This window comes from Algoriphagus antarcticus (genome assembly GCF_002150685.1).
Lineage (GTDB): Bacteria > Bacteroidota > Bacteroidia > Cytophagales > Cyclobacteriaceae > Algoriphagus > Algoriphagus antarcticus.
This window is the reverse complement of sequence record NZ_MSSW01000053.1, coordinates 1-57,671: the sequence shown is the minus strand read 5'-3', so window position 1 is coordinate 57,671 and position 57,671 is coordinate 1. Positions and strand designations below refer to the sequence as shown.

General features: G+C 41.0%; 40 protein-coding genes (1 of these 40 running past the window's edge). 18 read left to right on the top strand and 22 right to left on the bottom strand.

Features of this window, described 5'->3' with window-relative positions:
* Positions 1–538, top strand: the 3' end of a protein-coding gene (locus BVH04_RS17640) for a Gfo/Idh/MocA family protein (RefSeq protein WP_086542795.1). Its footprint begins 875 nt before the window's first position; 538 of the gene's 1,413 nt are visible here — the last part of the coding sequence; the start codon falls outside the window, past its left edge; the stop codon is at positions 536–538.
* 165 nt (positions 539–703) lie between these two features.
* On the opposite strand, the gene BVH04_RS17635 is transcribed toward BVH04_RS17640, so the two are convergent.
* On the bottom strand, positions 704–1,567 hold the full coding sequence (locus BVH04_RS17635; protein ID WP_086542831.1) for a 3-keto-disaccharide hydrolase: 864 nt from the start codon (positions 1,565–1,567) through the stop codon (positions 704–706).
* A 4-nt stretch (positions 1,568–1,571) separates the two neighbouring features.
* Positions 1,572–2,372: an endonuclease/exonuclease/phosphatase family protein gene (locus BVH04_RS17630; protein ID WP_086542794.1), complete on the bottom strand. Its 801-nt coding sequence runs from the start codon at positions 2,370–2,372 to the stop codon at positions 1,572–1,574.
* Positions 2,373–2,665: 293 nt separating this feature from the next.
* On the opposite strand from BVH04_RS17630, the gene BVH04_RS17625 reads away from it, so the two are divergent.
* The gene (locus BVH04_RS17625; RefSeq protein ID WP_086542793.1) at positions 2,666–4,300 is read left to right on the top strand and encodes an AsmA family protein; all 1,635 of its coding nucleotides are present in this window, start codon (positions 2,666–2,668) and stop codon (positions 4,298–4,300) included.
* A 238-nt stretch (positions 4,301–4,538) separates the two neighbouring features.
* Here the strand turns inward: BVH04_RS17625 and BVH04_RS17620 are convergent, their stop codons facing one another.
* Complete coding sequence (locus BVH04_RS17620) at positions 4,539–4,913, bottom strand: PRC-barrel domain-containing protein (protein ID WP_086542792.1); 375 nt, start codon at positions 4,911–4,913, stop codon at positions 4,539–4,541.
* A gap of 361 nt (positions 4,914–5,274) precedes the next feature.
* Here BVH04_RS17620 and BVH04_RS17615 point away from each other — a divergent pair, with 361 nt between their 5' ends.
* Positions 5,275–7,533, top strand: coding sequence for a helix-turn-helix domain-containing protein (locus tag BVH04_RS17615; RefSeq protein ID WP_086542791.1), 2,259 nt, complete (start codon positions 5,275–5,277; stop codon positions 7,531–7,533).
* 18 nt (positions 7,534–7,551) lie between these two features.
* Positions 7,552–8,985 carry an apiosidase-like domain-containing protein gene (locus tag BVH04_RS17610; RefSeq protein WP_169714458.1) on the top strand — a complete coding sequence of 478 codons (1,434 nt, stop codon included), beginning with the start codon at positions 7,552–7,554 and terminating at the stop codon, positions 8,983–8,985.
* A gap of 179 nt (positions 8,986–9,164) precedes the next feature.
* Here BVH04_RS17610 and BVH04_RS17605 read toward each other — a convergent pair whose 3' ends face one another.
* Positions 9,165–10,808 carry a carboxylesterase/lipase family protein gene (locus BVH04_RS17605; protein WP_086542789.1) on the bottom strand — a complete coding sequence of 548 codons (1,644 nt, stop codon included), beginning with the start codon at positions 10,806–10,808 and terminating at the stop codon, positions 9,165–9,167.
* Between the two features lie 89 nt (positions 10,809–10,897).
* Between BVH04_RS17605 and BVH04_RS17600 the strand changes: the two genes are divergently transcribed.
* On the top strand, positions 10,898–11,599 hold the full coding sequence (locus tag BVH04_RS17600; protein WP_086542788.1) for an NUDIX hydrolase: 702 nt from the start codon (positions 10,898–10,900) through the stop codon (positions 11,597–11,599).
* 25 nt (positions 11,600–11,624) lie between these two features.
* Here BVH04_RS17600 and BVH04_RS17595 read toward each other — a convergent pair whose 3' ends face one another.
* The 6 genes from BVH04_RS17595 to BVH04_RS17570 all read right to left on the bottom strand — a co-directional run bounded on the left by BVH04_RS17595 (position 11,625) and on the right by BVH04_RS17570 (position 20,172).
* Positions 11,625–12,191, bottom strand: coding sequence for a pentapeptide repeat-containing protein (locus BVH04_RS17595; protein WP_086542787.1), 567 nt, complete (start codon positions 12,189–12,191; stop codon positions 11,625–11,627).
* 124 nt (positions 12,192–12,315) lie between these two features.
* Positions 12,316–12,909 carry a hypothetical protein gene (locus BVH04_RS17590; RefSeq protein ID WP_086542786.1) on the bottom strand — a complete coding sequence of 198 codons (594 nt, stop codon included), beginning with the start codon at positions 12,907–12,909 and terminating at the stop codon, positions 12,316–12,318.
* A 327-nt stretch (positions 12,910–13,236) separates the two neighbouring features.
* Positions 13,237–15,573: a glycoside hydrolase family 95 protein gene (locus BVH04_RS17585; RefSeq protein WP_086542785.1), complete on the bottom strand. Its 2,337-nt coding sequence runs from the start codon at positions 15,571–15,573 to the stop codon at positions 13,237–13,239.
* A gap of 227 nt (positions 15,574–15,800) precedes the next feature.
* Positions 15,801–17,078, bottom strand: coding sequence for a cation:proton antiporter domain-containing protein (locus BVH04_RS17580; RefSeq protein ID WP_086542784.1), 1,278 nt, complete (start codon positions 17,076–17,078; stop codon positions 15,801–15,803).
* Complete coding sequence (locus BVH04_RS17575; RefSeq protein ID WP_086542783.1) at positions 17,078–17,776, bottom strand: hypothetical protein; 699 nt, start codon at positions 17,774–17,776, stop codon at positions 17,078–17,080. Before BVH04_RS17575 ends, BVH04_RS17580 begins: the two co-directional genes overlap by 1 nt.
* Positions 17,777–17,781: 5 nt before the next feature.
* Positions 17,782–20,172 carry a P-loop NTPase family protein gene (locus BVH04_RS17570; RefSeq protein WP_086542782.1) on the bottom strand — a complete coding sequence of 797 codons (2,391 nt, stop codon included), beginning with the start codon at positions 20,170–20,172 and terminating at the stop codon, positions 17,782–17,784.
* Positions 20,173–21,126: 954 nt separating this feature from the next.
* Between BVH04_RS17570 and BVH04_RS17565 the strand changes: the two genes are divergently transcribed.
* The 4 genes from BVH04_RS17565 (at position 21,127) to BVH04_RS17550 (ending at position 24,748) form a co-directional block, all read left to right on the top strand.
* Positions 21,127–21,699, top strand: coding sequence for a Crp/Fnr family transcriptional regulator (locus BVH04_RS17565; RefSeq protein WP_086542781.1), 573 nt, complete (start codon positions 21,127–21,129; stop codon positions 21,697–21,699).
* An 82-nt stretch (positions 21,700–21,781) separates the two neighbouring features.
* A complete protein-coding gene (locus BVH04_RS17560) occupies positions 21,782–22,759 on the top strand; it encodes a hypothetical protein (protein ID WP_086542780.1) in 978 nt (325 codons plus the stop codon).
* A gap of 10 nt (positions 22,760–22,769) precedes the next feature.
* A complete protein-coding gene (locus tag BVH04_RS17555; protein ID WP_086542779.1) occupies positions 22,770–23,801 on the top strand; it encodes a S41 family peptidase in 1,032 nt (343 codons plus the stop codon).
* Between the two features lie 38 nt (positions 23,802–23,839).
* The gene (locus BVH04_RS17550; RefSeq protein ID WP_086542778.1) at positions 23,840–24,748 is read left to right on the top strand and encodes an alpha/beta hydrolase; all 909 of its coding nucleotides are present in this window, start codon (positions 23,840–23,842) and stop codon (positions 24,746–24,748) included.
* Between the two features lie 808 nt (positions 24,749–25,556).
* Here the strand turns inward: BVH04_RS17550 and BVH04_RS17540 are convergent.
* Positions 25,557–26,810, bottom strand: coding sequence for an AI-2E family transporter (locus tag BVH04_RS17540; RefSeq protein WP_169714457.1), 1,254 nt, complete (start codon positions 26,808–26,810; stop codon positions 25,557–25,559).
* Between the two features lie 388 nt (positions 26,811–27,198).
* Positions 27,199–27,627: a hypothetical protein gene (locus BVH04_RS17535; protein ID WP_140160608.1), complete on the bottom strand. Its 429-nt coding sequence runs from the start codon at positions 27,625–27,627 to the stop codon at positions 27,199–27,201.
* Between the two features lie 372 nt (positions 27,628–27,999).
* Between BVH04_RS17535 and BVH04_RS17530 the strand changes: the two genes are divergently transcribed.
* Positions 28,000–28,260 (top strand): hypothetical protein, encoded by a 261-nt coding sequence (locus tag BVH04_RS17530; protein WP_140160607.1) that lies wholly within the window; start codon positions 28,000–28,002, stop codon positions 28,258–28,260.
* 554 nt (positions 28,261–28,814) lie between these two features.
* Here the strand turns inward: BVH04_RS17530 and BVH04_RS17525 are convergent.
* On the bottom strand, positions 28,815–29,387 hold the full coding sequence (locus BVH04_RS17525; protein WP_086542830.1) for a TlpA family protein disulfide reductase: 573 nt from the start codon (positions 29,385–29,387) through the stop codon (positions 28,815–28,817).
* An 81-nt stretch (positions 29,388–29,468) separates the two neighbouring features.
* Positions 29,469–30,101, bottom strand: a complete 633-nt coding sequence (locus tag BVH04_RS17520; RefSeq protein WP_086542773.1) for a class I SAM-dependent methyltransferase — start codon at positions 30,099–30,101, stop codon at positions 29,469–29,471.
* Positions 30,102–30,248: 147 nt separating this feature from the next.
* Between BVH04_RS17520 and BVH04_RS17515 the strand changes: the two genes are divergently transcribed.
* The gene (locus BVH04_RS17515; protein ID WP_086542772.1) at positions 30,249–32,498 is read left to right on the top strand and encodes a Tex family protein; all 2,250 of its coding nucleotides are present in this window, start codon (positions 30,249–30,251) and stop codon (positions 32,496–32,498) included.
* A gap of 189 nt (positions 32,499–32,687) precedes the next feature.
* Here the strand turns inward: BVH04_RS17515 and BVH04_RS17510 are convergent, their stop codons facing one another.
* Positions 32,688–33,884 carry an ATP-binding protein gene (locus BVH04_RS17510; protein ID WP_086542771.1) on the bottom strand — a complete coding sequence of 399 codons (1,197 nt, stop codon included), beginning with the start codon at positions 33,882–33,884 and terminating at the stop codon, positions 32,688–32,690.
* A gap of 307 nt (positions 33,885–34,191) precedes the next feature.
* Here BVH04_RS17510 and BVH04_RS17500 point away from each other — a divergent pair, with 307 nt between their 5' ends.
* Positions 34,192–36,609 (top strand): ABC transporter permease, encoded by a 2,418-nt coding sequence (locus BVH04_RS17500; protein WP_086542769.1) that lies wholly within the window; start codon positions 34,192–34,194, stop codon positions 36,607–36,609.
* Positions 36,610–36,755: 146 nt separating this feature from the next.
* Here the strand turns inward: BVH04_RS17500 and BVH04_RS17495 are convergent, their stop codons facing one another.
* The gene (locus BVH04_RS17495) at positions 36,756–37,748 is read right to left on the bottom strand and encodes an LLM class flavin-dependent oxidoreductase (protein ID WP_086542768.1); all 993 of its coding nucleotides are present in this window, start codon (positions 37,746–37,748) and stop codon (positions 36,756–36,758) included.
* Positions 37,749–38,595: 847 nt separating this feature from the next.
* Positions 38,596–41,337: a TonB-dependent receptor gene (locus tag BVH04_RS17490; protein ID WP_086542767.1), complete on the bottom strand. Its 2,742-nt coding sequence runs from the start codon at positions 41,335–41,337 to the stop codon at positions 38,596–38,598.
* A 346-nt stretch (positions 41,338–41,683) separates the two neighbouring features.
* On the opposite strand from BVH04_RS17490, the gene BVH04_RS17485 reads away from it, so the two are divergent.
* Positions 41,684–41,941, top strand: coding sequence for a hypothetical protein (locus BVH04_RS17485; RefSeq protein WP_086542766.1), 258 nt, complete (start codon positions 41,684–41,686; stop codon positions 41,939–41,941).
* Entirely contained in the window at positions 41,938–42,711 is a 774-nt protein-coding gene (locus BVH04_RS17480) for an XRE family transcriptional regulator (protein ID WP_086542765.1), read from the top strand. The genes BVH04_RS17485 and BVH04_RS17480 overlap by 4 nt, the downstream gene beginning before the upstream one ends.
* On the opposite strand, the gene BVH04_RS17475 is transcribed toward BVH04_RS17480, so the two are convergent.
* The 4 genes from BVH04_RS17475 to BVH04_RS17460 all read right to left on the bottom strand — a co-directional run bounded on the left by BVH04_RS17475 (position 42,708) and on the right by BVH04_RS17460 (position 46,167).
* Positions 42,708–43,808, bottom strand: a complete 1,101-nt coding sequence (locus tag BVH04_RS17475) for a toll/interleukin-1 receptor domain-containing protein (RefSeq protein WP_086542764.1) — start codon at positions 43,806–43,808, stop codon at positions 42,708–42,710. The two genes, BVH04_RS17480 and BVH04_RS17475, sit on opposite strands and share 4 nt — an antisense overlap.
* A 70-nt stretch (positions 43,809–43,878) precedes the next feature.
* Entirely contained in the window at positions 43,879–44,640 is a 762-nt protein-coding gene (locus BVH04_RS17470) for a hypothetical protein (protein ID WP_086542763.1), read from the bottom strand.
* A 34-nt stretch (positions 44,641–44,674) separates the two neighbouring features.
* Positions 44,675–45,103: a DUF2141 domain-containing protein gene (locus BVH04_RS17465; RefSeq protein ID WP_086542762.1), complete on the bottom strand. Its 429-nt coding sequence runs from the start codon at positions 45,101–45,103 to the stop codon at positions 44,675–44,677.
* Positions 45,100–46,167 (bottom strand): AMP-binding protein, encoded by a 1,068-nt coding sequence (locus tag BVH04_RS17460; protein ID WP_086542761.1) that lies wholly within the window; start codon positions 46,165–46,167, stop codon positions 45,100–45,102. The genes BVH04_RS17465 and BVH04_RS17460 overlap by 4 nt, the downstream gene beginning before the upstream one ends.
* A 109-nt stretch (positions 46,168–46,276) precedes the next feature.
* Between BVH04_RS17460 and BVH04_RS17455 the strand changes: the two genes are divergently transcribed.
* On the top strand, positions 46,277–47,110 hold the full coding sequence (locus tag BVH04_RS17455) for a 1,4-dihydroxy-2-naphthoyl-CoA synthase (RefSeq protein WP_086542760.1): 834 nt from the start codon (positions 46,277–46,279) through the stop codon (positions 47,108–47,110).
* Between the two features lie 1,802 nt (positions 47,111–48,912).
* On the opposite strand, the gene BVH04_RS17450 is transcribed toward BVH04_RS17455, so the two are convergent.
* Positions 48,913–50,145, bottom strand: coding sequence for a serine hydrolase domain-containing protein (locus BVH04_RS17450; protein WP_086542759.1), 1,233 nt, complete (start codon positions 50,143–50,145; stop codon positions 48,913–48,915).
* 80 nt (positions 50,146–50,225) lie between these two features.
* Here BVH04_RS17450 and BVH04_RS17445 point away from each other — a divergent pair, with 80 nt between their 5' ends.
* From BVH04_RS17445 to BVH04_RS17435, 3 genes are all read left to right on the top strand, one after another.
* Positions 50,226–51,062: an alpha/beta hydrolase gene (locus tag BVH04_RS17445; RefSeq protein WP_086542758.1), complete on the top strand. Its 837-nt coding sequence runs from the start codon at positions 50,226–50,228 to the stop codon at positions 51,060–51,062.
* 333 nt (positions 51,063–51,395) lie between these two features.
* Positions 51,396–54,605, top strand: a complete 3,210-nt coding sequence (locus BVH04_RS17440) for a UvrD-helicase domain-containing protein (protein ID WP_086542757.1) — start codon at positions 51,396–51,398, stop codon at positions 54,603–54,605.
* Positions 54,598–57,462, top strand: a complete 2,865-nt coding sequence (locus BVH04_RS17435; RefSeq protein ID WP_086542756.1) for a PD-(D/E)XK nuclease family protein — start codon at positions 54,598–54,600, stop codon at positions 57,460–57,462. Before BVH04_RS17440 ends, BVH04_RS17435 begins: the two co-directional genes overlap by 8 nt.
* The last annotated feature ends 209 nt before the right edge of the window (positions 57,463–57,671 follow it).

Sequence of the window (57,671 nt, the reverse complement as noted above, 5' to 3'; positions counted from 1 at the left end):
GGATAACTTCTTTGCTTCTTATGCAACGAAGAAGTTCCGTGGAAACATGAATACTTCTATCGTAAAGACCAAGAATGGAAAGACTATCATGATTCAGCACGATGTTTCATCTCCTCGTCCATATTCCAGACTTCACGTAGTCAGTGGTACCGAAGGTTATGCTCAAAAATACCCTGAAGCAAAAGTATCAAAAGGACATGGCTGGTTGAAAGATGAGGAATTTAAGGATTTGGAAACGAAGTACACTCCTGAGATTATTCAGAAAGTAGGCGAGCTAGCCAAGAAAGTAGGCGGCCATGGCGGTATGGACTTTATGATGGATTGGAGATTGATTGATTGCTTGAGAAATGGGCTTCCTCTCGATCAGGATGTCTATGATGCAGCGTTATGGAGCTCTGTTTCTCCATTGAGCGAGTGGTCTGTCGCTAATAGATCCAACTCTATCGATGTGCCTGACTTTACGGGTGGGAACTGGAAAACAAATGATCCTGTAAACATCACCCTTGAAGGTGGAGGAACTACTGGAGTGAGAGTCTAGTTGAACTTAGTAGTAAGTGGTAAGTGGTAAGTAGTAGGTGGTAAGTAGTAAGTAGTAGGTGGAAAGAGGTAAGTGGTAAGTAGAAAGTAGTTAATAATTATATTAGAATAAATAAGAAAAGCCCGCTAATCAACGATCAGCGGGCTTTTACTTTAATAAAATGTATTATTTGGAACGCGCTGGCTTTGATGCTAGTCCTTCATGTACTGCTTGATCCAATTTTTTCTGATCGCCCATGTATTCAGTCAGATCGATTAGGCGAACAGTTCGGAAGTCGATAGGATGGCTTTCACTTTGAAGCGAAATGTATCCTCCACTTATCATCTGACCATCTACTTTTATTTTCAGATCCACTGGATTTACATTTCCTCCACCAATTTGAGCTTTGGAATAGCTTATTACAGTATCCTGACCTACTAAATGATGTACATCACCATTTCCTAAGACAATAAAATTGGCGGTCACCCATTGGTCACCATGATAGGTCTCTGAAGTGGAGTTGATACAATGAGGGGTAAATAGCTTTCCGTCCATCTCCACATTGGTGCCCGGAGTACAAAGATTACAGGTGGTTCTTTTATCTTTTCCATTTCCACCTAGGAATTGAGCTTCTATGGAAATCGGAAAATCCTGATCTTTCAGCATAGTTTTCGGGTCTTGGGAATGAAGCATCGCTCCTGAGTTTCTTGTCGCCCAGCCTTCCCCGCCATTCGCTTGCTCGCCAACGAAGCGATATTCTACCTGAAGTAAGTAATTTGAAAAGGGCTCTTTATAGAAAATATGACCGTATTGCTTATCAAACTGATCATAACCATCATATCGTACTTTCATCAATCCATCTTCCACTCGGAAAGTATTGGCAAAATTATCATTCAACTCATGTGTTCGGATCTTGATAGACCAGTCATCAATGTCTTTACCATTAAATAGCGTTTGCCATTTGGGTTTTTTAGCATCTTCACTTGCATATTGAAATGCGAAACCTAAGCCAGCCAGGCAAAGGATTCCAATAAGAACTGTCTTTTTCATCATTTTAGGGGTTTATTAATCGTAGGGTAACCAATACAGGGTAGTGGTCAGAAAAGGGTACATCAATCACTTTGTAGTCTACAAGTTCGAAACGCTCTAAGTCATACCAGACGTAGTCGATTCGCTTTCCATCTTCTGAATCGTAGGTAGGAGAGTCATCATTGGCTACTAGTCCTGCATCGCTCCATTTGGTACTTATACTTTTATATTCTTCTGAGTTAGGGTCAAAATTCAGATCTCCAACCCAAAAAGCCGGTTTCGGGAGTGAATCAGCGTATTGCGTAATCGCGGCTATTTGCGCAAGTCGATTTTCTGGAAATTGATGACAAAGATGTGTAGCTCCGAAGTATAGTTCTTGCCTATTGTCCAACTCTATTTTTACCCAAGCAGCGGCACGAGGCTCACCACCAGCAGGTGTTGGTAGTGCCTGAGTAGAATAGTCCAACGCTTTTTTCACCAATACTCCCTCACCATATCCACCCTCAGCATAATCCATTGCTTTGGCAAAGTAACTTTTGTACCCGGTCTTTTTTCCCAATTCAGCTACCCAGTTAATTTTTTCACCATAAATGCCAGCCAAGCGAGTGGTCATACTATCCATTTCTTGTAGAGCTACTACTTCTGGCTGAAGGCTGATGATCAGATTAGCAATCTCATCTATATTGGGGACACCGGGTTCAGCAGGTTTTTCACCGTGGTAAATGTTGTATGTCAAAACCTTGAATTCCGGATTGTTTTCCTGAGCAAATACACTCCAGGACAAAAAGAGCAAAAAAGTAATAAGTAGTAGAGATGTTTTTTTCATGTCGAATCGATTTGCTCGTTCTTACCTCATAATACCAAAAATGAGTGCCTGATGGAGTAAAAAGTAAGTGAATAGAAAGGGAAGATAATAATTTTGAAGGTTTAGGAGGATTAAAAAGAAAGTATCACACCCTCTTTTATTTTTATGGTTGATTTATTCTATCGTAGGAGTAATTAGATGAGTCCGTAGAAGGAAAAATATAGTTGTGATTTATTTGTATATTTTTGACTTCTCCTTTAAAAACACGTTAGATTCACGCACCTTTTATTAGTTAAGTTTAAAAATATAGCTACTTGAAAAAAATCCTCTGGGCTCTGGGAATACTGATTCTGCTGAGCGTTTTATCGATATTTTTGGTTGAAAAATGGCTGGTAAAAACGCTGCCAGAAAAGATAAATGCCAAAGAGGATCGCGATTACGATATTCTGTTTGAGGATGTAAATCTGCAGCTCTTCAGAGGTAGTATAGTGATGCAGGATATTTCGCTTCGCCCTCTAAAAGATAGTATGCCGACTACAATCACCGGAACTATGAAGTCTGTTAGGCTGGGTGAAGTGAATATGCTAGGCTTAATTTTTGGCGACGTGCTGGATATAGGAGAACTTAGATTAGAGGTTCCCCAATTCGTCTTGATCAGGAATGATTCGATTTCCAAGAAACCTGCAGACGTATCCATTGCTTTCCAGGATTTTTTTGGTGATTTAATTTCACGCGGAGTCATCCATAATTTTATTCTCAATGATGGTTCGGGTGAATTTTACACCCAATCAGATTCTCTGAGAAAATTTGGAAGTTTTGACAGTTTTAATATTTCCGCAGTAAATCTAGAAACTGATTCTGTCCAACTGAATTATGCGATTCCCTTTAAGCTGGAAAGTATAGAGACTCGTCTCAAGAATTTGCAAATCAATCTGGATAAGGAGCAGACATTCACATTGGGCGAATTGAATTATGATTCAAAAGAAGATGCTTTCGATTTTTTTGATTTGAAATTGGCGTATGATGACACCAATCTTGCCGTAGCAAAGCGATCAGATATCCAGAAGGATTATATTGAAATTAGCTTGAAGCATCTTAAAATTGAAAATATTAATGCGCGAAGTTCCATTTATGGGAACTGGTCTATCGTCGCAGGTTTGATGACTATCGATAGTCTCATTCTTCATGATTTGAGGAACCAAAATAAACCTCGACCTATTGATGAGCCAGAGAAGACGATGTTTGAAGGAATGGTAGAAATGATTCCTTTTCCACTTGAAGTGGATACAATACGTGTTTTGAATTCTCAGATTACCTATTCTCAGATAAGCAAAGGTAAATCACAACCTGGCAGTCTGAAATTTGAGCAGCTATCTGCATTGGTCACACATGTGGTCTCTACAGATTCTCTGCAATCAGGCGAAATGTTCATCCATGGAGAAGCTGTCTTGAATGGATTTGCGCCTTTGCGTATGGATGTGACCGTACCATATGGAAAAAAGGGAAAAGAGGAACAGTTCCATTTGGAAGCTAGTATAGATCCTTTTGGGTTGCCATCACTAAATGGGATTCTTGGGGATTTAGTGTCTGTGAATATAAACTCAGGTACTATGGAAAAGCTGGAAATCACCATGGATGCAAATCCCCGATTTTCATCAAATTTCATGAAATTCCATTACAAAGATTTGAAGCTGGAGCTTAGGGATGAGGAGGATAAAAAGAAGAAATTGATTTCCACCTTAGCCAATGTTGCTATGTCTAGTAACAATCTTCCGGAAAACAGGAATTATAAAACCGCCACTTTCCGAACGGAGCGAAATATCTATCGAGGAACTTTCAATCTGATCTGGGAATCTTTAAGAGAAGGAATGCTCGAAATAGTGCCTGGAAACGTAATGCAGCTGTTTTTGGGAGAACAAGATCCTTCAGATGGTGGGAAAAGAAGGTGATTTGATAGATAGGCGTTTTTTTCTTAAATAAGTTAGTGAAAGATGAAAAGTCGTAGGTATTCTAGGTTTTAAGTACCGTTTTGAAAAAACCTGAAACTTTTAATATCTGATGTAAAGGAAATAATCAATCACTTGGGCTCTGTGGGAAAACCTCAGTCATTTCCGTAGGCAATAAAATTCATAATAAACACAAAAGGCTCCCCAATTATGGAGAGCCCTGCAGATTCTGAGCGCACGCCTACTCAATAAACGCCCTTCTTCTGTCAAATCCATAATGAGTATGAACTTTATTGATGAATTCGTGCTGAGGTCCTACAGGCCATTCATCATTATCAAAACCTGGAGCATTCTCCAGCTTTTCCTTTTCGACATTTATAACGATTACATCACGTTGGTGACCGTGAAAATCAAATGCTGCCCAAGGCAGAGCTAGAAGCTTGCTTCCCAGATTTAGAAATCCTGAATCAACTGCTATAATGACATAGGCTACTTCACCTGTCTCGGTGTCAAGCATGATGTCCTTGATAGTTCCTACTGATTCATCTCTTAATGTTTTTACAGTACAGTTAGCAGCTGTTGAGCTACTTATTGGAAAATTATATTCGGTATTCATCGTTAATTGGGTTTAGTGAATAATGGTATTTGATTCATTACAGACCAACGTTGTGCCATGTGCCTGAAAGAGCGTTCAGAGCAGTTATATTATTGGATTTAGGATTTTTTATGTGTCTCAAAAGGGCGAAATGGGTAATCTCTTACCGGAGATAAAGTGGGTGCGATGGCACGCGCTTTATTGGAAGTTTTTGATCTGTGGTAAAAATGCTTTTTCTAAGTTTTGATATTCTTTCAATCAATTGATTCTTGATAGGGAGATTTTAGTTTGAGATGGGGAATAAAAAATCGAAATTACGTAGATGAAGCTTTTTGCCTTCTATCTCCAATCGATTCATTTTTAAAAATAGTAGTTTCGCTGAATGGAAAATCAAAGTACTGACAAATTAGAGCTGGCTGCAAAGTTTGTCAACAACACCGGAGCACCGATTTTTTTAACTGGAAAAGCAGGAACTGGCAAGACCACTTTCCTGAAGAATCTAGCATTGCAGACGCACAAAAATCATGTGATCGTAGCGCCTACTGGCATTGCTGCTCTGAATGCTGGCGGCGTAACTATTCATTCTCAGTTCTTATTTCCACTTGGGTTTTTCCTTCCGGTGAATGAACCGGAGGGTAATTTCTCTGACCAATATGGTTGTTTTACTCAGCATACCTTAACTCGAAAGCATCCGCTGAATGCACTGAGAAAGAATGTCCTGAAATCAATTGAATTGCTCGTGATCGATGAAGTCAGTATGCTACGTGCTGATGTACTGGATGCGATTGACTACAGACTGAGAAGTGTCAAGAGAAATTTTAACACCCCGTTTGGCGGAGTGCAGGTGTTGATGATCGGAGATCTTTTCCAACTTCCTCCTATTGTCCGTGAAAATGAATGGCAGGTACTCAGCGGTTTTTATCCGAGCATGCACTTCTTTGAAGCCAGAGTTTTGCAGGAATCAGGGTTGGTTTACCTGGAACTTGATAAGATTTTCCGCCAGCAAGACGAGGACTTTATTGAGGTGCTAAATCATCTGCGTGAGAATACGGTGACTACTCAAGATATCGCCCTTTTGAATAAACACTATAAAACTCAGGATGAGATCGCCGAAATCAAAGATTGCATTACCATCACCACTCACAATTACAAAGCAGATCAAATCAATCAGGATCGATTGATGGGTCTGAAAGGTGAGTCGAGATTTTACGAGGCTGCCATAGAAAATGATTTTCCCGAAAACATCTATCCACTTCCCAAATCACTCGAACTTCGAGTTGGCGCTCAGGTGATGTTTATCAAAAATGATTCATCCGGAAATCAGGATTACTTCAATGGTAAACTTGCCACAGTGGAGGAACTAAAAGATGATCAGATTAATGTTTTGCTGGAAGGAGCTCAATTCGTCTATAAGCTGAAAAAGGAGGTTTGGGAGAACAAAAAGTACATCATCAATACAGATACTAAAGAACTGGAAGAGGAAGTGATTGGTACATTTAGCCAGTATCCCATCAAAACTGCTTGGGCTGTCACGGTCCATAAAAGTCAGGGATTGACCTTTGATCAGGCAATTATCGATGTAGGAAATGCTTTTGCTCCAGGTCAGGTGTATGTGGCGCTCAGCCGTTTGAGAAGTTTGGAAGGGTTGGTCTTAAGGACCAGGATTCAAAACAATGCATTGCAATCCGATTCACAGGTTCAGGTTTTTGTGGAGAGTGCCAAAAAGAATTCGAAACTAGATGAGCTTTTAGGGGCTTACCAGCAGCGCTATCTTTCGATTTTGTCAGGAGAGACTTTCGACTTGGCAGGCTTGCTTCAGGAGATCAACAGTTTCCAACGAAAGAATGATAGCTCACTGGAATTTGAAGATCCAGAAATGCAAAAAGCGGTGGGAGTGATTGCCACTCTGATACGGAATGAAGTGGGCACTGCTGCGAAGTTTAGCAATCAACTGCGCTTCCTCTTACAGCAGAATGACAAAGAGAAATTGATGGAGCGATTGGAAAAAGGAGCTTCCTATTTCAAAAACTTATTAAAAGATGCTTTGGAGAAAATACTCGTTCACCGAGCGGAGGTGGAGCGATTTTCCCGAACTAAAACCTATGCAAATAGCTTGGAAGAGTTGGAGGTAAGCTTACTTAGAAAGTATGGAGAAATAAGCAAAGTAAGTCGATTGATATCTTCAATTTTGGAAGGAAATATTCCTGGAAAAATGAATGATCTGGAGCAGGACAAAATCAATCTTCGACTTCGATTGGCTGAAGCTGCCAAGCAAGCCGCAGCCGATAATCCAAAGTTTGCCAGTAACAAAACCGGTAGAAAAAAGGCTGGTAAATCAAATCTGAAAAGGAAAGTGGGAGAGACATACGAGATCACTTTCGGGATGATCAATTCAGGAAAAAGCATTGGTGATATTGTAGTAGCGAGAGGCTTGGCTGAATCTACTATCAAAGGCCACCTGGCCAAAGGAATCGAAGAAGGTCGGGTAGAGCTGGAGGATTGTCTGCCTGTAGAGGTTATTTCCGAGATCAATTCCCAAATCGAAAATATTAAGAATCTTCAAGCACTTCGGATTCATTTTGAGGGAAAATACGATTACAATACGATCAAAATGGTAGTGGCAGGAAACACTAGTTCGTAACTTATTCCAATGACAAAAATGAAAAGAATTTCAGTTTTACTTGTATGCTTTTTAATCCTATTTAATGTAGCGAATTCGCAAGAATTGCGGATCACCAGCAACAATAGATACTTTGAAGATTCAGCTGGAGAGCCATTTTTTTGGCTTGGAGATACTGCTTGGGAATTGTTTCATAAACTCGATAGGGAAGAAGCTACTTTTTATTTAAAAACCCGTGCAAAACAAGGTTTTACGGTTATTCAGGCGGTTGTTTTAGCAGAAAGAGACGGCGTGAGAAGTCCAAATGCCAATGGTGATCTGCCATTTCATGATTTGGATCCAACCAAGCCAAACGAAGCGTATTTTTCACATGTAGATTTTATTATTGATGAGGCTAATAAGCATGGTTTGACTATGGGCATTTTACCCACTTGGGGTGATAAGGTGTTCAGTAAGCATCCCGGTGCCGGGCCTATCATATTCAATGCCGCCAACGCGGAGACTTATGGACGATTTTTGGGGAATAGGTATAGAAATAAAAACCTCGTATGGATTTTAGGCGGGGATCGTCTGGTGGCTAATAATGAGGTAGCCCAAATTTGGGATGCAATGGCCAGAGGATTAGATGAAGGTGATCAGGGAAGCCATCTGATTACTTATCATCCTCGTGGGTTTAGTTCCAGTTCTGATGTATTGGACAACCCTGCTTGGCTAGACTTCAATATGTATCAAAGTGGACATGAAAAAAGGTTCTTAGAAGTGTACAGATTTGCGAAAAAAGACCTTGGTTTGAGACCTCAAAAACCAACCGTAGATGGGGAGCCTGCTTATGAAGATATTCCCGTAAAATTTTGGGAGTATATGGATTTCAAATCGGGAGAATTTGCAGACCAGGTAGATGATAGTGGAAATATTAAGGATAAAACCATTTTCCCTGAGGGCTTCTTCAGCGGATATGATGTAAGAGTACTTGCTTATTGGGATATGCTTGCTGGAGCTGCTGGGTTTACTTATGGCAATAATGCGGTGTGGCAGATGCAGAAGGAAGGTGAGACCTTTGTGATTCCTACCCTTACTGATTGGAAAAAGGCGCTCAGGCGACCAGGAGCTGAATCAATGCAGTATTTCAAGAGGTTTTTCAAACAAATAGATTTCACAAAAATTGTTTCTGATCAGGAATTGATCTTATCAGATAACCCAGAGAATGAAGACCAAATACGTGCAGCAATTGCCAACGATGGTTCATATGTCTTAGTTTACTTGGCCAAACCGCGTGAGGTTAAGTTGGATTTAACTGAAATGACAGGAGAAAGGCTGCAAGGCTTTTGGTACAATCCACGAAATGGTAAAAGAAAGACTATTCCCAAACTTTCCACTTCTAGTCCACTAATCCTTCAGCCACCAACCAATGAATTAGAAGATGATTGGGTGCTTTTGATTCAGGATAGAGATAAAATAAAAGATGATAAATAAGTTATATGTATGTACGCTTTTCTGCCAGTAAGCGAATTCTCTTTGGTCAATGGGTTGGAAGACCGATGACCGGAACAAACCAGAATTCAAGGTGTCTTTGAATTTTTGATCCTATAAATTTTCTACTGGCAAGATTCCGTATAATCACAATAAGTTAAATAAGGAAGCAATCAGCTTCCTTATTTAATGTTACCGTATGATTTGTCGTGAAAGTGATATCGGGCATCATCTGTTGTCTTGACCAGTTTGCTTTCAGTATTGATCACCATCACTGGCGGAGTAGCATCAGCACCTTTCATTCCATTCCATTCAGGCTGTCCATCGCCATTAGGATTTCCGGTTTTGATGAAATTGGCAAAGTAATTCATAAAGGTTTTTGACACTATGTGATCATCAGCTGTCCATGAAAACACATCCACCAAAGGTAGATTTCCCAACGCATATTCTATTTCGCAAGCATGAGGTGCACCAATTGCCTCTGGTGCTTTTGGACCACCTTCTATTGTGCCTCCGGCAAGTCCAGCGGTTAAATTAGCATCCTTCAATGGTGGACGTAGCTTGCTGTACAGGTATCTGTAAACCGGCTGATCAGAATTTTTAGCATGCAGATCTAGCCATTTCCAAGTAGAATAAGCAATAAATCTGTCGGATGCCAAATTAGTCGCTGATCTTTCTACCTCCATTGCGTTAGCATGCGGATGAAGTCTCAATACTTCTTCATAATCATTTGGGTAGGTTTCACTCACCTTTGCAATGAAAGCTTCAGGAGTATAAGGCTGACCTTGCATAAATGCCATGCCTGGCATTTCGGCAGAGTTCCAACCTGCCAGTAGTGGAACCATCGCTTGCTCTCTAGCTTCGAAAATCTCAGGAAGAGTTTTTGGAAGAAAATAGCCATCCAGAACTACTGGGAATCCAAAACGCTTGGACTCATTGTAGATTTCGTAAATATCCTTGGTAGAAAGTGCTCTGAATTCTTTAATGCTTTTAATTCCAGCTTTGGAAGCGAATTCAGATCCTTCTTTTTCTGCTTCCGCAAGTGGGGTAGGAGCCAAAGTTGGGTTTATCCCGGCACCACTCTCACCGATAGCACCAGCGAATAAATCTTTGGAAAGGGGCGAGGCCATCTGATAACTTACGGAGATCGAACCTGCAGATTCACCTGCAATAGTTACTTTGTTAGGGTCACCACCAAATGCCGCGATGTTCTCCTTCACCCATTTCAGTGAAGCCAGTTGATCCAGCAACCCATAATTTCCGGAGGCTTTATATGGTGCTTCAGCACTCAAGTCTGGATGAGCGAGGAAGCCAAAGATGTTTAATCGATAGTTCACCGTTACGACGACGATCCCTTTTTTGGCCATAGCTTCACCGTTGTAGCGCGGTTCTGAACCATCCCCTGCCACAAATCCACCACCATAGAAATAAACCAAAACCGGTAAATCCTTGGTGTTTCGATCTGCAAGAGTCCATACATTCAAGTACAAGCAATCTTCACTCATACCATCAGACTTGAAATCCATATCACCAAAAACCGGAGCTTGAACAGCTCTTGGCCCAAATTTTTTGGTTTCTTTTACTCCAGACCAATTGTCCAGAGCCTGAGGCGCTTGCCAGCGAAGTTCACCCACGGGAGGCTTCGCGAAGGGGATTCCAAAGTACTTTTGAATAGTTGTTTTGGTGTCGTATGAACCCGTAATCATTCCGTTTTTGATTTTAGTTTGCACGTCAAATGAATTATTGTTTTGAGCTTTCAGTGAGGTTGATATTCCAAATAGAAGTGCCAGTGTAAAAATATGGAGAGATTTTGAGTTAGGTTTCATGGGAAGTATTATTGTTTCTAAGTGACATAATAGTAAATGCTTATTTTTGCAAATCCTATTTCTTATACCAGTATTTCATAGTTTTGCATATGCCTTTAGCAAAAGAAGAATACCTCTCAAACATTTCTTACGACTCGGTTATTTTTGGGTTTTCTGGGGAAAAGCTCAAGATTTTGGTTTTAGAATACCATAACATGCAAACCTTCGCTTTGCCCGGAGGATTTGTGAAAGTGGATGAACCCTTGGATGCTGCAGTGAGCCGAGGGTTATCTGAGCGTACAGGTTTGGACGAGATTTACTTAGAGCAATTTCACACCTTTGGGTCTATGGAGCGGTTCAATCCTGAAGTGATGCAAACGATTCTAGAAGCGCAGGGATATTTTTTAGATAATCATTGGCTGCTTGGTAGATTCATTACGGTAGGCTATTATGCCTTGATCAATTATGAGAATGTGGTGCCAAAGCCAGATGAGTTGTCAGATTCGATAAAGTGGTATGACTTCGATCAGCTGCCAAAGTTGATGATGGATCATAATGAGATTGTAGAAAAGGCGCTTGAATACTTGCGTACTCACTTGGATCAAAAGCTCTTAAGCTTCAATCTACTTCCTGAGCGATTTACAATGAAAGAGCTGAAGCAAGTGTATGATGCCATTCTTGGTGAAACTCAAAACAGAGCAAATTTTCAACGTAAAATGCTTGGTCTGAATATCTTGGAACGACACGAAAAGCTTTATTCTGGAGGTTCACACAAGGCGCCTTTCTCATATAGTTTCAAAAAAGGGCAATAGAATTCCAGACTTAAAATACCCAAGATCACCCGACCTTAATTCCATACTTCACTAGCAATCCAGGCAATCCATCCATGTCGAAGCGAGCGCCTCTGACTCTGTTTCTTTCTGGATCAATAGAATAGTGAAGTGCATTTCTGAAATCTACCTTCTCCGTTATAGTCCGGTCAAATATTGCACCGCTGAGATCAGAACCCTGAAAATCAGAGGCAGTCAAATCAGCTTGTGTAAAGTCAGCTTCAGTGAGCCTACAATTAATAAACTTTGATTTTTTAATCTTCAGGTTGTAAAAACTGCAATAGTCAAGCTGGCAATTTTGGAAGATAAATTCCAATAAGAATGGATTGCTGGCATGAAAGTGAATCCCCAACATCTTGCACTGCTCAAATTTCACATGCTGAAAAGACACATCAGGTACCTTTACATTGCTCAAGTCGCAGCTTCTGAATGTGCAATTTTCAAAATGTATCCCTCTTAAATCAAGGGTAGAAAAATTGCACTGATCAAAGGTGCAGTGTTCATATTCTGAAATCGAAAGAGGTAGCTTTGTGTAGTCTAGGTCTTTATAAATCTGCTCTGTGAAAAAGGACATTTTCAGTTTTTTTGAGATTGAGACGTACTTCTAAAGTAAAACCGTTTTTGAAGGAATTTGCTTTAAAATGTATGTACTATCGGGCACAATCACCAATAGAAATCAAATGAGTCTTAGTCAAAGATTAATCTTTTGCAGGTGTAATCATGATATGTGCCCTATGTGTACCGGGATCCATGATCCAAGGCATCCCAGGGGCGCTTGGTTTTAGCGGTAGTCCGGTAGTCTCAGAGGTAGCCCAGGGTAAATACACCACATATCTCAAAAAAGTATCTGATACTTCTCCAGTATTGATATCGTACTTTTCAGCGTCAGCTGTTAAGACAAAAAGAGTAGCGCCTTCCTTAGGCATTTTGAGTTTTCCACTTTTAGCTTCAGCTTCTCTGGTGTCGAAGATCTCCTGAAATGCCTTTCCCTCTTTTTTAAGTTCTCTGCCTCTTACCATAAATGGTTCTAATTCAGTAGCGTAGCACGAAACGCTGAAACCTTTTCCATTAGGATCATCTGCTAGGCATATCATTCCATTTGTACCTTTTCTCAATTCTACCAACTCTCCACTCTGATCGTAGCCCAAAACCGTTGCATCCTGTTGCTTTTCATCGGGAGCAGCCATTACTGCAGTTTTGATTTGAATTTCTTTGGAAGGAATCACGGCATTCTGTGAAAAAGCTGGGAGAGTAGCTAATAAGACTACTAGTGCACTAAGATAAGTTTTCATCGTTTTCGGGTTTAGTGATGGAGTAATTTACACTTTATCAGGAAGGTTGACAACTTGAATTTTTATCAATTACTATTCAGTCATTTTATCCAAGATAAATTAGCGATTCGCTTTGCCATTTTGAGCATTAACAGATTTTTGAATAGTCTAATATGATTATCCGCGATCTTGCACGTACCCAAATTATCTACGGTTTTCAAATGAAAAAATCCCCCTAGCCCTCCACCGCGGCGGAGGGATTAGCCGAAATTGAACCTCAACCATTGATTCCAAAACTGTACGTGTAATATTGCGAACATTCATATAGTCTAATGACATTTTGAGTCTTTACAATTCAACCTCGAAGCTTTGTCCTCTTTCTAGATCCAAGTCCAGCTCAGATCCATCGTAATAAACCAAGATTCTGCCACTTTTCCCCGCATGAATTCTATAGGTTTTGAGCTCACCGTCCTGCCAAGTCATATCGATGGTATAGTTTCCTCTCGCCTTCAGGCCTTTCACGCTTCCATTTGCCCAGGCTTTTGGCAGGGCTGGCAAAAGTCGAATCATTCCGGTTTCATGGGATTGGACGAGCATATCAGCTACCCCAGCTGTGTAGCCAAAGTTTCCATCAATCTGGAAAGGAGGATGCCCGTCAAATAAGTTTGGATAAAGAGACTGGGAAAGTAGCTTCTGTATGTGCTCATGAGCCATTTCACCATCTAATAATCTTGCGGAGAAATTGATCAACCAAGCACGTGACCAGCCAGTTCCGGCACCGCCATTCGCCAGTCTGAATTCAAGACTTTTGCGCACTGCTGCAAATGCCTCGGGGGTTGCACTAGACGTAATGGCATCTCCTGGGTGAAATGCATACAAGTGAGACATGTGTCTATGTCCTTTTTCGTTTTCCTCATAGGGCTGGTCCCATTCCAATATTCTTCCATCATCAGCAATCTGAACTCCAGGACGGAGGTTTGCTAGTTGGCTCTTTACCTTTTCAAGTAGTGGAGTTTCTTTCCCAAGAATCTCAGAGGTTTTCAAATAGTTATTAAAAACATCTGCGATAATCTGCTGATCCATCGCTGCTCCCATCGTAGATGCGACTGTTTCCCCTTGGTCATTGATAAACTGATTTTCTGGAGAAGTGGAAGGAGAGGAGACCAGCTTTCCGTCTTTTGGATATTCTACGAGCCAATCGGAATAGAAGGCAGAGATGGCAGACAGTGCCGGATAGGCTCGCTCTTCGAGGAATTTCTGGTCCTGAGTAAATAAGTAGTGATCCCAATAATGTCTGCCTATCCAGCCTCCAGCACCGATCCAACTCCCCCAATACGCTGTGGCGGCGCGTAAAAAAGCTACCTGCCAGAGATCAGTCGTATGAGGAACCATGGATCCAGCCATATCAAAATTCTCACGTGCAGCATTTTTTCCGTTCTCTATTACTCCGTCAATGAAATCGAAAAGGGGCTGGTTTAATTCACTCAAATTGGTGACATCCGCCGGCCAATAATTCATCTGTAGATTGATGTTCACATGATAATCAGCATTCCATGGAGCCGCGATGTGCTCATTCCAAAGCCCTTGCAGGTTTGCAGGATTGGTGCCTGGCCGACTGGAAGATATTAACAAGTATCTGCCATAATCGAACAAAAGCTTTTCCAAGTGTAAATCAACTTTTCCGTTTTTTACCCGCTCAATTCGCTGATCAGTAGCGAAGTCATCTGATTTGTCGGCACCCAAATGCAAGCTCATGCGATCAAACCATGAGGCATATTCTTTCTCGTGCGCATGGAGGATTTCACCCCAGCTTTTCAATTGAATTCTTTCCAGCTGGCGATCTGTTTCTGATTCGAAATCCTCATGATAAAAGGATGTCTCTGAGACCAGCTTCAGCATGAATTCCTTTGCACCTGATATAATCAAGCTAGAATCGGAAGTGGAAATATCTCCTGTTTGATTTTGGGCGAAAATCAAAGTTCTGAATTTCACCCCATTCAAAATCTTAATTGGCTTGGAATCCAGTTGCCCGCCACGCTGTGTGATCATGCCAGACATCTCTAGCTGTCGGTCATTGAGTGCTGTGGTTTCTGCTGTCGCAAAGCCATTGTCCTCAGGGCGACTCATAGTGATTTTACCGTTGAAGCCTTTTGGGTGAGTTGTTTTAAACCGGATGATCAAGGCATCGTCCGGAACTGAGGCGATGACTTCTTGACTGACTTCAAAGCCTTCACTTATGAATTGAGTCAATACGGTGGCTGTTTCAAGATTTAGACTACGTCTGTAATTTTCCACTTCGTTAAATTCGAAATCAAACCACAGATCTCCCATAGTTTGATGAGATCGTATTACTCCTTTTCTGGAGAATTTTAGAACCAAAAGTGAGTCGGCTTTCTTGTTTTCCCCAGCTAGTAAATACCCTCTGATTTGATCCAAATCGGCTCTTTTACCGTCTGCCAATCCCCAGTCATCGTAACCCCCTGGCCAAAGTGAATCCTCATTGAGCTGCAAATGTTCTTGGCCTGGTGTGCCCATGACCATCGCTCCAAGTCGACCATTTCCCACAGGCAAACCCTCTTCCCATTCCACTGCAGGTTGATTGTACCAAAGGACAGAAGAGGTTTGAGCTGAGGTAAAATTGTATAGAATGAGTGTGAGCAGGGCGCTCAGAAAGTACTTTTTCATAGGTATTTCGGGTCAAAAAATAAGAATACGACAAATCTATGTAGTCCCCAACCTTAACAGTGCCAAATTGCCTTTTTGCATTGTAAGATACTTGGAATGTGGGTTATTGGTAAGTTAGGCCAAAGGTGATGCTGTCTACATTCACATCAGGAGAAGAATGGGCGGAATTAGTTCAACTGGTTTTTACTTGATTGAAGTTGATTCCGGTAGGATTTCCGGGATTATTTTTAAGATTTCCCATCTATGTTTTCTAACAAACTTGGTACCTTCCACTTGACCGATCCCACGGCTCTGCTGCTTGCCAAGTCAACGGCTTTGGATGACCGTCTTTTTTCGTAGATCATCGCAAAAGTCATTATCAGACTCGTTCCAATGATCACAAATAGTAATATCCCCGGTTCGAAACTTGCTACTTCAGCTTCCTCAGGGATGGCATAAAATAGCAAAACAGTGATCAATCCTCTCGGGGCAATGAATGCCTGTGGGATAATGTCTTTGCCTTCAAAAATCAAAAGCAAGACTATTCGGATTCCATAAATTGACCCGATCAGCATGCTACTGATCAAGGCTACCTGAATATTAAACAGCGAAGTAATAGCGATAGTAAGTCCGAAAATCACAAAGAACAACGTGCGAACCACAAATGCGGTCTCAGCTGTAAGCGTGTGCAACTCATGGTAAATTTGATGTGCTCTGTCATAATCCAGCAGGCTTGAAAGTCGCCCTTTGAAAAATAACTTCATATTGGCGATGACCAAACCAAAAATCAAAATAATAATCAGTGAGGAAAGGTGCATCTTTTTGCCCAATGCATAAAGCAGAAGCAATACAGCGATCAAAAGAAAAAGTTTGACGTTGCTTTTGATTTTCTGAAAAATCAAAATAATCGCATAGCTCGCGATTAGAGAGATCGTCAAAGTAAGAAGGAAATTACCTCCAAACCCAACCAAGCCTGAATCTTGAGCAGGATTTAATTTTCCAGTCAGAAAATAAAAAAGCATAATTCCCAGAATATCTGAAAAAGTACTTTCGTAGATATGAAACTCGCGTTTTTTACTTTTCAAACCGGCCACACTCGGGATGATGATCGCGCTCGAAAGGATTGACAGGGGCGTGGCATAGAGCCAAGCAGACTGCATAGACATCTCTGGTATGTAATAATATAGAATACTTGCTGCTGCCCAAGTGGAGAGCGATAGTCCTATCAGTGCGAGCGCAAGGGATTTAAGAATCGGAAAAAGTTTCTCTCGCTTGAGTTCCAGCTCAAGCGCAGCTTCGAGCACGATCATGATCAAGCCTACTATCCCCAATACCTCCAAAAACGGGAAAAAGTCAATTGTATCGGTCGTGAAATATTGCAAGATGTATTGAAGAATCAGTCCCAAAGCGATTAACATCAATACCGCTGGGATATTGGTTTTTTTCGACAATCCATTGAATAGGAAGGATAGAATAATAATCACCGAAAACTCAATGATTAGATTATAAGAGGAGATAATTTCCATTAGGCGTCAAAGTTTTCAGTAGAATTGGTTATGACTTCATGGTCATGCAAGTAGTTGATAAAATCTTCGTATCGCGCACCTTTTACCAAAGTGTAATGTAGCAAGTAAGTATTTTCAATAGCTAGAGCTTTCAGGTTGGAAGGTTTGCCCAGAGCCAGGATAGGATGATCGAAAATTAAATCTAAGAGACGTTCCTTGCTAAGTTCAGATCGCAGGTACAGTGCACGCTGCAGGACGTTCGTTTGATTGGAAATCAATGTAAAGCCAGTCCGGTCAAAGGAGTGGTACCAAACCCAGCGCTCCCCTTGGTCGGTTCCAAGCACCATTCCCAAATTTCCGATTCGATTGATCCTGCCTCGGATTTTTCCAGCTTTCACCAGCGTATCAGTGACAAGCATCGGGCTGGCTCGGATGAAAAGGCCACTGATATAATTTCCCAGTTGTTTATACCCAAATCCCGCAACCAACAAAATGATCAAACCGTGAGACACAGGATCCAACACTATAAAACCCCCAAGGATAACCAGCCAAGCCATAGGCTTATAGAAAAGTCGAAACTTTTTAACTAAGGCTAAATACCGATCGTTGATGCGTCTTTTTTTCAAATATCGAGTAAACCCGAAAAAACACAAGGAAAGGAAAAGGTAGATCGCAAAGACGATAAGTATTAATGCGTAAAGATCATTCCAATGATTCATGTCAATTAGGCGAGTAATTCTCTGTATTTCAATATGGAGTAAAGGTCCTGCCTTACTGTATTTTTTACGATCAAGTATCCATTTGAATCCCGATCCAACACACCGATATTTAGGAGTTTTCGAATGGCAGGTTTGTACTCAGCTTCATATCGGTCAGTAAATAAATTTTTGAGTTCGAGATCGCTGCTATATCCGAATAGCAGGCAGTTTTTTAAAATCAGAAGTTCGGAGATGGAGAGAAAATCATTGAGATGAGTTTCTTTCTCTGAAAATTGAATAGAGCCATCCTGTTGTACATCCGTACAGAATATCCAAGCTTGCAAAACCGCTCCGATGTTAAAGTCAAATTTTTTCGTTAACCATCCAATTTTTTTTCTGAGTTGCCCATCATTCATCTCGATACCTTCCTTCTCAAATATGCTACGATGAGAAGCACCATGGCGTAGCATAACGGCTTTGAAGATTTCGTCAGAGGTGGAAGCATTCGTGTCCAGAAGATTGGTGAAGCCTTGAGAAAAGGGTATTCTAGTGTCCAAATGCAGTCGAAGCGAATTGGTAATACCGACAATGACGAATACTTTGGAAGAATTCAAACTCATAAAATCAATCAAAGATTTGACATTCATGAGTAGGGAGAAATTGGAATCTCTCCAGACTTGCAAATCGTCTAAGACAAGTATGGGTTTTGAATTGCTGATTGACCTTTTCACAAAGCTGAAAACTTCATCCAAGTTTCTACCAACTTTAAGTTTTCTGCCTTCGATACTGATCTCGCCACCAGGAGTCAGATAATGTGCCTCATTTGACTTGAACTGATGTGTAGCAAACTCTAGAAGTGTAGACTTGCCACTGAGAGGGTCACCTACTACTGCTAGAGATCGGCTTTGACCTTTTTTCCAGTAGTCAATGATTTTTTCCAGCGCCTCTTCTTGCTGCTTTCGTTTCACCAAAAACAGATCGCCAATGAAATTTTTGTTTAAGAATAAGGAATGGTAGTGGTCAGGTGTTTCCTTCTCGTTTCTCGTTTCTAGAATTTCCAGCGCAATTTCTAATCGCTGATGCGGAGTTTTTTCCTTGACATCTTTTACTTGCTTCCCCACATTTTTGAAAAGCTGCGCCACTTGAGTTGAAAAGTACTTGAGATTTCCTGGTTTGCTGGTAGCTAATAATGAGAAATTATTCTGTAGAGGGACTTTGAGGTATTCATCCTCTTTGTAGATTTCGGTTGCTTTGAATTTTAAGGAAAGCTCCTTTTCGATATGTGAAACTAAATCTTCACTTTGCAAAATTGTGTTTTTTTGCTGTTGGATGATCGAATTCAGAGAGGTAATCTCACCGTGAAAGCTGACAAGCTGCTGCGTTTTTTTAGCTACCGACAAACTGCTTTTGATTTGTGTGGCGACATTGAGCAGATGTGAAAAATTAGCTTCTTGACCATCCCATAAGTCTGAGAGGTATGGCAATATTTCATAATCCAGCCATTTTTCAGCTGATTTTCTGAAATCAATTTTTCTCAAAATTAAATATCCCTCCCGAGATCCTACAGGGACAGAGAGCGACTGAAGCTTGTCGACTGAGTCCTCCAGAGTACGAAGCGTACTTTCGGGCCGAATCTCCTGACTGATTCCAGTAGTAATCAGGTCATCAAATGACTTGATGGTATCGCTGAGTTGCTCTTTTTCGCTGATTTTTTCAAGCCCTTTCAGACATTCGGCAGCTTTAGTTGCAAAAAGCGCATTAATTTTCTGGACGTCCGTTTTCATTTGGAGTACCATCTCACGAATCAATCTGTATTGAATTACGGTTTGCTCCAGGCGATTATAGTTTTGGTCTATTTCTCTGAATTGGCCCGCTATGGTCTCAAACTGTAAATGGTAAGTTTTCCAGGGATTCGAAAAATGCTTGACCGATTCCAACTTCCGCTTGAGAACTTCTGGTTTTTCGAGCAAGCTTTTGCGTTCAAGCTTGAAGTAGTTAAGGCATTTTTCTAATTCAGTGACAAGTAAGGCTTTTGATTTTTCGAAATGATCAGTCACCATTTCGGCCGTGACTAGCTCTTCCAGGTCACGAAGCTTTGCTATGCTAAGTTGGAGTAACACATCCCTGATCAGCAAAACGATGGATTTGAATCGATCTGGATATGAAAAATGTACTAAGTAGTGATCTGGCTCCGTAACTTCTGTAGTTGTACCAGAGGCAAGTGTACTGGTTTCTCCGGCTTTACAATAGGTATTGAGCAAGTTGCTTCCATGTTCGCAAAGGTAGTAGTATAGGTCATCTGCTGAAGATTGCTCGGCTACTCCGATATTGAACTCCTGAAATTCCTCCAATACAGAATCCATCAATTCACCATCGGCTTTAGCGGAGTCATGTATAAAAGGGCTGTTTTCGTTCATAGATGCTGAAAATGGTAACCAAAGAAAAAGAAAAAAGAGTTTACAAAAGCAAATTAATTTTAGTTTTTAATGATTGCCCGCTTTATTGCCAGTTGTGAGTGCTTTACCAAATGGCCTCGACTACGCCCGGCCACCTGGGTAGTGTTATGTCTTGAGGGGAGGAGAAAGTGGGGCCTCGCCGCACTTTTTCCACCCCTCTCCAGAGCCATTTTATCTGGACACCGAGCCAAGTCGAGGTGCGGAAAATTCAAGTTGGATACTGGGCAATTGCCTATACACATATATAAGCGGTAATTTAGAATCAACACGAATAAGAATTGTACAAGTTGAAAATTAAAAGTAAATCAACTTTTAAAGATGAGAAGGCGCATACTTATTGTTTTGAAAACTGGGGAAAGAAACCAGATGCCTATAATGTCAGAAAATATGAAGGTTATAGATTTCTACGTCAATTGGTAAAATCGACATTTAAGGACTAAAGAGAACCGAAAGTAAGCTTAAAGCATTGATTGTTTCCCCCGGAGCAAGGACAAAAAGATTATTCCCATCAAGCTTAATGGTTTGGAAATTTGAAGTCAGTAGAAGGCTGTCTGTTTCTTCCAGATTTTTAGTAATAAAAAATTTTAAATAATTAGTCACTTGAGGTCATGAGCCAACTTCTGAATTCAAATATGATATATACCTATTGAAGGCCGGTGGCATTGGTGACAAGCATTTTTCGCTTTTAGAACCCGGAATATTTCAATTTTTTTCGGGAGATAGAACATATTTCGGAACAAAAAAAATAGGGTGAGTTCTTGCTTTGGATATTCAGGTACCGTCATGATTTTGGATTGCGACACTGTAAAAAATAGATCTGATAGCCATTCCAAAAAATGCTTATTTTTAGTGTTCAGGATGTACTTAAAAATACTTATCTGGATTGTTACAGTAAATCAACATGGGTTATAGTTTATGGATAATCATCCCATCATTGATACCTTTGCGATGATGCACCCTTTGTCAGAAGCGTGCCGGAAAGATTTTGCTTCCATCATCCACCCGCAGACCCTTCCCAAAAACACCATGCTTCTGGACTTCGGGAAAAAAGCGACTACCCTGTTTTTTATCCAAAAAGGATTGGCAAGGGCCTATTACAATCGAGATGGCGAAGAGGTCACTTACTACTTTGCCATTGATCGTCAGTTTATAGGTGCGGTCCCCAGTCTTTTTGATGGCAGGCCTTCCTTAAGTGCAATACAGTTAATCGAACAATCTGATATTCATTATTATTCTTACCTGGATTTTGAAGACTGTTGTGCCCGGCATCATGATCTGGAAAGGGCAGCCCGTAAGCTCTCTTCCTTAGTGATACTGAGAGGACTAGAAGACTTAGAAAGCCTCCGCTTTTACTCGGCTAACGAAAGGTACCAGTTGGTTCAAAAGAGACATCCTGGCATAATGAACAGGTGTCCATTGAAATATATCGCTTCCTACATTGGTACCAGCCAGGTAAGCGTCAGCCGCATACGTGCCGGTCTCCAATAAAAACTCTCTTTAATTTTTTAACATATGTAAAATAGTAAGATCGCTTCAATGCTGACTTTTGCCCTGCATTAATTAAAAAAATATGAAAACAAAAATTATTGGGCAAGGCATAGCAGCCTTAAGCGATGCTTTTACGCTCAAAAAAGAAGCTTTAGAAAAAGTTCTCGCTATTAGCTTCTCAAAAATCAAAAGCTACTTACTGCAAGCTGCTACGGCATCTTTGAAATTTAGCTTACTGATTGCGCTTGCCATCATGGCGCTGATATTTACCAACCGGGCTCATGCACAGCAACATGAGGATTTTCTGCTTAAGAAAAATCAATTCAGCGTAGAAATTGGTGCCAATTACATCAAAATGGTAGATTTTCAGTATTCACCCAACATGTTTCAATCTTTGAGGAAAAATGTGCAACTGGGTTATACCAACAGGTTGAGAAAGGGAATTTTCTCTACCCATTTAAATGTGTATATGGGAAATCTCACTCCTAGTTCCGGCCTCGGCCTGGATTACTATGGTATGGATACTGATATTAACGGTGTTGAAACTGTTGATTCAATATCGCTAAAGTTGAGCCAGATAGGGTTTGATCTGGAAATAGGCTATCTGCACGAACTGAAAAAACTGGCCACTAGCAGAACAGCGCTGTATCTCGGTGGGAGCCTTGAGGAAAGCTTTAACTATGCCCCTGGTTTTATCTTTATAGGCACAATCAACTATGGCGCTTTGAATGCAAAAGCAAGGTTTGACTACTTACTGGGGAATGGCAAACCCCTCATGTTTGGACTTTCAGTTCCCCTGGTATCGCTGGTCACCAGGATGCCATACCACAATAGTCCTAACTATCCTGGCAAGTCGGGTATTGCTGGTTTTTTTACCGACAATAACCATGTTGAAACCCTCAACCATTTTCAAAATCTCCGATTTTCTGTAAAGTACCATTGGCTGGTAAGTAAGAAGTTTGCATTTGATATCGCCTACCAAGGTTCATGGTTTCACTATTACAGACCGGAGCACCTTAGCCAGGCAGGCAGTCAACTTTCTCTTGGATTCACCTTTTAACACACCAAAAATGAAAAATTATATCTCAATACGCATAGGAACTTTTATAATGCTACTTCTTTCTTTCACTTCATGCGAAGAAATGATGGTGGGTGAGATGCTGGATAACTCCAATGAAAATAACTTCCGGGTCATGTGGGAAAAATTCGACAGTCACTACGGCCTCTTTCTGGTAAAGGACATAGACTGGGACGCAGTATCTGCGTCACATCTGCCCCTGGCCAGAGCCGCAAAAACGGAGGAGGAATTGTTTTCAGTCCTTTCTTCTGCCCTCAGCACCTTGAATGATCAACATGTAAATATTTTAACAACCAATCCAAGTCTGGGAGATTATAACAGTGGCCACAATGGGCATATCCCAGCTCAGGAAGACTATCTTTTTGAAAGCGTCCGCGACCATTATCTTATAGAATACCATGAGGAAAATGAAAATTTTGGTTATGGAAAACTTACCGAAGACATAGGATATATTCATGCTTCATCATACAACGATAATATTGCTTTTTTCAAAAAAGCCATGGACAAAGCCATGAGAGCTTTAGCTTCCACCAAAAAAATTGTCTTTGATATTAGAGATCATGCTGGAGGGAGCGACAATGTAAGTAAGTACATCGCTGGCAGATTTGCCACATCAAAAAAGTTGTTTATGACCTCCAAAAAAAGAAACGGGCCGGCACATGATAATTTTGAAAATTTAATAGAGTGGTATGTGGAGCCAGAAGGTGAAAGCCAATATACAAAACCTGTCATATTACTAACCACCTCCCGTACCATTAGCGCAGGTGAAACATTTCTCTTTGCCATGCGCGAAAACGACAATGTAATTCATATGGGCGATACATCTGCCGGTGCTTTTACTGATGCAATTGTTTTTCAATTGCTCAACGGATGGGCTATCACTGTGGGTGTAGGCGACTACCGGGGGGCTGATGGCAAAAGCTATGAAGGTATCGGGATTGCTCCCCATATTTATAGTATAAACCAGAAAGCTGAGGTATTGAAAGGGGTGGATAAAACCCTGGAAATGGCCATTGGCTATTGAAATAAAGCTTTCGTTGAGTAAATAAGGATAAAAAAAATATGTACATCAAAGCAAAGTCGTGTTTCAAAGACCCTCAAAAAGACCGGGATTATTTCGAGGAATGGGTTCTACAACTGGAAAAAATAAACAGCAGAACCTATGAGCGCTTGGAAGTATCTACTGCTTTGGGCAAGACGCATGTCTGGGGTTTGAATAGCCATGATACAAGTTTAGAGACCTTAGTAATATTCCCAGGTGCTAGGACGACAGCCTTGATCTGGGATTTGGATAGAGGACTGGATAATTTGAAACAAAAGCTCAGAATTTTTATGGTGGAAACCAACGGATGGCCCAACCTGAGTGACGGAGCAACGCCAGATATAAAATCATTGGAGTATGGCCGTTGGGCAAACGAGGTTTTAGATCTGCTTGGAATAGAAAAAGCTTTTATTGCAGGTGCATCATTCGGTGGATTAATCTGTATGAAACTGGGTATAACAAACCCTGAAAAAGTTAAAGCAGCCTTTTTGTTGAATCCAGGTTGTTTACAATCTTTTTCCCTAACCATGGCAAACCTTTATTACAATTTGCTGCCAATCATAAAACCTACAGCAAAAAATGTTTTAAAATTTTTAGAGAAAGCTGTCTTTTCTAAACCAAATCATATGCTATCCGAGGTATCAGAAAAGATGCTCATTGACTACGAAGTCTTTGCAATCAGTCGCTATAAAGATAAAACACAAAAACCGTATTATATGGATAAGCAATTGGGTGAAGTTAAAGTTGACACATATCTTCTTGAAGGAGATAAAGACTTATTGTTTCCGTTTCAAAAATCCATTGACAATGCAAAAAAGCATATTAAAACATTAAAAGAAGTAAAAGTATTTACCAATGTAGGACACGGAATTGAAACCTACGACAAAACTATGAACTACATTGGAGAGATTATAAAGAACTACCGCTAACGACTAGGTAGTCTTTGCATGCGTAACACAGTTTGCCCGCCGCGGAGGGCACATTGAAACCGCTGTTGCACAGCTAGTCCGCCGTGGCGGACTAGCTGTGCAGTTTTTATGGAGATTGAGTCAGGTTTTAAGTCTTTTTTATGCAGGAAATAAGTTTAAAAATGGGCTGTTAGATCCCTGATCTCCTCAAAAATTCGATTTTCTGTAATTCATAAACCGTTCTTTACCTCCGGCAGACAGGCAGCCTCGTTTTGGAAGGGGTTTTTTGGTAGCTTGGACATAACTATTCCAGCCCAACCATTTTGGGATTTTAAAAATAAAAGATTTAGGGATACCTGAAAACCGAGGTTACTTCCTTGTGAGAGTTTAGCAATTCCTAAGTTACTTTTGTCCGGTATTGGCAGAAAAGCGGATAAATAAAGCATATACTAATCTTGATAGATAGTCATCACATTTTTCTAAATCAGGTACTTTTAGCTGACGTCTTGATGAGACTTTTTTGAAATATTAAATTGGGTCAATAAAAACTTCCTAACTATTCCTGGTCTGGCTCGAAGCCAATTCAATTCCTAGCTATAGAATGTGATCCCATTTCAAATCAAGAATTTAATTTCTGTATATCCGCTTTTCTGCCAGTAAAAGGCAAAATCAAAAGAGGATTTACTGATCCGGATAGCCATCGGGACTAGCAAAGGCGCCACTTCGGTCTTCCGTCCTCGGTCTTCCAGCCCGATAAGCAAAGAAAATAAGACTAGTGGCAGCATTGCGGATAATGAAGATTCAATTTAGATCCAGTTACTCAACCTACTCATTTGCCGGAAATTTTTGACCAGATTTTCTTACCCCATTGCTTTAACTTACCTGGCTCTTCATCATCACTCCCGAGATCCTCTTCTCCCAGAAAATACCCAACTGGCTGTAGAACCGGGACAGCATCACAGACGATTTTGAATATCCCGATGATTGGAATACTCAAGATCATCCCCGCTACCCCCCAGATCGTACCTCCCAGGACTACCACGATGATAGTCACAATAGGATTAATATTTACTTTTCCTCCCACCACGAATGGTTGTAGAATATAGCTTTCGATAAACTGAGCAAAGAAGTAGGTCGCTGCGACACCTATATACATTCCTAATCCTCCTCCGGAAAATGCAGCCATAGACATTGCCAAAATTAGCCCAATTATATTTCCAACATAGGGGATAAGCGAGAGAATAGCTGCAAGGATACTGATCAAAATCGCATTATCAATACCCGAAATGCTCAGACCAATACCATAAATCAATGCCAAAAATGCGATGAGTATCATCCTCCCAATCAAAAAATCCAATGCTAGCTTTATCGTATCGGCAAGAACATCTTTGGCGTTTGACTGATTTTCATCACTGAAAAAATTAAGAATTGACAATTTGAGTTTGGTTCGGTAATACAGCAGGAAAAAAAGATAAATCATAGCCAAAGCACTATTAGCTAAAAAACCGAAAAAACTGATCACTACGCCGCCGACTCTGGAAAACAATCCTGTAGGCACCTTGCTAATTAACGAGTCATCCGAAGCAGCAGACCGGTCTGGCTGAGAATTTTCTTGTACGCGTTCTTCAGCTTTAGTCTGGCCATCAGTGTCGGATAGTTGACTACTTGGCTCTTCACTATCCGCAGCAAATACTTGGTCGATATCTTTCTGGAAAGAAAAGCCTGTATTTTTACTTATAAAATCTTCTGCAGACTCCAGTCCAGTCTTGGCCTTGTTTTTTATTTCAGGCCATTTGTCTGAGAACTGTGTAATCTGAAAAGATATCAATACAAAAAAAGAAACAAATGCAATAAAACTTACCAGTACACATATCAAAGATGAGAATCCTCGATTGAGGCCTACATTTTCGAGTTTACGCGCCAACGGGATACAGATCAAAGCAAGCAAAATGCTGACTGTAATCGGAATCAAAAAACCTGTAGCAGCCATAATTCCATCGATGAAAAAATAAAGGCCTACCATTATTAGAGCAAAAAACGTGAGTATTTCTTTTCCTGGCGTATGTCTATCGGTGCTATTCATATAAGATGGTTTTATGCAAAGACTACAACAACTACTCCGAACCCATAAATACATTAAAACTTGGGCTAGCTTGCTTCAGATCGGCTATTGTCAAGAGTGTATTTCCCGATATGTGAAATACGCTACCCAATAGATGCAGTTAATTAGGGAATAGGGAGTTTGGGTTATGGGGACCAGCATTTAGGCCTTAAGAATATATTGATGTCCATTATTCGAAATCCGATCACACTTGTAATGTTGTTAACAGGAGTATATCTGAAAACTTCTTACCAAGATTTAATTTCTGATGAATACTAGGGAAATCCCTATTTCAGAAACATTGAGTTTAAATAAGTATAAAGTTTTTCGAAATAGGTATCTCAAAGATTATAGGATGGTTTGATCTGTCTTAGGAATCGAGCACTTTGAGATCATTGAAGCGATCTGTGATAGATTCGATATCCTCTGAAATTTTTTCCCGCTTCATTTTGTAACGATCGTATATTATCTCTTTCTGCTCTTCGGATGCATTTTCAAAATCTGACACATAAGTTCTCAAAGAATCTACCCTCAACTCAATGATTTTGATCTCCGGTTCAAATGCTTTGTAATCGTGGGATTGACGTTCCACATCCGAATTCTTGAGTAAAGTCAGTTTTTTTTCGATTTCGAGTTGCTCCTCACGGAGATCTTCTATAGTAAGCTTGAATGGATTATCCAGTGTGATGTCGTTTTGCTCGGTCACATCTGTGCCGTCTTCAATTCTCTCACTCGAAGATTCGCAAGAGAGTAGCATGGTGGAAGTCAATATTATTCCTAGAATTAGTGTCTTTTTCATGGCATTTTGATTTTGTTGGTATCGTGTAGTAGCCACAAAACTATGCCTAGAGGAAGATTTGCTTTGCCCATACGAGCTGATTCGAGCTTCTTTTTTCTGGAAAATAGAGGTCTCCAACTATTGAAGCGAAGTATCTGGGAATCTTAAAGGGCATTTTTTTGAGCTCTAAACGATTCAATTAAAGCTAGCCATCACTGAAAAGCAATCCCCATTTCGAGAGATTAATTCCCCTAAGTTTTTGTCGCACAGTCTTGATTTACGCTCTAATTTCATTAGATGCTGATTTGGAATTGATGAAGCTAGTTTATCAATATGCCTTGCGCTCGGAACAACTATTGCAACCAACTAGCTAATCACAAAAACATAGAAACCATGAAAAACAAGAAAGAAGAATCCAATTTGACCGAAGAAGATTTGCAAGCCTTAGGGGCAAAAAAGAAAAACTTGAGAAACGATGGTGGAGATGATGAAATGCTCCGAGATAGAAAGCGCCCTGCTGATTTTGCAGCGGCCGATCTGGACATACCCGGTGAGGAGCTTGATGATGCGCAGGAGCGGAGGGGTTCTGAAGACGAAGAAAATAATCATTATAGCCTGGGAACAGACCATAACGAAAATGTAGATAAAAGATAATCCGGTTTGTTTCTGATTTCTGAAAGTCCTTAACCGCAAAGCACGCCGAGGTTTCGCGGAGAAATACAAAGGAATTTTAGAGGATCACAGTGGTTCAAGTCTCCCGACTTGGACTTTTTCATAATGCATTCTTCAGACTGCTTCCATTTGATATGGGCGAAAGATTTTATACCCATATCGTATTTTGTGGATAAAAGGATGGACAATGATCAATACCCTATGCCCTTTGTTGACTTTATGACTTTGTGGTAAGAACCATTTTTTCGACATATAGGAACAAAGACAACAAATCCTTCCATTGGAAATTGGCTCACTTTAAAGTCAGATTGTTACTCTATGTTTTCCTATGAATCTATGTGGTATGCTAATTTTATCCACATAGCATTCATGGCTTTGACGAAATGATCTCCTTTGAAATAATACCTCTAATCTATACGACCATCTGGTTCATGACTCATGACTTGGATTTTTTTTAAATCGAGATTTAGGTGGTTAGTAATTTTCCAGTCTGAATCTGTAAATGATTTTTCTCACTTTTATTATCCCAAAACCAATTACTGGCTGAGTAGAAAATCCCGAAACTCATCCGTGTTGAAATTGCTCATACCTTCTTGATAGAAAACGATTTTACCGTCTGGATTTACTACCAAAGTGGTCGGGATGGATTCGCTTTGAAGGCTTTGATTCAGACCGTAACTAGCGTGAGCCATTGGAAAAGTCCAGCTTTTTCCTTCAATAAACTTTTGACTTTTTTTGATATCATTATCAATTCCAATCATCAAAAATTCTAAATCAGGCTCATTTTGGACTGATTTATAAAGCTCAGAAATATGTGGCATTTCGGCGCGACACGGACCACACCAAGATGCCCAAAGATTGATGAACAAAGTTTTGCCTCTGTAGCTTTCCAAGTTGATTTGCTTACCATCAAATGTTAAAAACTTGCCTCTGTAGTCGAACTGCTGGTCACTCAGATCTGGTATTTCGATCTTAGGTTTGATCAAGCCTGTGGAAAGCAGCACAGATTGTAATCCTCCTACTATGACAGGTAAAAGACCTGTAAAATATAATAATGCCACGACGCTGAGCATGATTCCCCAGCTTTTGATTTCTTTTTTCCAATCCATTTTCATTGTAGGAATTACGATTTACGAATTACAGGGTTTATGAGAACCTCGAAGATTTTAATTTAAGTTTTTAAAAGGTTGCTACTTCAACTGATTTTGAAAGCTACAGAACACGAAGTTCTGAATAGAATTGGATGGTGTGAGATGGTCTATGGTAAAGCAATAGATCTTTCTGAGATACTTCTCTATTACCTGACTCATCGTGTTTTCCGAATACTGTTTGATTTCAATTCCACTACACTTAGTAGGGCCATTTTCGGAAAAAGTGCCTACCACTAAATGACCGCCAGGATTCAAGTTTCTCTTGATGATCTGAAGATATTTTGTGACTTCATCGTTTTTTAGAAAATGGAACACAGCTCTGTCATGCCAGAAGTCATATTTTTCTGGTGGCTGAAATGAGGATACATCAGCGACAATCCACTTTATTTTTTTTGCCCGATTACCTAGCCGCTGCTTCGCCCTTTCTAAAGCTTTCTCGGAGATATCTAAAACTGTAATGTCTTGGTAACCAAGATCAAGAAGATTGTCTACTAAATAGCTATCACCTCCTCCACAGTCTATAATTTTAGCATCTTTTGGCACATTGAATTTTTGCAAAAACTCTAAGGAAGTTTCGGGTTTTTCCTGATACCAACTCACTTCCTCAAAGTTTTTGGTTTGGTAGATTTGATCCCAATGTTGTTTTATTTCCAGTGTCTCCAATTTTTTCATTGTTAATTTTAGCTAGCTAAATTTCGATTCAAAATTACCCCCACATTTCCAGACGCTTAGTGACAACTCTCACATTTCTCCCTTTTTGTCTCCAAAAGGAGGCTTAACTTGCAGCTCAAATTTAAGCGTTGAATTTCCCATTGCCCTATGAATTACGAAGTACAAATAGCCGCTGAACTCCAAGTAAGACCCGCACAGGTGAATGCCACGGTGCAATTGCTGGACGAAGGCGGGACAGTTCCGTTTATTTCCCGATACAGAAAAGAAGCCACTGGCGAGTTGGATGAGGTGCAGGTAGCAGCGATTCGGGATCGCGTGTTACAGTTGCGTGAGTTGGCCAAGCGAAAAGAAGCTGTATTAAAGTCAATCGAGGAGCAAGGAAAATTGACTTCTGAATTGAAAGCGAAAGTTGAAGCCGCTGAGACCATGTCAAAGCTGGAAGACATCTATTTGCCATATAAGCCTAAGCGAAGAACCAAGGCGACTATAGCCAGAGAAAAAGGCTTGGAGCCACTTGCTGAGCAGATTTTCGAGCAGAACTCCATCAATCTGGAAGTGGAAGCAGAGAAGTTTGTAGATGCTACCAAAGAAGTGAATTCAACTGAAGAAGCACTTCAGGGAGCTCGGGATATTATGGCAGAGTGGATCAATGAGAAAGCAGAGTTGAGAGAAAAGATGCGAAAGCTTTTTCTCGATGAAGGTGTTTTTTCTTCGAAAGTGTTGCCTGGGAAAGAACAAGAAGCAATTAAATACAAAGACTATTTTGAATGGTCTGAACCTATAAAATCTGCTCCATCTCACCGTGTACTGGCTATGAGAAGAGGTGAGAAAGAACTTTTTCTGATGTTGGATTCTGTACCAGAAGAGGCTTCTGCAATTTATCAAATGGAGAAAATGATTCTTGCTGATGCGGCAAACTCTTCTGTTGATCAGGTGAAGGTGGCAATCAAGGACAGTTACAAAAGATTGCTAAAACCAAGTATGGAAACGGAAGTTCGCCTGCTCACTAAGCGTAAAGCGGATGAAGAAGCGATCAGGGTTTTTACTGAAAATCTACGTCAGTTACTGCTCGGAGCACCTTTGGGAGAGAAATCGGTGATGGCAATTGACCCAGGATTCAGAACTGGATGTAAGTTAGTTTGTCTAGGCCCGCAAGGTCAATTCTTACATTTCGAAGCGATCTATCCGCATGAGCCTCAGCGTCGATCGGCAGAAGCTGGGATGAACGTGAAAGGTTTGGTAGAGCAGTTTGGTATTGAAGCGATTGCCATCGGAAATGGGACGGCCGGACGGGAGACAGAAGCTTTTGTGAAAAGTCTAGGCTTGCCCAAATCAGTGATCGTAACCATGGTGAATGAATCTGGAGCCTCGATTTATTCCGCTTCAGATGTTGCGCGTGAAGAATTTCCTGATCTGGATCTGACTGTGAGAGGAGCAGTTTCTATTGGTCGTCGATTGATGGATCCATTGGCGGAGTTGGTGAAAATCGACCCAAAATCCATTGGAGTCGGCCAATACCAGCATGATGTGGATCAGAATGCCTTGAAAAATGCGCTTGATGATACGGTGATGTCAGCTGTAAATAGAGTAGGAGTAGAAGTGAATCTAGCCTCTAAGCAATTACTCACTTATGTCTCTGGCTTAGGTCCAACTTTGGCGCAGAATATTATTGATTTCAGAAATGAAAACGGGCCTTTCAAGAGCCGTGCACAACTGAAAAAAGTACCTCGATTGGGGGATAAAGCCTTTGAGCAAGCGGCTGGTTTCTTGAGAATCAGCAAGGCAAAACACCCGCTAGATTCCTCAGCTGTTCACCCTGAGCGATATGCCTTGGTGGAGAAAATGGCTAAAGATGTCAGTGCTTCGGTTTCAGATTTGATGAGTTCAGAAGACTTGAGAAATAGAATTGCCCTAAAGAATTACGTGTCTGAAACGGTGGGTTTGCCTACGCTTCAGGATATTTTGGAAGAGCTAGCCAAGCCGGGAAGAGATCCACGGGAGAGCTTTGAGGTTTTTGCTTTTGAGGAAAGTGTGAATAGCATGACTGATCTGAAAGTGGGGATGAAGCTTCCGGGAGTGGTGACGAATATCACGGCTTTTGGAGCTTTTGTGGATGTGGGAGTGCATCAAGATGGATTGGTGCATTTGAGTCATTTGGCAGATCGATTTATCAAAGATCCAAATGAGGTCGTCTCTGTCAATCAGAAAGTACAAGTGACCGTCATGGAAGTGGATATTCCCCGCAAACGAGTTGGACTTAGCATGAAAGCCGATCCTTTTGCGGAGCGCGGAAAAAGTCAGGGGAAACCTGCTGCTGCCAAAGTTCAGAAACCAGAAGAGCCTGCCGGTTCTATGGCTGATAAGTTGGCAGCGCTGAAAGGGAAGTTTGGGGGGTGATTTTTAACCGCAGAGGTCGCGGAGGATGCGCAGAGAAGGCGCTGAGCGAATTGTTTTTATCCCAAAAGGGTACGAAGAAGGCGCTGAGTGGTTATACTCTGAGGTATTTGCTGTAGTTAGTATCTTCATTTACAGCGGTAGATCACCACAACTCTCCAAAGGTTTCAAACCCTTGGAGAGTTGGTTCTCTCAATACATCATTCCAAAAACCCAAAGTGGTACTTTTTTACCAAAGCCATGCTCAATTTCGTCCGCAGCTATCAGATAGTTTTCAGGAGGTTTGACTTGGCTGGCATCTTTGTTTTTGCCGCCAACTTCTATTACTAAATCATCGACTAAGAAATCACCGGACTTTGGTAATCTGATTTCTTTTTTTAGGTTTTTGAGTTGGTTTAGAAGGAATGTCTCTCTAATCGAACCGATTTCTGGGTTTTCCTTCAGCGCATAGAAGAGATTGGTGTTTTCCATGTAAACCTTGTCTGGCTTTTGCAGCAATGAAATTCCCTTGCCTTCGGCAATCAAGAAATTGAGTAATCTCGCTTTTTCCAATTGCGTGAGCCATTCATAGACAGAATCCCGACTGGTTTCTATTTTACGAGCAATTGAGGATACATTGGGTTTGAAAGGGACAGACTCAGCCAACACGCCAAGCAGTTTCTTGACTTTGTAGGCCGTTCCGGCATTATAATCTGCAATAAATGCCAAATCCGAATCTACTATTGTATTGATGATTTGCTGGAGGAAAACTGGAATCGTCTCTGGGTTCGACTCTGTTATGATGGGCAGATATCCCCGTTTTAAATATTCCTTGAATGCTGGAAGCGGTTGAAGTTTTGAATTGACTTCACGGGTGATTTCTGAATGAGAATTCTGGACTTCACTTAGCGAGAAAGCAGCAAAGTTATGCCCTTGAGTTAAATATAAATATTCACGGAATGACATTCCGGGCAATTCATACGTGATCACTCGGCGACTCAAATCTGATTCACCGCGATAAATATCCAAAGCGGACGAGGAGGAGAAAACCACTTTCAAATCTGGAAACGAATCATAAATGTTCTTGAGTTCACGAGACCAATTTGGGTATTTATGCACTTCGTCGATGAACAAAAATCGACCTCCATTCTGATAAAAAGTGGTGGTTGTTTCCACCAAATTATGAGTATAAAACCAATAGTGATCTGCTGAAAAGTAAAGTGCCTCGTTGGATTTGGGCTTTATTCCATACTTGATTCGCTGGAGCATTAGGGTTGTTTTGCCCGAACCTCTCGGCCCTTTGATGGCAATCATCCGCTGGTTCCAATCAATTTCTGTAAAGAGATATCGAAAGAAATTATCGTCAATCTGACTCAGTAAATTATTGAAATTTGAAAACAGAATATCCATTTTTGTCGAATCTATTCTACAAATATATAAATAATATGTCGAATAGAAACTACACTGTGAACTGTATAGTGTCTTTTAAAAAAAGTAATATTTCGATTTTCGAAATATTACTTAGTAATAGTTTTGTGACTAATACTTTAAATTCGCCCGAGAACGAACAAAAATGTTCGGAGGAAATTTGTCAATTTTTCTGAAAACCTTAATTAGAGCTTCTAGTCGTGCTTTTTTTCTGGTGCAATCTTGGATAATATCCCTGCAAAATAAAGCTGGGCCTCCAGCTGATATCCGTAGATAAACTTCAAAACCCATGTGGAAAACATACTCCAAAATTGCTTGGCGAAATCTTAAGAAAGGCAAGCGCGTGACGCTGATCAATATCTTTGGTCTGACGCTGGGAATCACAGCTGCTTTTTTGCTTTTCACGGTGGTGAGCTATGAGTTGAGCTACGATACGTTTCAGACGAATGCAGATCGAATTTATCGAGTAGTTACCCAAGACGACTATTCAGATGGCACTGCATACAATCCCGGCGTTTCGCCGCCGATGCCCGATGCGCTGAAAGAAGATCTTTCGGGTTTAGAAGCACTTGTTCCGGTGGTGAATTCATCAGTTAATGTTTCTACAGAACAAGCTGTAACCAACACAGGTGAGAATAACTTTATCATAGAAGATGCCTTCTTTACCACCTCTGATTATGCCACATTATTTGATATGGAAGTGCTCGCTGGAAATTTGGCACTACTCAATGAGCCAGGCCAGGTAGTGCTCACCGTGACTGAGGCCAAGAAGCTTTTTGGGACTTTGGAAAATGCTTTTGGGAAGTCAGTTTTACTATCAAAACGTGTGGAAGCAACAGTTGGGGCAATTGTGGCTGATATTCCGGTCAACAGCAATTTCCAGTTCAATATGCTAGTCTCTTACAAAACCTTGCAAAGCAATGAGGATGTTTTTGATTATCATTTTGATGAATGGGGCAGCTTTGGAAGCGATTTTCAATTGTACTTATTGCTCGCTGAGTCCAGCAGCGCGGATCAGATCAATCAGCAGCTTCGGAACTTTGCAGAAAAGAACTATAAGGATCGCGGTACTTCCAAGAAGTCATTTTACCTACAGGCGATGCCTGATATTCACTTCGATAGCCGATTTGAACCGATCAACGGGGAAATGATCCGAAAAGCCACCATTTATACATTAGGTTTGATAGGAATCTTCATCCTGATCATGGCCTCCATCAATTTTGTAAATCTTTCCACAGCTCAGGCAATCGGTAAAAGTAAGGAAATAGGGATTCGCAAAGTGATGGGAGGAAGCCGACTTCAGGTAATTGGACAATCCTTTGGAGAGACATTTTTGGTTGTCATTATCTCAGCGATTATCTCTACGATAACTGCTACTGTTTTGCTTCCTTACCTCAGTGAAGTGGCTGAAGTGCCCGATTCGATTCGCTTGGTTACACCTTCTTTTTTGCTTTTTTCTACACTCATAATTTTGGGTGTGACGTTGCTTTCTGGTTTTTATCCAGCGCTTATTTTATCGGGATTTCAACCGATTCAGGCATTGAAAAATAAGATTCAAGTAGCTCAAATCGGAGGTGTTTCGCTGCGTAGAGGTTTAGTGGTGATGCAGTTTGTGATTGCGCAAGTTCTGATGATCGCAACGGTAGTTGCAGTGAAGCAGATGACAGAGATTCAGGACGCCGATCTTGGCTTTTCGAAGCAGGCCGTTTACTACATTGACATACCTACAGATGAGGCCAAAGATGGACGACTCGATGTGCTCAAGCAACGATTGAAATCTAATGCTCAAATCAAAAGTGTAAGTGTCTCTAATGATGTCCCTTCCTCTGCTAACAATTGGGCATCGAATTTTTGGTTTGATGGCATTAGAGAAAGTGTGCAATTCCCTACATCTTTGAAATATGCTGATGCTGATTACTTTGATACTTACGGGTTAGAATTCGTAGCCGGTGGTAGCTTTTCAGAAAGTGATACCCTCAAGGAAGCAGTAATCAATGAAACCATGGCTAAGAAACTGAATCTGACGAATGCAGAAGAAGCTATCGGAAAAACAATCACAATTGGTGGGAGCGAACCGTGGATGAGAATCACGGGAGTGGTGAAGGATTTTGCTCAAAACTCTTTGCGTGAAGAAATTAAGCCTTTTATTATAGCTACAGAAAAAGCTAATTACGAATTGCTAGGGGTGAAACTGGACAAAAATGCAGGTAAGGAAACGTTAGCTACCATTGAAGAAGAGTTTAAAAATATTTATCCTGAGGCGATTTATTCTGGGACTTTTTGGGATGAAAGCATTGCTAGTTTCTACCGACGAGAGAATCAGTTGGCACTGGTTTATAAGATCTTCGCTGTGCTCTCGATTGTGATTTCTTCGATTGGATTGTATGGATTGATTTCCTTTTTAGTAGGTCAAAAGCTTAAAGAAATCGGGATTAGAAAAGTACTGGGTGCCTCTATTTCTCAGATTACATTTCTGCTTTCGAAGGAATTCATTTTGTTGGTATTCATTGCTTTTGCGATAGCTGTGCCGGTTGGTTATTACCTGACGGATCAGTGGTTGCAGAATTTCACTTATCAGACCAACGTTCCTGTAGTTTTGTACGTGCTAGTGATTTTAGTTTCGCTCCTGATCACTTCTGCCACGGTAGGATATAGAGCAGTGAAAGCAGCTTTAGGGAATCCAGTGGATAGTTTGGCGGATGAGTAAGAAAAGTTGGAAAACTGAATAAAGAAGGCGCAGGAAAACTGAAATTAAAAGACCTTCCAGGTTTTCAAAACCTGGAAGGTCTCCGGCTAATTGACTTCACGAGTCAAAGCACTTTAAAAAAAAGGAATTTGATTCCCTTTTCTCTTTTACCCTAAAACCTCAGCAGTGATCTCCAAAGATCGTAACCGTTTTTCAGGATCGTAGATATTAGTCGAAACCATCAGTTCGTCCACTTCCACTTGCTGGAAGAAACTCTCAAATTGTGGTTTTAGAGTTTCCTTTGTACCAATGAAAGTACACGCCATCATATTTTGGATAGCAGAGGCTTCGGCTTCATTCCAGATGTTCTCCATACTATCCACCGGTTTTTTCATGGGATAAGATTTTCCTCGAATAATCCCTAAAGCGGTCTGGAAAAATGAAGTTGCCAGATAATGAGCCTCTTCATCTGTGTCAGCTGCGATCACATTCACACAAGAAATAAAATGGGGCTTTGCCTGATGCTCTGATGGCTGGAAATTTTCTCGATAATATCTCGAAGCATTGATCAAATATCCTGGAGCAAAATGGCTGGCGAAAGCGTAAGGCAAACCTTTTTGCGAAGCAAGAACAGCACTACTCATGCTTGATCCCAAAAGATAAATAGGCACATTCAAACCCTCGGCAGGGAATGCGCGGACTTTGGAGTCCATATTATCTTCTGAGAAATAACGCCGAAGGTCATCGAGATCACTTGGGAATTCTTGAACAGATTCATGTCTTCCCCTTCGTAAAGCTGCTGCCGTAGTTTGATCTGTGCCCGGTGCCCGACCGAGACCCAGATCAATCCGGTTCGGGTAAAGCGTGGCTAGAGTTCCGAATTGCTCGGCAATAATCAGTGGGCTATGATTTGGAAGCATGATGCCGCCAGAGCCTAAACGAATAGTGGAAGTACCATTGGCTAAGTACCCAAGCAAGATCTGAGGTGAAGAGCTTCCGACATTTGCCATGTTGTGATGCTCAGCAAGCCACATCCTGGTGTAGCCAAGTTTTTCTGCATGTTTTGCTATTTCTAAACATCTTTCATAAGCGTCTCTGGCATCGTAGTCTTCACGGATGATGGCAAGATCAAGGAGGGAATAGGGTAGGTTCGATTTCAAATTAGGTAGTTGCTTGTGGTTAGTAAGCAAATTGAAATTCGATCAGGAAAGTTTCTGAATGCCTTTTTAAATTAAATTTATGTGTTTATACGGAATCTTGCCAGTAGAAAATTTATAGGATCGAAAATCCAAAAGCAGATTAAATTCTGGTTTACTCCGGTCTTCGGTCATCGGTCTTCCAATCCGTTGACCAAAGAGAATTCGCTTACTGGCAGAAAAGCGTACATACAGATAAATTTATATGTTTCTGACATACACAGTTTGTGAGTTTTATACCTCATAAACAATTGATTTTCAGTGGGGGTTTTTCTGATGGAATTAACATGGTACTGTCAAGGGTGGATTTTGTCAGTGGCAGGTTTTTTGATTTATGATTTAAGTATTAACTAATTGATTCACATTAAATCACAGATTTTATCAAATTGATTGAATCTTTTAAGCAGATAATGTGACCCATTATTTCCAACCAAAAATTTATTCTTATGAGCTCAGAAGCAATGATCAAAAATAACTGTGTTGTGGCATGCGAACGTTGTATCGAAGCATGTAGCACTTGTATCGAATCATGCATTAACCGACCTGGAATGCAGGACTGCATTAAATTCTGTGAAAGATGCATTGATGCTTGCAAAGATTGTATAGCAGCATCTAAAAGTAATTCGTTGGATATGGCCATCACTATGCAACAGTGTATGGATGCCTGCTACAATTGCGCTAATGAATGCGAAAAGCATGAGCACGAAAGTTGCAAAAAATGTGCAGAAGCTTGCCGCCATTGCATAGCAGAATGCGAGACTCTTTTAGATTAAAAAAAAATGGCTGATGAATTGTTCTTCAGCCATTTTTATTAATTATAGATTTCGTTATAGTCATCCATATTTGTCCCTTTGTTGAAGTGTCGGATATTGTAAGAGAAGGAAAGCATGAAATAGCGCTGCATCACGTTGTTTTGCCCATCTTCTACATACGCATCCGTGACATTTCTATAGACACTTCTGTTTTGCCCAAGCAAATCATACACATTCAACGAGATCTCTCCTCGCTGATTACCGAATACTTTTTTACCTATACTCATATTCATCAATAGCACATTGGCATCAAATCCCTCCGAAAGCCCGGTATTGAGCTGATGGTTTACATCCAGTCTGTATACGAATCCTTCCCAGATTATCCAACTTAAATTCAATCTTGATCTTTGATTGAAATAGTTATTATTAAGGTTTGAATTAAGTGTGTTTTCGACATTATTGAATGAGGCACGGGTGGATATATTGAAGTCAATTTGGTCGGAAATATTGCTGCTTAGTGAAATTCCGGTATTCAGCCTAGATGAGTTATTGAAGCTCAATTGATCATTTACCTGACTTGGTCTCTTGGTGTTGCTAAATCCGCCATTGATGTTAAAATTGGATTTAATAAAACCAAGGGGTATTCCATAACTGACCCATGAGCGAAAATCCCTGTACCCATCCAAATTGACTTGACTGAAAAGTTGGGAACCTTCTTCCAGTATTATGCCTCCTGGTAGCTCTGTGGCCTCCTGAGCTGTAAATGTACTGTTTGAAACAGCATCTTTTGTCAACCTGTATTGGGCAAAAACAAACCATGAACGATCATTTTCAGGGTTATTGCTTCTGAAACGTAGTCTCATCCTGTTGGTATAGGATTGGTCCAAAACAGGATTTCCTGTCCTCAATTGTAGTGGATTGGTGTTGTCAATTACGTTTTGTAACTGACCTACTGAAGGTGCGTCTACATCAGTATCATAATCCAATTCAATATTGGTATTGTCAGAGAATTCATAATCAAATCTAACCGTAGGCATGAAGCTTTTGAATGTTCTGTCCAGAGACCCCATTGCAGGGAAAAACTGCTCATTTTTAAGTGTTGCGTTTTGATATTCTAATTCCGCCTGAAATTTCAGTTTTTCAAGTTTATATTGATATCCCAGTTCTACTTCTTGTCTGAGGTATTTGCTCTCAAATGAATTACTTAGTGCAGTGTCGAGAGCGAGATTAGGGTCTTGCATTTCCTCGTTAAGTATATCAAATGTTAATTGATCGGAGTCGTTTATTCTATTTCCAATTTCGTATTCGAGTTCCATTTGGCCATTTTTGCCAATTGCTTCAGTATAGGAAAAGCCAGTTTCCCAATCAAGCCCTGTCCTGTCACGAGTTATTTGCTGATTGAGTAGCTCAACACGCTCTACGGGCTGGAAATAGATGTTTTGGGCATTACGTAATGCGTCATCTTCATCTTTGTGGTTTCCCGTTCTTACATCTATTGTCAAGCTTCTACCAGCTTTGTCAAACTGGTGACTGTAGTACAAGCTGTTGTTAATATCAAATTCGTAATTGTCTTCGGTTCTAAAATTTTCAGTCTGGTTAAGAGGTCCGGCATTATTTACGGTCTGGCCAAAGAAACTTGAATTTTGCTTAATAAAAGAAGCAGAGAACCTAGGCCGGTAAAGGATCCTGTTTTTCTCGTCGATATTATATTCAAATCTCATGTCGAAATTATGATCCTGAACAGTGCTTTCATCGATACTTTCTTCTGTATAAGTTTGGTCTGATTCTGAACCCGTAACATATTCGCGTACCATTGAAGAAATCCCCAAGTTTTTTCGATTGTTGTAGAGATAACTCCCGCTTATTTTTATTTTTTCACCCCAATTATCTGAATAATTCAGACCAAGAATATTAGTGGTGATGATACCGTTTTGAGGACGATTGTTGCTTTGGGCATTGGGGTCACTGGAATAATCCAGGACGTTGATGTTATTGCTAAGTCCTGTGAATGTAATGCGACGGTCTTCGTTGAAAGAGTTGATGCTGGCTCCAGCCAGATAGCGATCATCGGTCCCATAACCTGCCGTGGCCTTTCCAAACTGCCCTTTCCTTTTGTCTGGTTTGGTGATGATGTTGATTGTCTTCATTCGTTCACCATCATCAAATCCGCTCAGTAGTGCCTTATCACTTTTTTGATCAAATATTTCAATGCCCTGAATAACTTCCGCAGGGAGGTTTTGCAGAGCCGTCTGAATATCTCCTCCGAAAAACGGTTTGCCATCCACCAGAATTTGAGCAATATTTTCTCCTTGGGCTTGAAGGGCTCCGTCCTGAGAGACTATTCCGGGTAGTTTCTCGACGAGTGACTGCGCGCTTGCGTCTTTCATAGTTTTGAAAGCATCTGCATTATATAAAGTGGTATCGCCTTTCTGCTCTCCCTGTGCTCTTCTGGCGCTAATGGTCACCTCGTCAAGTGCCGTTGCCTGTTCGCTTAATGATAAAGTACCAAGTTCAAGGTCTTTATTGACATTGATTGCTCTGAAAAGGTTTTCGAAACCCAGGTACTGCACTTTCAACAGATATTCACCTTCTTTGATGTTAGTTATTTCAAATTCGCCGTCCAAGTCAGAGATCATTCCGCCAACCTGAATCGAATCTGGCAGACTTTGAAGCAATATGGTAGCATTAGGAATGGTGGCCCCTGTTCCAGTTTGCTTTACTCTTCCCTTTACAGAATAAGTTTGAGCAGAAACTTGAGATATCACCATAAAGGCAATAAATAGGTAAAGGCAGCTTTTCATTGTAGTTGGCTTAATAGGGATTTCTGAACTATGGATTCCTCGACAGGGCGTTTGCTAATGCGATGTTTAGCTTAAACTTTGCTGTTACATACAAAGTAACACACTAAAAGTCCTTATTGGGAGGGATAATTAGCTAAGCGGTCAAATGTTGAATTGAACTGTGTAATTCAATTAGAACGATATTTAGAATTCAAATTCCTATATCTAGATCACCTACTTAGTTAACCATCGCTAACTCAAAAAGTTCACTGACAATTTACGTCGTAAAAATTATGTCTGTTTTTATAACATATGCATGTTTATAAAAACAACATTTCTATCTTAGCTGAAGTTAAAACAATCAGTTATGGAAATTCAGGAAAAGATCAGCATTACGACAAAAACCTTGGCATCAGGTAATTGCCAGGTTAAATTTTTCATCGAAGACGAGACAAAGCCACAGTATGGCTACCTTTTGGTAAATGGTCCCAAGCCCGTCGGTGAAATAATTGATGAAATCAAACAGCGAATGGAGAGAAGAAGGAATACTTCTTTGAATATGAATTCATTTTTCCCTATTCCTGCCACTCCCGAAGATCACAACTTTTACTTATACTCAGCATGAAACATCTTGCTTCCAACCTTCGCTTTTTGCGAAAGCAAAAAGGAATAACTCAAAATGATCTGGCAGATCAATTGGATGTACAACGTACGATGATCTCGGCTTATGAAGATGGGAGGTCTGAGCCAAAGCTTCTGACACTTGGGAAGCTTTGTGATTCGCTTGACATAGGGATGGAGGAGCTTTTGAACCATGACATCGAAGGCAATGGTAGAAAGGCAACCCAGAAAAGAGGAATCAATATTCTTACGATTGCCTGTGACCCAGATGAAAAGGAGAATATTACGTTGGTAGGGCAGAAGGCTTCAGCTGGTTACCTGAACGGATTTGCTGACACGGAATACATGGAGAGCCTTCCACAATTCCAGATTCCCACACTTTCTAAGCAAGCCACTTACCGTGCGTTTGAGCTGGCAGGAGATTCCATGCTTCCTCTGACTTCGGGTACAATTGTGATTGGTGCTTATGTGGGTCAATTGACCGATATCAAAAGTGGCAAAACTTACGTCCTCGTGACTGAGACAGAAGGGGTGGTTTACAAGCGGGTTTTTAATTACCTCAGCGATAACGGTAAACTATTTTTGGTTTCTGACAATGAGCAGTACAAACCCTATGAGGTAAAAGGTGATGATGTGGTGGAAGTGTGGGAGGCCAAAGCTTTTATAAGTACTGATTTCCCAAATCCAGGTGATAAGAAAAAACCTCTGACCTTAGAGGATCTAGGGGAAATGATCTCAGATATCCGAGCTGACCTGAGGACGCTGAAGAGTTAATCCTTTCGCAACTCAGCAGCACTTATGACGCCGATAGCCTGTGTCTGACCCACCCAACTCTCGCCTCCGGTATTTGATCCAAATGAAAAGCTATATAGGCTTTGATCATTTATGACAAATAAAGTAGAGTAAAGATAAGTGCCATCATATTCTCCAGTTCCCTGACCTACTTTTTCATTCAAATAGTAGTACTCAAAAGTAAAATATGATCCATTTTGATTGATCAGTATGAAACCAGATCTAATTCCATCTTCCCATAACCACCATTTGCCTGAGTAATCAAAACCAGCTTGAGCAGCTGGAGGTGTAACTTGTTCATTTTCAAGTTGAAAATTTTCTGAGATCTCATTTCCTGCAGGACTATCTTCTCTTAGTTGAGTGATTTCGGCTTGGCTAAGCTCATTATCCACTTGCGCACCACTGTTATCGATTGGGTCATCATAAATAGTATTTGAACCATTAAGCCCTTCCTGATAGCCATTTTGAAAATCTTCACTGCTAATAACCACAATCATTAGGACTACAAAAACTCCAAGCACCCATAAATAATTTTTTGCCCACCAGCTTTTCTGAGGCTTTGAAACTGGAGTAGGCCTTGGAGGAGTAGGATTTATTGGTTTCTTTTTTCTAGGAATAAGTTTTGCCAATGCTTCTACCAACACTCCCAAATCGTACTTCCATCGTGTGATGGAAATTTCGAAAGTTTGTAGATCTGCCAAATCTACCAGATCGTCAGGTAATTTATCTGCTGTAGGTCTAGTCGCTCCTTTTAGTAATAGAGGAATCACTCGCGTATCAGACCGAGCCAATGCTGCTCCAACTTCCCTTCTTACCCAATCATTTTTTTGGAACAACCGGGCAACACCATTTTCATCTGCATCACCAAACCAATCTGGTCCGATAGCTACCAAAACGACTTTGCTCTCTGTCAGAGCTTTGTCAATCGCATCTGCAAACCGAATTCCCGGTTCAAGATTCTCTATGTCTAAGAAAACAGCATCTTCCCCGAACTCTTCTTCTAAAGTTTCCCGTATTCTATGACAATCACTTTGGGTGTCTGAGTGTCTGTGGCTGAGAAAAATTTTATTCTTTTCCATAAAAAAACCTGATTCGATCTACTTAAAGTTAAGCGAATCAGGTTCTTTAATGCAATACGAAGGGATATTTTTATTCTCCAATCAAGTTTTTAAATCCATCTTTAATCTTTCCTACTGCATCAAAAGAGCTGTCAACGTTGACCACTCCCTTTCCCAGCTCATGCCAATAGCCATCTCCACATTCGATGTATTCACCGCGCTTAGCTCCTGCGGTTTCCTTGGCAATGTCATAATTGTAGTCTGGGGAGAAGACCAATTTTAAAAGTTGAACGGCATATTCCCAATTGATAGTTCTTGATTCGTTTTTTGAAGTGAAAAGGGCTTCACGATTCGAGAAATTCATAGTAATTGAGCAATCCACGCTTTCCTCATTTGTGACCTGACGGAAATTCACCGTTAGTGGAGCTTCCTTTTTTGAGGTCTCGTAAATTGCCTGAATCACATCCTGAGCAAGCATTTGCCAGCCTTCTTGATCTGCTGGGACTTTCGCAGAGCCAGTCTTACCATCTTCTAACTCTGAAAGCGTAAGTCCGCCTTCTTCCAGTTGCCTGCCGCTCCACTTAACTTTTTCGAATTCTATGGATACTACCTTTTTCCAAACCGAATCTAGGGTTCCTTTGAAGCTAAAATCATCATTTGCTGTAAATCCTTCATCGAACATTTCATCTTCTGTCAAATCCTCTCTGTCGGTATAATGCAGTTCCAATTCTGTAATCATCTCTGAACCGCTCCAGTCTAGCGAAAGTCTATATACATGACTATAAGGTGGTGGGGTAATTCCTGAATCGAATTCAATTACGATTCCGCTCGTGTGGTCGTTACTCTTTTTCATTGCTGCAAAAGTAGGCCTTTTACCTCAAAATTTCTTAGCGCAATTCAATTTCGAAACGAGTGGGCTTGCCAGGGTTTACTTTTTTACTGCATTTTTCAAAAGAGGGAGCTCCAAAAATCAAGCCTGGATTGTTGGAAAAGCCAAAGTCATTCAACGGATATCCTACCTTATTCTTTCTGATTTCTCCGTTCTCATCATGATCATGAAATACCGTGATTGCGTAGTTTCCAGCAGGAACATTAGTAATTGTCTTCTTAGCAATTCCATTTTCTATTGGAAGAGTTAGCATCTTCCAAGCATCATTTGGTGATTCGGGCCAGCCTTTTTTTTGACTGAAAATTAGAATCTGGATCACTCCATCATCAGAGGTAATTTCTGAAATGACCAGCTCTATTGAGCCCGAATCATTTTGAGATTTGGAGATAGTGATAAAAAATAGGAGGCTTAGAAATATTATATTCATAGCTTTTCGATGGTTTTTGACCTACTTATTTTTCCTGTACTTGTTTTTTTAAACTCTGAAACTATGAAAATTTTTTTTGGAGCTTCAAATCGAGCCAACTCTATTTTCAGTGTTTCAAGAAGCTTATTTACCTTTTCCTTATTTGAATCTTTTGATTCAATGGCCAAGCATAATTTCTCACCAAGTTCCTCATCTTTTTTGCCAAAAAAGAAAAATGCTGAGGAAGGAAAAAAACTGTGAACGGTATGTTCTGCTTTGGCTTCCAACAATTCTGGGTGAAGTTTCAAACCACCTGAGTTGATGACAAAGTCAGCTCTACCCAGCCAACGAAAGGAATTTCTATCGATCAATTCAACCAAATCATTGGTTTGCAGAACTTCATGGTTACTTGCAGCTGATTTCACCCAAATCGCTCCTCGCTCATCCAGGCCAAATTCAGTCTCAGAAAGAATTTTATACACCAATTCACCAGATTCGATTTTAGCTAGAGCGATATGAGAAACTGTCTCGGTCATGCCATAGGTTTGATAAGCATTGATGCCACTGAGAACGAGTTGTTGTTTTAAAGCTGAACTGAGAGGAGCCCCGCCGATAATCAAATGCTGGATACCTTTCAATTTCTCAAGCGCTGATTTATCCTGAAGACTAGCTTCAACTTGTATCGGCACAAGCGCCAGAAAATCTGGAACAGTTGTAATCTCCACAAGCGGGTTTGATTTAGGTTGAGTGATCTGAATCGGGCTATTCCAGACGATTGCTCTGACAAGCATCATTTTGCCAGCGATGTAACTTGGGTCGAGGCAACAAAGCAAGCTCGTATTTTGATTGGTTTTGAAAAAAGCCTGCGTTGCTTTTGCGCTAGCGATCATCTGAACCCTAGAGATCTCGATTTTTTTTGGAACACCAGTAGAGCCAGAAGTTTGTTGTACAAAGATATTTTCTCCCGAAAGCCATTCATGGCAAAATCGTATGGCAGCTATTGCAAAGTCTGGAAAATCACCGTTTTCAAACTCAAAATCTTCTTTTTTCTGAAAGGTATAATTACCGAAGGTGAGTTGAAACATGCGTTGAGTTTGTAATGGTGCTTTTTTCGAAGGTAAACATCCTGACTTCAAAATTCATGGAAGCCTGTTATCTTGCAAAAGAATTAGATTTTTACGCAAATCGAAAGATATGAACTGGATAACTGCCAAGGAATACGAAGATATCACTTATAAAAAATGTAACGGAGTTGCTCGAATAGCTTTCAATCGACCAGAAATCAGAAATGCTTTTCGTCCAAAAACCACGTCAGAACTCTATGATGCATTCTATGATGCGCAAGAAGACACTTCGATTGGGGTGATTCTGCTTACAGGCGAAGGACCTTCCCAAAAGGATGGCGGCTGGGCTTTTTGCTCTGGTGGTGACCAAAAGGCTCGAGGCGATCAAGGGTACGTGGGAGAGGATGGTTATCACCGACTGAATATCTTGGAAGTTCAGCGCTTGATCCGCTTTATGCCAAAAGTGGTGATTGCCGTCGTCCCAGGTTGGGCAGTAGGAGGAGGGCATAGTCTTCACGTGGTTTGTGATTTGACACTTGCGAGTGAAGAGCATGCGATTTTTAAACAGACGGATGCAGATGTAACCAGTTTCGATGGAGGTTATGGTTCGGCCTATTTGGCGAAAATGGTTGGTCAGAAAAAAGCGCGAGAGATCTTTTTCTTGGGAAGAAACTATTCTGCGCAGGAAGCCTATGAAATGGGAATGGTGAATGCTGTAATCCCACACGCTGAACTCGAGTCAACTGCCTATGAGTGGGCTCAGGAGATTTTGGCCAAGTCCCCAACATCCATCAAGATGCTCAAGTTTGCGATGAACCTTACCGATGACGGAATGGTCGGTCAGCAGGTTTTTGCTGGAGAAGCCACACGTTTGGCTTACGGCACTGAAGAAGCCAAAGAGGGTAGGAATGCATTTTTGGAAAAGCGAAAGCCGAACTTTGGAGCGAATAAGTGGATACCGTAAGGAGTAGCTGGTATTGAGATTTAAGTATCAAGATTTTTAGAGCGAAGAAATAAGAGCTATGAAGAAAAAGATTAAGAGACAAGAGACAAGAACCAAGAGCGCCCCCGATGGCTATCGGGGCTTTCGGGGGAGATTAGGGATAGGAACCAAGACATTAGAATGAAGAGGTAAGAAGCTAGACTTAATTGGCAAGATTTAAGTAGCTATGGCTTAAAGGGGAGATTCAGGATTGATTCTATATCATTAATTCTTAAAATTTAATTTTGTGAGTTTTGTTTCTGAGATTCTTTATACTAACATCTTGATACTAATTACTCTCTCATCTCTTGGTTTTCAGATCTTGATTCTACGAGTCTTGATACTAATATCTAGCTACTAGATACTTAAAACTCATTTCTATCCTCCCGATCTCACCTAGCAGTTTCCACATAGATTCTGGCGGGAGGGGATTTGGACTTTGATCCTAAAACCCCCGGTTCCGCGAGCTCCACCGGGGGCTATTCATAGTTCAACCACTTCGTGGTTTTTTTATTTCGAACGCTTTGAGCTAATTCTATAACACTTAATTCCAGGTTTTGCGAGTCTTGATGCTAACATCTAGCTACTAGATACTCTCTTGTCTCTTGGTTCTGAGATCTTGTTTCTGAGATTCTTGATACTAATATCTAGCTACTAGATACTTAAAACTCATTTCTATCCTCCCGATCTCACCTAGCAGTTTCCACATAGATTCTGGCGGGAGGGGATTTGGACTTTGATCCTAAAACCCCCGGTTCCGCAGGCTCCACCGGGGGCTATTCACAGTTCAACCACTTCGTGGTTTTTTTATCCCGCGAACTCTTAATTCTAAAATTTTAATTCTTGGTGAGAATCTTGGTTCTGCGAATCTTGATTCTAATATCTAGCTACTAGATACTCTCTTATCTCTTTGTTCTCAGATCTTGATTTTGTGAGTCTTGATACTAATATCTAGCTACTAGATACTTAAAACTCATTTCTATCCTCCCGATCTCACCTAGCAGTTTCTCCATAGATTCTGGCGGGAGGGGATTTGAACTTTGATCCTAAAACCCCCGGTTCCGCAAGCTCTACCGGGGGCTATTCATGGTTCAACCACTTCGTGGTTTTTTTATTTAGAATGCTTTGAGCTAGTTCTATAGCACTTAATTCTAGGTTTTGTGAGTCTTGATACTAACATTTAGCTACTAGATACTCTCTTGTCTCTTGGTTCTGAGATCTTGTTTCTGAGATTCTTGATACTAATATCTAGCTACTAGATACTTAAAACTCATTTCTATCCTCCCGATCTCACCTAGCAGTTTCCACATAGATTCTGGCGGGAGGGGATTTGGACTTTGATCCTAAAACCCCCGGTTCCGCAGGCTCCACCGGGGGCTATTCACAGTTCAACCACTTCGTGGTTTTTTTATTTCGAACGCTTTGAGCTAGTTCTATAGCACTTAATTCCAGGTTTTGCGAGTCTTGATACTAACATTTAGCTACTAGATACTCTCTTGTCTCTTGGTTCTCAGATCTTGATTCTGTGAGTCTTGATACTAACATCTGGATACTAAATACTCTCTTGTTTCTTGGTTCTCAGATCTTGGTTCTGCGAATCTTGATACTTCATATCTAGCTACTAGATACTCTCTCGTCTCTCTTGGTTCTCAGATCTTGGTTCTGCTAGTCTTGATACTAATATCTAGCTACTAGATACTCTCTTGTCTCTTGGATCTCAGATCTTGATTCTGTGAGTCTTGATACTAACATCTGGATACTAGATACTCTCTTGTCTCCTAAATCTACTCAATCGCCTGATATACCATTTGACGCATTTTTTGCTCATAGAAACCACTAAACGGAGCAGTTTGGGTCATCAGGATCGAAATTAAATTTTCCTTAGGGTCAATAAAGAAATAGGTGCAATAAGCTCCGCTCCAATAGTAAGTTCCCACAGATCCCAAGGATTTTGCCTCAGCCAAATCCATCATCACCCCAAAACCAAATCCAAAACCTTGACCCGGAGCTTTATAGATTCCGCCTGTTTGATCCATAGTCATGATCTCAACCGTCTTGGGGCTGAGGTATTGTTTACCATCTAATTCACCGCCATTGAGCATCATTTGCGCAAATCGAGCGTAATCCTGAGCGGTGCTAAATAAGCCATTTGCGCCTGCAAAGACTTTATTGCCGGATGTTGGAGTTTGACGAGGAGCTTTGATTAGTTTGCCTTCTTCGTTGTAGGTATGCAAGGTTGCCATGCGGCTGGCTTGTTCTTCGGAGAGATTGTATCCGGTGTCTGGCATTCCCAGCGGATCGAAAAGTCTCTTTTGTAAAAATTCTGCTGCAGTCATTCCCGAAAACACTTCGATCAAACGAGCCAAAATATCCGGCGAAGCTGAATAGTACCATTGCTCTCCTGGCTGACCGTATAGCGGAAGTGTGGCATAAGTCTTTACCCTAGATTCGATAGTTGTATGAGGTTTGTAATAGATGCCTTCCATGACTTCTTTATCAACTTTGCTTTGGCCCAAGCCATGCGAAAACCCGGCGGTATGACTCATCAATTGATGGATGCGAATCGGTGATTTGACAGGTTCCAAACCTCCTTCTGTTCCAAGCATTGCATCTTTGGCAACCATCGCATCCTTGAATTCCGGGATATATTTTGAGAGTGGATCACTAAGCTGAAAATACCCCTCTTCGTAAAGCATCATAAAAGCCGTAGTAATAATCGGCTTAGTCATCGATTGGATAAAGAAAATCTGATCCAGTTTCATTCTTGACTTGGATTCAAGATCCGAATATCCAATCGTATTCTCGTGTGCCTTTTCCCCGTTTTTATAGATCAAAGTCACTGCACCGGCAAGCCTGCCTTGGTCAACTTCATTTTGAAGGTAGGAGTCATATCGACTTAATCGATCTGCAGAAAGGGAGGTCGGGTCCTGAAGTAGCTCGATTTGGCTTTGAGCGAATGATCCAAAGCTGAAGAGGAAAAGTGGAATTAATAAAAATCTAAGGTTTCGGTAGATCATGGGTTTTCGTTCGATGGTTTATTTCTGTGCATTTTGTGGGAAATTAATTCACTTTTGGTTCTTTTTCCTAATTTAATTCCATGAAACACCTCGAAACCTCCTACGAAACCCACGATGGCAAGAAGCTTTATTTGCAAGCTTGGATGACGGAATCCCCAAAAGCGAGTATGCTTTTGGTTCATGGCTTGGGCGAGCACAGCAGCCGGTATTTGCATTTGGTTGAAAAGCTCAATGAAATGAGTATTTCGGTTTTCACTTTTGATGGGAGAGGGCATGGTAAGTCCGCGGAAGGGAAACCGGACGCATACTTTGAATCCTATGAAGATTACCTCAAAGACATCGATGCACTTTTTGGAAAGGTGAAAAGCTACGTGCCGGGAGTTCCAGCTTTTCTATATGGACATAGCATGGGTGGAGGAATGGTTGCAGCCTATGCATTGAAATATAAGCCAGATACAGCGGGTATGATCATGAGTTCTCCTGCGATAAAACCAGCAGAAGGAACGTCCATGTTTTTGATTGCAATTTCTAGTCTTGTGAGTAAGTACTTTCCAAGATTGAAAGCATTACAACTTGATGCACAAAAAATATCCAGAATTCCTGCTGAAGTGGAAAAATACCTCAATGATCCCTTAGTATACACTGATGCTATCCCAGCGAGAACAGGCTTTGAATTGCTGCAAATGATGCGTTTTATCCAAGAAAATGCTTCGGATTTTACCCTTCCATTTTTGCTAATTCATGGTACTGATGATGGACTGACCAATCCTAAAGGATCTGAATTGCTTTTCCAAAAAGCTGTTTCAACAGATAAAGCGATTCGGATTTTTCCTGGCGGATATCATGAGTTGATCAATGATTTGGATCGGGAAGAGGTGATGGAATTGATCTGCCAATGGATCAAAATTCGGATGTGATTTGAGTGATTTTTACCTCGTTAAACAAAACCATTTAACTAGCATATAAATCAGTGGTTAAGAGTTTTTCAAATCAAGTTATAATTCAATCAAATTTTGACCAAAATATGAATTTTTACCCAATTTAATTCGGACTCGAATTCGAGATTTATTGAGAAGATTTATTGTCCCATGAGCAAACCCGCCTCAAAGTAAGTGCTGATTTTTTGCTCAGAAATCCCCGAGTAAGCCAGATTTTCTATTCGCCTTTTCTCCGACATTTTTTGTCAATGTGCTTTTCAAATTGTAGCTAATCTAAATGCCAGTCCTATCTTAGTTGGCTAGACTTTTACCATGACAGACAAACCTTTTATCATTTACAAATCCTCAGCAGGCTCAGGCAAAACCTACACGTTGACGCTGGAATATCTCAAGCTGGCACTTCGTTCTTCTCATGCTTTCAAGCAGATTTTGGCAGTCACCTTTACCAATAAAGCGACTCAGGAAATGAAGGAGAGGATTTTGGAGGAGCTGAAAAGAATGCGAAACGAAGTCAATCCAGATGAGAAAATGGATCAGGAATTAATGCGATCGCTAGGTGTAGATGAGTCCGGATTGAAGCTTTTGGCACAGCAAACTCTCACGGCAATTCTCCATGATTATGGTCGTTTTTCGGTCAGCACGATCGATAGTTTTTTCCAAAAAGTGGTGCGAGCTTTTGCTCGAGAGATAGATTTGAATGCCAAATTTGAGGTAGAACTCGATCAAGCTGCCGTGCTGGATCGGGTGGTAGATCGGGTTGTGATGCATGTGATGGAAGATGAATTCCTGCACAAATGGTTGGTGGATTATGCTTACGAGCAAATCCAAAATGGCAAATCCTGGGACATCAGAAAGAACATCCGTGGTCTTGGTCAGCAGATTTTCCAGGAAGATTTTAAAAAATATGCGCCTGAAATCAAGGAGTTCCTGAAGGATAAGCAAAATATTACTTTACTACAATCTTTTACTCGGGAGCGAAAATCCGAAATCGTCAAACTCTCCAAAGAACTGGGTGAGCAAGCGAATGCAATTCGAATTTCCAACGGTCTGGAATGGTCGGATTTTAACAGAGGCTTTCCAAAATTATTTGATAAGCTGGGTGATCGCAATGCCCCTATCCCCGAGCTGACAGCCGCAACCTTAGCCAAAATAGATAATCCCGAAGCATGGTTCACAAAGACGTGTAAACATATCGATGTTATTCTAGCAGCCTATGACGCCGGATTAAATCTGATTTTAACCCAAATGGTGACGCTTACCGGCAAGTGGAATACACTGCAAGCCATTGCCAAAAACAGCTACGTCTATGGTGTTTTCCGGAATCTCCTCGACGAACTCACACTAATCAAGGACGAGGAAAACATACTTCTCATCTCGGATGCCAACGAGTTTCTAAAAGAAATCACTAAAGGGAATGACACGCCTTTCATCTATGAGAAAGTTGGAAATCAATTCAAAAACTACCTGATAGATGAGTTTCAGGATACTTCAGGCTTTCAATGGGAGAGTTTCAAACCTCTTCTGGAGAACTCACTTGGGCAAAATCAAACGAATTTATTGGTCGGTGATGTGAAGCAGTCGATCTATCGCTGGCGTGGAGGAGAGATGAAATTGCTGCTTTCGAAGGTTGAGGAAGAAATCGGGAAAGACTGGATAAAACTGGAGAATTTGGATACGAATTTCCGAAGTCTTCCAAACATCATCAATTTCAATAATGCGGTTTTCAAAGCTTTGCCGCAGGCAATGGAACAAGTTTTAAGTACAGCTTACGGGGTCGAGAACCCACAAATTCTTTCTCAGGCCTATGCAGATTCCTTTCAGAAGATTTCTCCAAAAAAAGAAAAATCCCAATTCAAAGGAAAGGTCAAACTGGAATTCATCGATCCGAAAGATGACGAAAATGAGGGTAAGTTCGATGAGATTGTTCTGGAAAAACTTCCTAAAACTATCATGGAGCTTCAGGATCACGGTTATGAACTGGAGGATATCGCTTTTCTAGTTCGGAGGAAATCAGAGGGCGAGGCCATTGCAGATCGTCTGATGAGTTATGCAGCGGAAAATCCAGATTCTGGGTATCGCTTCGATGTGCTTTCGGACGAATCCATGTACTTGAACAAAGCAGCTTCGGTCAAAGCCTTGGTTTCGGGCTTTAATTACCTGCACAATCCAGCCGACAAGGTTCAGCACAAGACCATGTGGTACTATTTGGCGGTGTTGATGGATTCGCCTATTAATCATGAGCTTTTTGCGCTGGATCAGATGCCTGCATACTTAAAAGAGCAAGTCAAAACTTTCCAAGAAAAGGAAATTTTGATGCTTCAATTGCCGCTTATGGAGGCTTTGGAGGAGCTGATTAAAGTGCTTGGTTTGATGGAACTAGGGTTGGAGAAGGCGTATATCTCAGGATTTAAAGAGGCTGTGTACGACTTTACGGCCAATAATCGGGCAGATCTCAGTGGCTTCCTCGAATGGTGGGAAATCAATCAAACGAAGCGCACAGTCAAAATTCCCGAAGGGCATAATGCCATGCGGATTCTGACGATTCACAAGTCGAAAGGCTTACAATTTAAAGTGGTTCTAATGCCTTTTCTCAAATGGACAATCTTCGATATTGGTAAGGGAAATGTAGTCTGGTCGCCCTTTGAGGATCGAGAAAAAGGACTTTCGGCCATTATCCCATTGACGCTGACTTCAGATTTGGCGAACTCTGACTTCAGCGATACTTACACGGAGGAAGCGACAATGGCTTATTTAGACAGTTTGAATATGCTTTACGTGGCGCTCACGCGAGCGGAAGATGTCTTTTTTGGTTTCATTCCTTATAAAGAGAAAATTGGATCTCAGAATTCGATTGAAATTCAGTTGCAGCAATTTATTCAGTCGCATACTGATCCAGCATCAGAACTGAGTCTACCTTCCTATTATGACCAAGAGTCAAAAGTGTTTGAATTTGGGGATTGGCCTGAAAATCAAGATAAAACTAGCATCCCGTCTAAGTCCCCAGAACTTCGATGGGCCTATAAAAATTGGTCTGAAGTGCTGACGCTAAAAAAGTACGCGGTGGACTTTTCGATAGAAGGTATTGAGCAGCGGAAGAAGCAGTTGTTTGGTTTGATCGTACATGAAATCTTAGAGTTATCTGCTGATAAAGTGGCTGCAATGCAGAATTTGCAAGCATTTTATTTCGATGGAAGGTTAAATGAGGAAGAGAAGCAGTTGGTGGAAAAGCAGTTGGATCACCTTTTTACAAATCCACTTTTTGCGTCTTGGTTCGGTACGTCAGGAATTCTTCTAGCGGAGCAGGGCATTCTTCTTCCAGGAGGAAAGCAAAAACGGCCTGATCGGATTATTCTAAAAGATACCGAAGCTTTAATTGTGGACTTTAAAACAGGTGAAGCCCAAAGTCGCTATGCCAATCAAGTCCGAGAATACATGGAATTGGTATCGAAGCTGTCGCAGAAGCAAGCCAAAGGCTATTTATGTTATTTAGAAACAGGGTTAATTGAGGAGGTTCATGCATAGTTTTTTAAGAAATACAGCAAAAGAGATCCTCGACAGTGATGTTGATCTGCAAAAGCTCACGGTTGTTTTGCCAAACAGAAGAGCAGGATTATTTTTTACCCAGCATTTGGGAAGCCTGATTACAGCCCCGACTTGGATGCCTGAGGTAAAAACCATTGAGGAGATTTTCTATGATTTGGCTGGAAATCGCCCCGCGGATGATTTGACCCTGATATTTGAGTTGTATCGAGTATACCAGGAACTCAATCCGGAGGCAGAGACTTTTGATCGATTTTATTTCTGGGGAGAAATGATCCTAAAGGATTTCAATGATGTAGATCAATTCATGGCGAATGCGGATAAACTCTATCATCATCTGTCTGAAATCAAGGAACTGGAGTCAGACTTAAGTTTTCTGACCGAAAGTCAAGTTGAATTGATTAAGCAATTCTGGTCCTCGTTTATCCGTCAGGATAGAGATCATCAGGAGAAGTTTTTGAAGTTCTGGCAACTGCTCAGTCCGCTTTATGCAAGTTTCCAAGGTTCTTTGGCCATTTCTGGCTTGGCTTACTCAGGGATGTTGTATCGGAAAGTTGCAGAGTCTTTGGATATCCTTTCTCGCCCTGACAAAACCCATCACTTCATAGGATTCAATGCATTCACCGGAACAGAGGAAGCTTTGATCAAGCATTACATCACTCAGTTTGGAGCGAAGATCTATTGGGATGTTGACGCCTATTATTTGGAGGATAAAGTGCAGGAAGCTGGTTTGTTTTTTCGAGATTATCAAAAAGACAAGATATTCGGGCCGACTTTTCCGGAGGAGATTCCCTCGCAGATAGCCGATCGAAATGCTAGGATTAAGACCTATGCGACTCCTTTGAAAACCAACCAAGCCAATTTGGTTGGGTCGATTTTGGAGAAAATTCCGGCTGGAGAAGCTTGGGAAGAAACTGTGGTGATTTTGCCTGATGAGCAGATGCTTTTTCCGGTCTTGCACACCCTGCCTGAGCAAGTGAATAAAGTGAACGTGACCATGGGATATCCCGTGAAAAATGCGCCTGTTTATTCCTTTTTGGAGGCGGTGTTAGAAATGCAGCGCTTTATCAAAGTGGAAGATGGTAAGTTGCTTTTTTACCATACGGCGGTCAAAAATCTGTTGAGCTCGATCTATTTGAAAAGTGAAAATCCAGGTTTTGCAGAAGAGTTGATGGATGAAATGCAGCGTTTGAACCAGATTCATGTTTCGGCAGAAAAGCTTCATGCGGGTGGTTCATTTTATCAATTGATCTTCCAAAAGCTGGAGAACGACTCGCTATTCCCATACTTGGCTAATCTGATGGAAGCGCTTGCTGAGCGATTGAAGGATGAACCCTTGCAGCGTTCCTATCTTTATCAGTGTTTCAAGCAATTGACCAGGTTGCGGGAGATTTTTGCGGGACAGGATATTCTATCCATCAATCGGGAGTTTTTTATCCGGCTTTTCCGTCAGATTTTCCGAGAGGTAAAATTGCCTTTTGAAGGCGAACCGCTACAAGGTTTGCAGATCATGGGCGTGTTGGAATCCCGAAATCTGGACTTCAAACGTGTGATCATTTGCAATATGAATGAGGATAGTTTTCCGCCATCCGCGGGTCTGAATTCAATGATTCCTTTCAATATTCGCAAGGCATTTGGATTGCCGGTTCAAGAGCAGAATGACTCGATCTATGCTTATACATTCTATCGGCTTTTGCATAGTGCGGAGGAAGTTCACATGATTTATACCACGGCCTCTGACCAGGGAAAAGCAGGCGAAAAGAGCCGATACATGCAGCAAATGGGGGTGGAGCTGGGAAGAAAGATGGAGGAAGAAGTGGTTTTTATTCCCATCGATCAGAAATCTCCTGAAGCCATCACGATTCAAAAGAGTGCCGAAGTGCTTGGCTTGCTTGATAAGTATTTGAGGAATGAAAATGGAGTTTCTGAGACTTCCTTTTCCCCATCTGCACTGAGTGTTTTCTTGGATTGCAGGTTGAAATTCTACCTTCAGTACCTGGCCAATATTCAGGAAAAGCAGGAAGTAAGTGAGGAAATCGATGCGGCAGTTTTTGGGAATTTGGCGCACCTGAGCATGGAGATTTTATACCAGGATTTTGCGAAGCGAAAGAATAGAACCTTGCTCGATAAGTCAGATTTTGAGGAATTGAGCAAGAATTGGACATTTCCGGCGATCGAACAAGCAATTCGAAAGTTTTATCATTTGGAAGGCGAGGCCGACACGAAATTGAATGGGCAGATGGCAATCGCGCGGGATGTGCTTCAGAAATACTTGCACCAGATCTTGAAAGTCGATGAGGCTTCGGCTCCATTTAAGTTGATCTCACTGGAGAAAGAGAAAAAATATACGGCAGGATTGGAAATCAACACCGCCTCCGGTATTCAAACAGTTTCCTTGAAAGGCATTATTGATCGTGTAGATGAGCAAAACGGCTCGGTGAGATTGATTGACTACAAGTCAGGTCAGGACAATAAGAACTTTCCCGATGTGGCCTCGCTCTTCGATCGGGAGCATAAATCCCGAAATAAGGCCGCGATGCAAACCATGTTTTATGGCTTAATCTATCAGGCCACGAACCCGGAAAATACCTTGCCGCTCAAGCCCGCGATCTTCAATCTTCGGGAGATGTTTGGAGATGATTTCAATCCGTATCTACAGCTGAAATTGCCTTATAAATCAGGCATTGAAGTAAATGATTACCGAGAATTCCAAGTCGAATACAAAGAGGGACTAACTACATTATTGGAGGATATTTACAACCCTGAAGTTCCTTTTGACCAAACTGACGATTTGAAGAAATGTGGGTATTGTCCTTACAAGGAGATCTGTGGGAGGTAAATCTTGTTCTATTTATTCAGGTGTAGCGATTACCCTTTATGATCCTTAGCAGGCATTTATCAAACTCCATCTCCAATTAGGGCCTGCTGAAAAACTCAGCCTGCACAAGCCACAACACCCTTTCCAGATTCACAATCGGTCTGGGTTTTTGATTTTAGGTTGTATGGGATAGGCTTTAAGCTTGTTTTAAGCAGGTAGTTGATCCTCTT

Coding starts and splice junctions, on each gene's coding strand:
- BVH04_RS17465 (WP_086542762.1), bottom strand. CDS start 45,103: ATGAATATAATATTTCTAAGCCTCCTATTTTTTATCACTATCTCCAAA.
- BVH04_RS17440 (WP_086542757.1), top strand. CDS start 51,396: ATGACAGACAAACCTTTTATCATTTACAAATCCTCAGCAGGCTCAGGC.
- BVH04_RS17635 (WP_086542831.1), bottom strand. CDS start 1,567: ATGAAAAAGACAGTTCTTATTGGAATCCTTTGCCTGGCTGGCTTAGGT.
- BVH04_RS17460 (WP_086542761.1), bottom strand. CDS start 46,167: ATGTTTCAACTCACCTTCGGTAATTATACCTTTCAGAAAAAAGAAGAT.
- BVH04_RS17615 (WP_086542791.1), top strand. CDS start 5,275: ATGGAAAATCAAAGTACTGACAAATTAGAGCTGGCTGCAAAGTTTGTC.
- BVH04_RS17605 (WP_086542789.1), bottom strand. CDS start 10,808: ATGAAACCTAACTCAAAATCTCTCCATATTTTTACACTGGCACTTCTA.
- BVH04_RS17525 (WP_086542830.1), bottom strand. CDS start 29,387: ATGGATTGGAAAAAAGAAATCAAAAGCTGGGGAATCATGCTCAGCGTC.
- BVH04_RS17555 (WP_086542779.1), top strand. CDS start 22,770: ATGAAAAATTATATCTCAATACGCATAGGAACTTTTATAATGCTACTT.
- BVH04_RS17590 (WP_086542786.1), bottom strand. CDS start 12,909: ATGAAAACTTATCTTAGTGCACTAGTAGTCTTATTAGCTACTCTCCCA.
- BVH04_RS17570 (WP_086542782.1), bottom strand. CDS start 20,172: ATGAACGAAAACAGCCCTTTTATACATGACTCCGCTAAAGCCGATGGT.
- BVH04_RS17550 (WP_086542778.1), top strand. CDS start 23,840: ATGTACATCAAAGCAAAGTCGTGTTTCAAAGACCCTCAAAAAGACCGG.
- BVH04_RS17515 (WP_086542772.1), top strand. CDS start 30,249: ATGAATTACGAAGTACAAATAGCCGCTGAACTCCAAGTAAGACCCGCA.
- BVH04_RS17485 (WP_086542766.1), top strand. CDS start 41,684: ATGGAAATTCAGGAAAAGATCAGCATTACGACAAAAACCTTGGCATCA.
- BVH04_RS17575 (WP_086542783.1), bottom strand. CDS start 17,776: ATGAATCATTGGAATGATCTTTACGCATTAATACTTATCGTCTTTGCG.
- BVH04_RS17450 (WP_086542759.1), bottom strand. CDS start 50,145: ATGATCTACCGAAACCTTAGATTTTTATTAATTCCACTTTTCCTCTTC.
- BVH04_RS17475 (WP_086542764.1), bottom strand. CDS start 43,808: ATGGAAAAGAATAAAATTTTTCTCAGCCACAGACACTCAGACACCCAA.
- BVH04_RS17500 (WP_086542769.1), top strand. CDS start 34,192: ATGTGGAAAACATACTCCAAAATTGCTTGGCGAAATCTTAAGAAAGGC.
- BVH04_RS17535 (WP_140160608.1), bottom strand. CDS start 27,627: ATGAAAAAGACACTAATTCTAGGAATAATATTGACTTCCACCATGCTA.
- BVH04_RS17595 (WP_086542787.1), bottom strand. CDS start 12,191: ATGTCCTTTTTCACAGAGCAGATTTATAAAGACCTAGACTACACAAAG.
- BVH04_RS17540 (WP_169714457.1), bottom strand. CDS start 26,810: ATGAATAGCACCGATAGACATACGCCAGGAAAAGAAATACTCACGTTT.
- BVH04_RS17510 (WP_086542771.1), bottom strand. CDS start 33,884: ATGGATATTCTGTTTTCAAATTTCAATAATTTACTGAGTCAGATTGAC.
- BVH04_RS17470 (WP_086542763.1), bottom strand. CDS start 44,640: ATGAAAAAGAGTAACGACCACACGAGCGGAATCGTAATTGAATTCGAT.
- BVH04_RS17435 (WP_086542756.1), top strand. CDS start 54,598: ATGCATAGTTTTTTAAGAAATACAGCAAAAGAGATCCTCGACAGTGAT.
- BVH04_RS17445 (WP_086542758.1), top strand. CDS start 50,226: ATGAAACACCTCGAAACCTCCTACGAAACCCACGATGGCAAGAAGCTT.
- BVH04_RS17520 (WP_086542773.1), bottom strand. CDS start 30,101: ATGAAAAAATTGGAGACACTGGAAATAAAACAACATTGGGATCAAATC.
- BVH04_RS17600 (WP_086542788.1), top strand. CDS start 10,898: ATGCCTTTAGCAAAAGAAGAATACCTCTCAAACATTTCTTACGACTCG.
- BVH04_RS17560 (WP_086542780.1), top strand. CDS start 21,782: ATGAAAACAAAAATTATTGGGCAAGGCATAGCAGCCTTAAGCGATGCT.
- BVH04_RS17620 (WP_086542792.1), bottom strand. CDS start 4,913: ATGAATACCGAATATAATTTTCCAATAAGTAGCTCAACAGCTGCTAAC.
- BVH04_RS17530 (WP_140160607.1), top strand. CDS start 28,000: ATGAAAAACAAGAAAGAAGAATCCAATTTGACCGAAGAAGATTTGCAA.
- BVH04_RS17480 (WP_086542765.1), top strand. CDS start 41,938: ATGAAACATCTTGCTTCCAACCTTCGCTTTTTGCGAAAGCAAAAAGGA.
- BVH04_RS17610 (WP_169714458.1), top strand. CDS start 7,552: ATGAAAAGAATTTCAGTTTTACTTGTATGCTTTTTAATCCTATTTAAT.
- BVH04_RS17490 (WP_086542767.1), bottom strand. CDS start 41,337: ATGAAAAGCTGCCTTTACCTATTTATTGCCTTTATGGTGATATCTCAA.
- BVH04_RS17580 (WP_086542784.1), bottom strand. CDS start 17,078: ATGGAAATTATCTCCTCTTATAATCTAATCATTGAGTTTTCGGTGATT.
- BVH04_RS17565 (WP_086542781.1), top strand. CDS start 21,127: ATGGATAATCATCCCATCATTGATACCTTTGCGATGATGCACCCTTTG.
- BVH04_RS17630 (WP_086542794.1), bottom strand. CDS start 2,372: ATGAAAAAAACATCTCTACTACTTATTACTTTTTTGCTCTTTTTGTCC.
- BVH04_RS17455 (WP_086542760.1), top strand. CDS start 46,277: ATGAACTGGATAACTGCCAAGGAATACGAAGATATCACTTATAAAAAA.
- BVH04_RS17585 (WP_086542785.1), bottom strand. CDS start 15,573: ATGAAAAAGTACTTTCTGAGCGCCCTGCTCACACTCATTCTATACAAT.